Raw genomic sequence first — 44970 nt, 5'->3', positions numbered from 1 at the left:
CCATCTTCTGTTGGATAGTTTGGAATTTCATTTCCGTCTTTATCCTTGTGACTTGTCTTAACTTTCTCATAAACGTGTTCGATGTCGCCATTTGGAAGTTTCTTAGTCTCTACAAAGCGGTAACCTGGGATATCTTTCTTAGGTTGTTCGCCATCTTCTGTTGGATAGTTTGGAATTTCATTTCCGTCTTTATCCTTGTGACTTGTCTTAACTTTCTCATAAACGTGCTCTGTATCACCGTTTGGAAGTTTCTTAGTTTCTACGAAGCGGTAACCTGGGATATCTTTCTTAGGATTTGTACCTTCTTCAGTAGTTGTTCCTGGAATTACATTACCATCTTTATCTTTATAAGTTGTCGTAACTTTTTCATAGATGTGTTTTGTATTTCCTTTTTCGTCTACTTCAGTTTTAACAATCTTGTATCCTGGGATATCTTTAGTTGGTTTAGTTCCATCTTCTGTTGGTGAAAGTGGTTTACCATCTTTATCAACGAACGAAGTATCAGGACGAACTGTTGGAGTGTAAGTAGCTGTTACTGGTGTACCATTCTTATCTACACGTTTAACGGTTACGCCTGTTGCTTTACCTACGAAGTCAGGTTCTGGTGTGAAGGTTACTTTACCGTTTTCATCGATTGTGTATGTTCCTTCACCTGGTACTTTCTTCTCAGTTGTGCCATCGTCAAATGTTGGTTTAACAGTTTCATCAATTTCAACTGGAACTTCCTTACCGTTGATTGTAACTTTTCCACCTTCAAATGTTGGTGTTCCTGATTGAGGTTGTCCTTTAGGACCTTCTGATTCAGTGTCTTTTGAAGTTGGTGTTACTGGAACGACTACTGGAGTATACTTAGCTGTGATTGGTGTGCCGTTCTTATCCACACGTTTAACAGTTACACCTGTTGCTTGACCAGTGAATGTTTTCTCTGGTGTGAAGGTTACTTTACCGTTCTCATCGATTGTGTATGTTCCTTCACCTGGGATAGTTTTTTCAGTTGTGCCATCGTCGAATGTTGGTTTAACAGTTTCGTCGATTTCTACAGTTTTTTCTTCACCATTTACAGTAACTTTTCCACCTTCAAATGTTGGTGTTCCTTCTTGAGTAGCACCTTGAACATTTGTAGTGATAACGTCTGAACTTGTTGGTGTTGCTGGTTTTACAACTGGTGTGTAAGTAGCTTTAACTGGTGTGCCGTTCTTATCTTCACGTTGAACTGTGACACCTGTTCCTTTACCTGTGAAGTTCTTCTCTGGAGTAAAGGTTACTGTTCCATCTGGAGCTACTGTGTATGTTCCTTCACCTTCAATAGTTACTGAATCAACAGGATCACCTGTTTTCGGATCTACCAATTTAGCTGGTTTATCAGATAATTCTACAGTTTTTTCTTCACCGTTAACTGTTGTTTTACCTGGTGTGAATACTGGTTTACCTGTTTGAGTTGAACCTTGAACATCTTCTGTTACAGCGTCTGTTCCTGTTGGTGTTACTGGTGCTACTGTTGGAGTGTATTTAGCTGTTACTGGGGTCCCGTTCTTATCTACACGTTTAACTGTTACGCCTGTGCCTTTACCTGTAAAGTTCTTCTCTGGGGTGAATGTTACTGTTCCATCTGGTGCAACTGTGTATGTTCCTTCGCCTGGAATTACTTTTTCTTTTGAACCATCTTCGAAGGTTGCTGGAGTATCATCATCCATTGGAACATTTGGATTACCTGGTGTGAAGGTTGGTTTACCTGTTTGTTCTTTACCTTGAATATCTGTTGTTTCAGCTGGTTCTGCTGTTGGAACTACTGGTGTTACTGTTGGAGTGTATTTAGCTGTTACTGGGGTACCATTCTTATCTACACGTTTAACAGTTACGCCTGTTCCTTTACCTGTGAAGTTCTTCTCTGGGGTGAATGTTACTGTTCCATCTGGTGCAACTGTGTATGTTCCTTCGCCTGGAATTACTTTTTCTTTTGAACCATCTTCGAAGGTTGCTGGAGTATCATCATCCATTGGAACATTTGGATTACCTGGTGTGAAGGTTGGTTTCCCAGTTTGTTCTTTACCTTGGATGTCTGTTGTTTCAGCTGGTTCTGCTGTTGGAACTACTGGTGTTACTGTTGGAGTGTATTTAGCTGTTACTGGGGTACCATTCTTATCTACACGTTTAACAGTTACGCCTGTTCCTTTGCCTGTGAAGTTCTTCTCTGGTGTAAAGGTTACTGTTCCATCTGGTGCAACTGTGTATGTTCCTTCACCTGGAATTACTTTTTCTTTTGAACCATCTTCGAATGTCGCTGGAGTATCATCATCCATTGGTACTTCATCAGCCCCTGGTGTGAAGGTTGGTTTGCCAGTTTGTTCTTTACCTTGGATGTCTGTTGTTTCAGCTGGTTCTGCTGTTGGAACTACTGGTGTTACTGTTGGGGTGTATGTAGCTGTTGTTGGAGTTCCATTCGCGTCTTTGGCTTGAACTGTCGCTGGTACTGGAGTACCTACGAAGTCTTTGTTAGGTGTGAATGTTACTTTACCTGTTGTTGGTTCGATAGTGTATGTACCAACTTCTTTTCCGTTAGCGTCTTTTGCTGGAATTGTTGTTTCATCAGTTGGTTGTCCAGTAGCTGGATCGATTAATTTAGCTGGTTGAGTAGCATCAATCATCATAGGAACTTTATCATTACCTGGTGTGAATGTTGGAGTTCCTTCTTGAGGTTGTCCTTGTGCACCTTCAGATGTTGTTGGTGTTCCTGTTGGTTCTACCGGAGTGATATTTGGAGTATAAGTTGTCGTTACTGGAGTTCCATTTGTATCTTTAGCTTGGATCGTAACTGGTTCTACTTCACCAGCATATGTTTTATCAGTTGGTGTAAATACTGCAGTTGCTTTACCGTCTACAACTTTAAGTGTGTAAGTACCGATAACGTCTCCCGCTGGGTTTTTAGCTGGTACTGATGTAGCTGGTTGTCCATTTTCATCTAATAATGTAAATGAATCAGTTTTAAGTGGTACTTCTTTTTCAACACCGTTAACAGTTGCTTTACCAGGTTTGAAGGTTACTTCTTTAGATTGTTCAACACCTTGTACATCTGTTGTTTCAGCTGGGTCTGCTGTTGGCGTTACGCCTACGATTGTTGGTGTGTAAGTAGTTTGTACTTTTGTTCCATTTTCATCTTCAGCTTGTACTTTAGCAGGTTGAACTTTGCCAACATAAGTCTTATCAGTTGGTGTGAAGGTTACTTTGTTAGTAGCTGGATCGATTGTGTATTCTCCAACCTTGTTACCTTTTTCATCCAATGCATCAACTGGTCCAGTTGCTTCTGAGCCATCTGCATTCAACAATTTAGCTGAGTTTGCTTTGATTGGAACTGATTTCTTCTCACCACCAATTGTTGTTTCACCTGGTGCAAATGAAACTGTTCCTTCTTGAGTTTCACCTTGTACTCCTGTTGATTCATCTGGAGTTGCTGTTGGGGTTACGCCTACGATATTTGGAGTGTAAGTTGTAGAAACTTTTGTTCCATTCTTATCTTCAGCTTGAACTTTAGCTGGTTGTACTGGTCCTGTGTAAGATTTGTCTGTTGGTGTGAAGGTTACTACACCTGTTGTTGGATCTACAGTGTATTCCCCAACTTTTTTACCACTTGGGTCTAGAGCATCTACTGGTCCATTTGCTTCTGTTCCATCTGGATTTAATAATTTTACAGAACCCTCTTTAATAGGTACTTCTGTATTTCCTTCTGTAAATGTTGGTTTACCTGTTTGAGTTTCACCTTGTACTCCTGTTGAAGTTGCTGGAGTTGCTGTTGGTTTAACAGGTGTTACTGTTGGAGTGTATTTTGCAGTAGCTGTAGCTGTTACAGGTTGCCCATTTTTGTCTTGACCTACTGGTGCTGTTAATGATACATCAATACCTTTAGCAGTTCCTGTAAATTGTGGTTCTGGTGTAAATGTTACCGCTCCTGTTTCCGGATTGATTGTATAAGTTCCTTCTCCTGGTACTGTTACAGTTTTTTCATCTGTTGGTTTTCCAGTTGCTGGATCTACCAATTTAGCTGGATATTGTGCACTTGGAGTTACTGCATCTGGCGCAGTTCCATCACCATCTTTATCTACGTCGATTGAGAATTTAGGTGTTTTTGTTTGTGGTTTCCCTTGGATATCTGTTGATTCTTCAGGTGTTCCAACGATTTGTTTTGGAGTTACTGTTGGGATGTAGCGTCCATCCATAGAACCTTTAGCTGCTAAACCAGCAAGTTGAACCTGTTCACTTACTAGCTCTAGTTGGTCTTTAGCTTCACCTGTACCACCGATGATTTGGCGACCTTCGTTACCCCAACCAGTAGTGTTACCATTGATATCTGTACGACGAATAGTAATACCATCTGCTGTACCTACAAAGTTTGCTTCTGGGATAAATTCTACATCTACATTTGCACCGTTATCAGTAATCTTGTATTTACCTTGCCCTGGTACTACATAGTATCCATCTACTAGGTCAGCATCTGTTACTAATGTACCATCTGGTTTAACGATTTGTGATTTAACAGTTGTATCTATTGCATTGTCTTTATCAAAATCATAGTTCTTTTGACCATATGCATTAAAGGCAACAGTAGAATTCTGAGTTGCACCTTGTACATCTGTTGTTTCTCTCTTAGTTCCACGTGGTGGAATTGTTTGTTGGATTTGGAAATCTTCTACTTCACCTGAGTAGGCAATACCAGTAGGAGCCTTGACATCTGCTTTATCGTATGCAATACGAAGACGTGTAGCTAATTTTGTTGCACTGGTATCCACATTTTGAACTGTGTTTGTCCAAGTAAGAGTAACCTTACCATCAGCAGTCACTTCTGTCACACCAGCGGCTTCATCTTCATCGAATTTTCCATTGTTGTTAAAGTCAATCCAACCGTTAACGTAAGCTTTAGCTTCTCCGTCTAGGTGGGCATCGAAAGTCATTGAGTAAGTTCCATCGTTAACTTTTTTCAACTTATAGTTATCATTTGGAGCAACACCATCACCCATCAATTGACGAGCACCTTCATCAGCATTACCGATACCATTGATATCATCGTATACAAAGGCATTTGTTTTGTTAATTGGAGTTGTACGAACATCAACGTCAGCCGGTACAGAACCTAGATATGGTTGGTGTTGTCCCTCAGATTTAGAAATAGAGTGGGCTACACGTCCGTATGATGCAGGAGCATCCCCTTCATCTAGGACCATAAATCCAAGCATAGACCCTTGTTGCCCATTAGACATAATATACATACCAATATTTTTGGCATTACGAGTCATTACCAATGGAGTGGAGAAACCTGAATCACGGTGAGTTGAGACCGGTCCGAAAACTTGTGTTCCTAATCCATCCGCATGAATAGTTCCATCTTTTGCAGTTGCTGTAATTACTGTATCTGATGTAACTGTTGTATTGAAGAATCCTGCACCTTTATCTGCTAAAAATGGAGCAAAAGCTGGTTTACCATTGCCTTCAAGCGTGTAAGAAATACCTAATTGGCCATCTGCACGATTTTGTCCATGACCTGCAGTAGCCACTGTTCTGCGTTCATAGATTTCCCCAATATATGAACGAGCTGTTTCCTTACCTGGTACATTGGAGTTTGATAACTCAGTTACTAACTCAAAACCATCACCATCTGTTTTATAGATTTCAACTTCGGATGAACCAGCTTCTTCCCCTGTTAAGAATACAACGTTGGCTGGTACTTCTGTCCCATTTAAAGTAGCTTTAACTGAGAATTCCACCCCGACGTTGGCTCCATCTTTAACTGATTGGATAACTGTTTTACCTTTAGTATCCATTCCGTTTGTTTTCGCAACAGAGTATGAACCTTGGTTTACGACTTTCAACTCAGCTGGAGTATTGTCTTTGTATACGTTTTGAGCATTGGCATCGTATCCTGCTCCACCACGTTTTTTGTACTCATCCGTTGAGTTAAATGGTGCTAGTTTAGTAACTGTCAAAGTCACAACATATCCTGGAGAGATTTCTTGTGTAAACTTAGTACCTACTTTAAGCTTACCACCATCACCAAGATTTTCAATTTTCGCTTTCGGATTTGAAATGTCAAACCACTTGATTTGTTTTGTCAGACGTTCTGTGTTTTTATCTGCGTATTGCTTCCAGTGATTTGCTTGTTCTTCTTCTGAAAGAGGTGGAGTTGTAACCGTATCAGCAATGTCTGCTAAGACTGCTGAAAACTTACCATCACGACCAATACCTGCATTTTTCAGCTCATTGTATACTGCAAGGATTGACTCATTCAAGCGTGCAAGTTGTGCATCCACTTGCTCTTTGGTCACGCTCTTTTCAGCTAAAAGAGATTTTGTTTCCGCAAGAACTGCTTGGTTTTTAGCTACTGCCGCTTCAACAGCTGCTTTGTTTTCTTCCTTTACTTCCTTTTTAGAAAGTTCAGCAGTTGCTAATTTATTAGTCACTTCTGCTTCAGATGAAGCTTTGTCAAGTGCTGTTTTAGCTTCTGAAAGAGATTTTTCTGCTGGAGTAGCTTTCTTTTCAGCTTCAGCTTTAGCAGCTGCTTTTTCAGCTTCTAATTTTTTCTGTTGACCCATAGCATCTGATTCAGCTACGGCTTGACCCAATGCTGAAAGTTTGTCAGCTAAAGTATTCACATCCAATTGACTTGCTTCTGGATTTGAAAGTGTTGCTTTAGCTGCAGCTAAAACTTCCTTAGCTGAGTTTACTACAGACGCATCTGCATTTTTAGCAGATGCTAATTTCATTTCTAAAGTAGCAACATTCGCTTCAAGAGCTGCTTTATTTGCTTTCTTAGCTTCCTGTACTTTAACTTCAGGTTTTGCTTCTTCTACTTTAGTTTCTGGCTTAACGGCTTCCTTTTCTTTATTAGAATCCGCTTGATTTGCTGGGGCAGTAGTTGCAGCTACTGATGCTTCTGCACCTTGAACTTCCGTTGCTGATACCGCACCATTTCCAAGGAACATCAAACCAGCTGCAATTGCTACCGATGCTGCTCCAAAGCTATATTTCCGGATACCATAACGGATGTACTTTTCTACTCTATAATCTTGTTGTTGCTTGCCTTTCATTTAGACCCACAACCTCCTTTTTTATTTTGATGTCGATTTACAAGTTATTGATATCGAAAACTCACATCTAACCTCAGATGAAACAAAAGATGTTAGAAGTGAACTTCATATCATAAAGTTGTCTACAACATACAGCTTTATGATATCATATTTCCTAGTCTATGGCAAATAAAATGGCTTATTTTTTTATTCTAAATTTAAAATAAATATTTTCCAAAAATACAATAATGTTCTGACTATTTAACTTGTTTTATTAGATATATCAAAGAGTTATAGGTTACATACTATATTTTGCGGTTTTAATATATTAATTTAAATTAACTCTACATGTATATTTTGCTGTTCACAGACAAAAACTTGTCTCTACTGTAAGATACAATTTTTTTGATTCATTATCCATTTTTTCAATAATTTACTCTCCAGCTCATTAGATTTATTTTAAATCCCAGTCAATTAAAAGCTCTAGCTAGTTCATAACTCTAAAAATAGCTATCTTTATTTTAGACAGAATGAAATAGATAGCCATTAACCTTCTTTAAAAGAGAAGGATTTTCTATCCACTCTATTCTCCCTAACTGTGCTATACTTAGTTTATACTCAATGAAAATCAAAGAGCAAACTAGGAAACTAGCCGCAGGTTGCTCAAAGCACCGCTTTGAGGTTGCAGATAAAGTTGACACGGTTTGAAGAGATTTTCGAAGAGTATTAGTACATTCTTTGAGATTGGAGCTAATATGAAAATCCATAAAACTGTGAATCCTGTTGCCTATGAAAACACCTATTACCTAGAAGGCGAAAAGAATCTCATCGTTGTCGACCCTGGTAGCCATTGGGAATCCATTCGTCAAACCATCGAGAATATCAATAAACCGATTTGCGCTATTCTCTTGACCCACGCCCATTATGACCATATCATGAGTCTGGACTTGGTTCGCGAGACTTTTGGCAATCCTCCTGTCTATATCGCAGAGAGTGAAGCCAGCTGGCTCTATACTCCTGTCGATAATCTCTCTGGGCTTCCTCGCCACGATGATATGGCAGATGTGGTCGCAAAACCTGCAGAGCACACCTTTGCCTTTCATGAAGAATACCAACTAGAGGAATTTCGTTTCACTGTCTTGCCAACTCCTGGTCACTCTATCGGTGGTGTTTCTATCGTCTTTCCTGATGCTCACCTAGTCTTAACAGGGGATGCTCTTTTCCGAGAAACAATCGGACGGACCGACCTTCCGACTGGTAGCATGGAGCAACTCCTTCAAAGTATCCAGACCCAACTCTTTACCCTACCAAACTATGATGTCTATTCAGGGCATGGTCCAGCTACTACTATTGCTCACGAAAAGACCTTCAATCCTTTTTTCTAGCTAGCAAAAAACCAAGGAATTTTTTATCCTTGGTTTTTGTGTACTTCTATTTAATTCTCAATTTTTTGATTTTAGAATCTAGTCTAGTATTGAATTTCATCGAATACTAGTTGACTGGCTGAAATTCTTTCCATTCAAATTTAGCTAAATCAAGTTCATTAGAAGAAATCCCTAAGATTTGCTCTGGCTTTTGATCACTACCAATTTGAAAGATTCCTTCTTTAATCTTCTGTATTCCGTCTTTATCAAAAGCATATAGACTTAAGTTCATTTCTGGACGTGTTGACTGCCAGTCTGCATATCTGACTTGACCGTTTTCATAAATAACTAAACTGGAACGAAAACCACCTGCAGAAGCTACATAAGCTGTATGAAGCAACTTGGGTTGTTTGTTCTCTAAATAGTAAATGGCCCCTATATATTTTTTATCTCCAATAATCAATTCATCCTGACCATCATTATTTAAATCAGCAAACACATAATGAAGACTAGCTGGTTTATCGTAGGTGCTTAGTGTAAAGATATAGCCATACTCTTCAGAAAAAATCTTGTTCTGTTTCAACTTTTCATACAAGGATTCTCGGTCGCCACTACTTAAAAGTGCCTGATAGTGATTGTACCGCTCTATTACTTCCTTGTACAAATCTTTTCCTGTTTCGCTTTTCGTTTCCATTGTTGTTGACGGCGTTGCCATTGAAGAACTTGTACTAGTTTGGCTCTCTGACTTCGTAGAGCTTTCCTTCTGTTCCTCTTTGGTAGAAGATGATTGTGTTGCCGAAGGTTCTATTTTTTCATCTTTTTTGTTTGCACCACAAGATGCTAAAACAAAAATAGTAAGAATAGCTGAAAGCATTATTAAAAATTTCTTCATATTAACCTCTTTAACTCATCCTATACAGATTTACGGATCTTAGTATTAGATTCGATTCATTACCAAATAATCACGCGGTCTTCTGGTGAACGCCACATACCATCTCCTTCTTTGACATCATAGGTTGTAAAGAAATCATCGAAGTTTGGTACTTGCACATTGACACGGAGTTTGGCTGGTGCGTGCACATCGACACTAGCCAAAAGTTTCATAAATTCTGGACGACCTTTCATGCGCCAAATGCGACCGAAGTTGTAGAAAAATTCTTCTGCTGAGAAGTCTGGTTCTCTCTTGGCTGCTTCAAGCGCTGCAGCGATTCCTCCCAAGTCAGCCACGTTTTCTGATACAGTCAATTTACCGTTGATGGTTGCCCCATAAGAATCTTGTCCATCAAATTGGTCAATAACTTTTTGTGTTTTCTCCTTGAAGGCAGCATAGTCGCTCTCTGTCCACCAGTCCTTGAGGCTACCATTTTCATCAAAGGAAGCTCCGTTAGTATCAAAGGCGTGGGAAATTTCATGGGCAATAACTGCTCCAATACCACCGTAGTTAGCAGAAGATGACTGATGCAAGTCATAGAAAGGTGCTTGTAAAATAGCCGCCGGGAAGACAATCAGGTTCTTCTGTGGATTGTAGTAGGCATTGACCATATGAGCAGGCATGCCCCACTCCTTGTAGTCTACAGGCTGATTCCACTTGCTCCAACTGTGTTTGATTTCCACACGCGCAAAGGCCAGAGCATTGTCAAAAAGACTAGCAGTCTCATCCACTACCTTGTCCTTATAGCGTTCTGGCAATTCTTCTGGGTAACCGATATAAGGCTTGATGACATTGAGTTTGACGATGGCCTTATCACGAGTTTCAGGAGTTAGCCAGTCATTTTTAGCCAAGCGTTCCTTATAGACATCAATCATGGTTGCCACTTTTTTCTCCACATCTGCCTTGGCCTCTGGAGAGAATTTTTCATGGGCATACCAGAGACCCAAGGCTTGTTTGAAAGGACCTTGTGCTAGCTGGTAGGCTGCCTTGACCTTATCTTTGGCTTCTGGAACTCCTGAAAGCGCACGGCTATAGGCACCTGATAGGACACGGATTTCTTCTGTTAAATAGCTGGTAGAGAGATTAACAACACTTAAAATTAAGGTTGCCTTGAGGAGAGGCCAAGCTTCTTCACTATAGAATTGGTCTGCTGCTTGCCAGAAACGTTCCTCGTCTACGATAACCTTGTCTGGTACTTGGCCAAGAATGGCTTGGAAGAAGTCATCCAAAGGTAGGGCAGGCGCAAATTTCTTGAAATCTTCGTAATCATATGGATGGTAGAGTTTAGCATATTCCGAACTTTCTTCATTAGAAAGCACCACTGCCGCAACTCGACGGTCCAATTCAAGTCTTTTCTCAAGCAAGTCTTCAATTTCTGCATCAGAGAAATCATAAGCCTTGAGGAGATTTGCGCTGGTTTCTTTCCAAAGAGTCAAAAGCTCTTCGCGCTGAGGATGGTCTTCTGCATAGTAGGTCGTATCTGGCAAAATCGTGCTTGGAGCGCTAGCCCATAGAACGTTAATTCTGGCATCCATAAAGTCTGGTGATACACCAAAAGGAAGGAAGTTAGGTTTTCCTGCAAGCTCAAACTCTGCTAGTCTAGCTGTAAAATCCGCAAAAGTCTCTAATTCTTGGAATTCTTTAAGGAGTGGTAAGACAGGTTTGATACCGTCAGCTTCTCTCTTGTCAAAATCACGAACTAGGCGGTGGTATTTGACGAAGTTTACTAAGATAGCATCCTCAGGCACCTCTTCTCCTGCCAACCACTTGTCTGTTGTCGCCAGCATCAAGTCTTCAATTTCCTGGTCTAAATCAACAAAACCTCCTGTTTGAGACTTATCTGCTGGGATTTCAGCTGTCTGTTGCCATTCTCCATTGATTGCATCATAAAAATCATCTTGATAACGTGTCATCTTGTTCTCGCTTTCATTTTTTAAGTTATTGCTAGCTTAACAAAAATTGCTTGGGAATGCAATTAAAAATGAACTTTCCTTTTCCATCATTTTTCAGTTATTATTTTAAATTTTTCAAAAATTAACTTGACTTAATTTTTTTTTTAATGTATATTAAGAGACAGGAGGAATATAAGTTTATGATACGTATCGAAAACCTCAGTGTCTCCTACAAAGAAACATTGGCACTTAAGGATATTTCACTAGAGCTCCAAGGACCAACAATTACCGGTATCATTGGTCCAAACGGTGCTGGGAAATCAACATTATTAAAAGGGATGCTGGGAATTATCCCACATCAAGGTCAGGCATTTCTCGATGACAAGGAAGTTAAAAAATCCTTACATCGAATCGCCTATGTCGAACAAAAAATCAATATAGACTACAACTTTCCCATCAAGGTCAAGGAATGTGTCTCGTTAGGACTCTTTCCCTCTATCCCTCTCTTTCGAAGTTTAAAGGCTAAACATTGGAAGAAAGTGCAAGAAGCCCTTGAAATCGTCGGCCTAGCTGACTACGCTGAACGTCAAATCAGTCAACTATCTGGAGGTCAGTTCCAGCGGGTCTTGATTGCCAGATGTTTGGTGCAGGAAGCCGATTATATCCTCTTGGATGAACCCTTTGTTGGGATTGACTCAGTCAGTGAGGAAATCATCATGAATACGCTGAGAGATTTGAAAAAAGCTGGGAAGACGGTTCTCATCGTCCACCACGACCTCAGCAAGGTTCCCCACTACTTCGATCAAGTCTTGCTTGTCAATCGAGAAGTGATTGCCTTTGGTCCAACCAAAGAAACCTTTACCGAAGCCAATCTCAAAGAAGCTTACGGTAATCGACTCTTTTTCAATGGAGGTGACCTATGATTGCAGAATTTATCGATGGATTGCAAAAATTCCATTTCTTACAAAATGCCTTGATAACAGCTATTGTCATCGGGGTCGTAGCTGGAGCTGTGGGATGTTTCATCATCCTACGCGGGATGTCACTCATGGGAGATGCCATTTCACATGCTGTCTTACCAGGTGTAGCCCTCTCCTTCATCTTGGGCCTTGACTTCTTTATCGGAGCCATTGTCTTTGGATTGCTAGCCGCTATCATCATTACCTACATCAAGGGAAACTCGATTATCAAAAGCGATACCGCCATCGGCATTACCTTTTCTTCTTTCTTAGCCCTCGGTATCATCTTGATTAGTGTCGCTAAAAGTTCAACTGACCTTTTCCATATCCTTTTTGGTAATATTCTTGCTGTTCAAGATACAGATATGTTTATTACTATGGGTGTTGGTGCAGCCATTCTCTTGTTAATCTGGATTTTCTTCAAGCAACTCTTGATCACTTCCTTTGATGAACTCTTGGCTAAAGCCATGGGAATGCCTGTCAATTTCTATCACTACCTTCTCATGGTACTCCTGACTCTCGTGTCTGTGACAGCCATGCAAAGTGTCGGAACTATCCTGATTGTAGCCATGCTGATTACCCCAGCTGCAACTGCTTATCTGTATGCTAATAGCCTGAAAAGCATGATTTTCCTTTCCTCAACCTTTGGAGCGATAGCTTCAGTTTTGGGACTCTTTATCGGCTATAGCTTTAACGTTGCGGCAGGTTCTAGTATCGTGCTTACAGCCGCTAGTTTCTTTCTCATTAGCTTCTTTATCGCTCCAAAACAACGATATTTGAAACTAAAAAATAAACATTTGTTAAAATAAGGGGTAAAGCCCCAATAAATTGGAGGATCTAATGAAAAAATTAGGTACATTGTTGGTTCTTTTTCTTTCCGCCATTGTTCTCGTAGCATGTGCTAGCGGAAAAAAAGATGCAGCTTCTGGTCAAAAACTAAAAGTTGTTGCTACAAACTCAATCATCGCTGATATTACTAAAAATATTGCTGGTGACAAGATTGATCTTCACAGTATCGTTCCTGTTGGTCAAGACCCACACGAATACGAACCACTTCCTGAAGATGTTAAGAAAACTTCTCAAGCTGATTTGATTTTCTATAACGGGATCAACCTTGAAACAGGTGGCAATGCTTGGTTTACAAAATTGGTAGAAAATGCTAAGAAAACTGAAAACAAAGACTACTTTGCAGTCAGCGAAGGCGTTGATGTTATCTACCTTGAAGGTCAAAACGAAAAAGGCAAAGAAGACCCACACGCTTGGCTTAACCTTGAGAACGGTATGATCTTTGCTAAAAATATCGCAAAACAATTGAGTGCTAAAGACCCTAGCAACAAGGAATTCTACGAAAAAAATCTCAAAGAATATACTGATAAGCTAGACAAACTTGATAAGGAAGCTAAGGAGAAATTTAACAACATCCCTGCTGAGAAAAAACTCATTGTAACCAGCGAAGGATGCTTCAAATACTTCTCTAAAGCCTACGGTGTCCCAAGTGCCTATATCTGGGAAATCAACACTGAAGAAGAAGGAACACCTGACCAAATCAAGACCTTGGTTGAAAAACTTCGCCAAACAAAAACTCCTTCCCTCTTTGTAGAATCAAGTGTGGATGACCGTCCAATGAAGACTGTTTCACAAGACACAAACATCCCAATCTACGCACAAATCTTTACTGACTCTATCGCAGAACAAGGTAAAGAAGGCGACAGCTACTACAACATGATGAAATACAATCTTGATAAGATTGCTGAAGGATTAGCAAAATAATACTCTTCGAAAATCTCTTCAAACCACGTCAGCTTTATCTGCAACCTCAAAGCGGTGCTTTGAGCAACCTGCGGCTAGCTTCCTAGTTTGCTCTTTGATTTTCATTAAGTATAAGCCTCTGAAAAACGTCATTCTTTTTCGAATTGGCGTTTTTTCTATTCCCATATTTCCGGTCAAATAATTGGAAAATTCTAGCTTTTTCAGCTAAAATGGAAGAAAAAAGATTGGAGTATCCTATGGTAACTTTCCTTGGAAATCCTGTTAGCTTTACAGGTAAACAACTACAAGTCGGCGACAAGGCACTTGATTTTTCACTCACTACAACAGATCTTTCTAAAAAATCTCTGGCTGATTTTGATGGAAAGAAAAAAGTCTTGAGTGTCGTGCCTTCTATCGATACAGGCATCTGCTCAACTCAAACGCGTCGTTTTAATGAAGAACTGGCTGGACTGGATAATACGGTTGTCTTGACTGTTTCCATGGACCTCCCTTTTGCCCAAAAACGTTGGTGTGGTGCTGAAGGTATTGAAAATGCCATCATGCTCTCAGACTATTTCGACCATTCCTTTGGACGTGATTATGCCCTCTTAATCAATGAGTGGCACTTATTGGCACGCGCAGTCTTTGTCCTCGATACTGACAATACTATTCGCTACGTTGAATACGTGGACAATATCAACTCTGAACCAAACTTCGAAGCCGCAATTGCAGCTGCTAAAGAACTAAATTAGAAGCCATTGTGGCAGATAGCTAGAGAAATCTAGCTTTTTTTGATATACTAGATAAAGATATTAGACAAGAGGAAACGAATGACCCCGAATAAAGAAGATTATCTAAAGTGTATTTATGAAATTGGCATAGATTTGCATAAGATTACCAACAAGGAAATTGCGGCTCGTATGCAAGTCTCTCCCCCTGCCGTAACTGAAATGATTAAACGGATGAAGAGCGAAAATCTCATCCTCAAGGACAAGGAATGCGGCTATCTACTAACTGACATCGGCCTCAAACTGGTCTCTGAGCTCTATCGTAAGCACCGTTTGATTGAAGTTTTTCTAGTCCATCATTTAGACTATACGAGTGACCAGATTCACGAGGAAGCTGAAGTCTTGGAACACACTGTCTCTGATTTATTCGTGGAGAGACTAGAAAAATTACTTGGATTCCCCAAGACCTGCCCTCACGGAGGAACTATTCCTGCCAAGGGAGAACTCTTAGTTGAAATCAATAACCTGCCACTAGCTGACATCAAGGAAGCTGGTGCCTACCGCCTGACTCGGGTGCACGATAGTTTTGACATTCTCCATTATCTGGACAAGCACTCACTTCACATCGGTGACCAACTCCAAGTCCAGCAGTTTGATGGCTTTAGCAATACCTTCACTATCCTCAGTAAAAACGAGGATTTACAAGTAAGTATGGACATTGCCAAACAACTCTATGTCGAAAAAATCGACTAATTTCTCAAGCACCCTACCAACCCTGAAAGTTTTATTTTCAGGGTTTTATTTCTATCATTTGATTTTACTTTCATTTAGTTGTAGAATATTTGTAAAAAAAAAGAAAGATAGTTTAACCTATGAAAAAATCACTAAAAATTTTTGCGACATCCAAATGGTTTGACCTCTTCGGCGTTGCTTTGGTCGTTGGGATTGCGATTGCATCTGGTTACCTCAACTCCCGCCTCGATAAATTTGTAGACTGGGGACCATGGACAGCACTTGTACCCTTTGGATTGATTTCCGTAACCAACGTTGGGATTTCCATGTTATCCACTCGTTTCACGGGAAAATTAAGCAAATGGGGAAATTACTTTGGTATTGTTAATACCATTTTGTCCGGTGCTATTGATTATATCCTTGGAAATAAGGCAGCTATCATTACCTATCCCGTCACCTTCCTCATTTATACCTTTGCTATTAAGAAATGGGAAGCTTCGCAAGAAGGCAGACCCAACCAAATGAGCCAAAAACAGGTAAAATTAGCGGCCATCATCATTTCAATCATCGCCTTCCTCTTTGCCTTTGCGACCAACTATATCGGCTATGGTGGCAAGATGAATCTCCTTGCCTACGTAACAACTATTGCCTTTGCACTGTCCCTCATTGCCAATGCTTTTAACGCATTGAAACTAACAACACAGTGGGGCTTCTGGTTGATTTACAATTTCGTTCAGCTGACAAAAGCTGGTATTCAAGGAAACTTTGCCAATATCGGAAAATACATCTTTTATATCCTCAATGCAATCGGAGCTTTATTTGTCTGGAATGATGAAGAAGTTAGGTAATAGAAGAAAACTTAAATAAAAAAACAAGTCGACTTAAGAGAATCTCCCTTCTGCTATTTTTATCATTTCACTTGTAACTCCCATTCTTTTGGAGTAGAATGAAGCTAGATAAAAGAGGGAGGTCATCTTATGAAAAATCTCTTTAGACTCCATTTCGTAGCAATTGCAGTTATCGATTTGCTACTATTGGCATTTTTTAGCAAAAGACCCGAGACATCTTTGGACTGGCTCTTGCTCTCTGGTTTTATTTTCCTCCTTGCTCAGAGTCTACTACTATTTCGCTTGGTCGTCCGACTCAAACATCAATTCGCTGAGATTTATCCTCAAATCAATAAAAAGATTCGCTTCTACTATTTAGGGGTTCTCTCCATTGATTTTCTATTTTTTGTCCTCTTAGCCTTCATTAGTTCTCAGCGTTTTTACTCTCTTATGCCAATCATCACTGCTTGCCATTCTACTTTATATTATATGACGGCTGACTACCTAAGAGAACACTATCCAGACTTTTACGACAAACATATCTCTTTATGGAAGTGTCTCTAAGGAAAAGGAGGTTTTAGCATGAAAAAAATCATCTCCATCAAAACCATTCAACTCCTTATCATAGATGGAATTATGCTTGCACTTTTGACATTTAAAGGGGGGCTTACTTGGGACTGGATTTTGATTTATAGCGGTTGGCTCATTTTCTTTCATCCTGTGCTATTGACCTATCTTTCCAACCAACTTTGTGACCACTTTAGTCAACTCTATTCCCAGATTAGACTCAGATTCTGGCGTTTTGCCTTACAAATCATTCTATGGGATATCTTGATAATTCTCTCCTTGATATGTTTAAGTGGTATGCCACTTTTCCTTCAGGGAACTCTCCTAATCTTAGGACACCTCATCTTCTCCTACCGCATAATCCAAAGCCTGAAAAGAGATTTCCCCAAGGCATATCAGGAACCGATTTCATTTTGGAGTATTTTGTGATAGATAAGAAAAACCAAGCCGACTGGGCTTGGTCTTTCTTATCTATTTTTAGTATCAAGGATAATGGTAACTGGACCGTCATTGACCAGTTCAACCTGCATATCCGCTCCAAAGATGCCTGTCTGAACGGGTACTTCTTGCGCTAATTTTTTATTGAATGCATCATAGAAGTCTGATGCCATATCAGGCTTGGCTGCACCTGTAAAGGCTGGACGATTGCCTTTCTTAGTATCCGCAAAGAGGGTAAACTGAGAAATAGAGAGGATTTCTCCTTCAATATCTTTGACAGACAGGTTCATCTTGCCTTCTGCGTCTGAAAAAATCCGCATGTTGACAAGCTTTCTCACAGCATAGTCCAAATCTTCCTCTTGGTCCTCTGGTCCAACACCAACCAGCAATAGGAGCCCCTGATTGATTTTTCCCTGAACCTGACCTTCGATACTCACTTGGGCTTTTTTAACCCGTTGGATAATGATTTTCATAATAGCCTTTCTAGTAAGAGCTAGGACAATTAGCCATTGGTTCGTTTGACAGAATAAACTTCTGGCACACTCTTAATCTTGTCCACGACCGTGGTCAGCGTCGAGAGATTGGCAATGCCAAAGGACACATGGATATTAGCAAACTTCATATCCTTGGTTGGTTGAGCATTGACCGTTGAAATATTCTTGGTTGTGTTTGAAAGAACTTGCAGTACATCGTTCAACAGTCCTGTACGGTTGAGGCCATAAATATCGATATGAGCCATATACTCCTTATTTGAGCTAGAATACTGGTCTTCCCACTCCACATCAAGGAGACGTTGCTCGTAGTTTTCTTGGGCACGCAGGTTCATACAATCCACACGGTGAATAGCTACACCACGACCCTTGGTAATATAACCAACAATATCGTCACCAGGAACAGGATTACAACACTTAGCAATCCGCACTAAGAGGCCTGATGCACCTTCAATGACCACACCACCCTCATGCTTTACCTTGAGGGTTTCTTTATTTTCAACCTTGATCTCGCCACCTTTGACAAGTTCTTCTGCTTCAGCCTTGGCCTTGGCACGTTCTTCCTCACGGCGTTCCTTTTCAGTCAGACGGTTAAAGACGGTAATAGCACCGATTTCTCCAAAACCAATGGCCGCAAAAAGGGATTCTTCTGTCTTGTAGCTAGTCTTTTGCAAAACTTGGTCCATGTGACGCTTGTCCATGAATTTATTAGCTACATAGCCGTTTTCTTGGAACTGAGCCATCAGCATTTCACGGCCCTTGTTGACAGATAATTCCTTGTCTTGGTTTTTAAAGAACTGACGAATCTTGTTACGCGCCTTGCTGGTCTTGACCATATTGAGCCAGTCACGGCTTGGCCCAAAGGAGTTAGGATTGGTGACAATTTCAACCTGATCCCCTGTCTTGAGCTTAGTTGTAAGTGGAACCATACGACCGTTGACCTTGGCACCAGTTGCTTTTTCCCCAACTTTTGTATGGATTTCATAGGCAAAGTCAATCGGTCCTGAATCTTTTGGAAGGGAACGGACAGCTCCATCTGGGGTAAAGACGTAAATCTCCTCAGCCAGATAGTTTTCCTTAACAGAATCCACAAATTCCTTAGCATCATCAGCCTGATCTTGGAGCTCCATCATCTCTTTGATCCAGTTCATTCCAATGGCTGATTCCTTGCTGTTAACCTGCCCCTTAATACCTTTCTTATAAGCCCAGTGAGCCGCAACACCGTACTCAGCCACCTCGTGCATTTCCTTGGTCCGAATCTGGAATTCAATCGGCCCTTTTGGCCCATAGACAGTCGTATGGATAGACTGATAACCATTGGCCTTGCGGTTAGCGATATAGTCTTTGAAACGACCTGGCATTGGTTTCCAAAGTTCATGCACATAACCAAGCATGGCATAAACATCACTTTGGGTATCTAAAATACAGCGAATGGCAATCAGGTCATAGATTTCCTCAAAACGTTTTCTCTTATCCTGCATTTTGCGGAAAATCGAGTAAATATGCTTAGGACGACCGTAAATCTTCCCTTTCAAGTGACGATCCGTCGTATATTCCTCTAATTTTGTGACCACCTCATCCACCAAGGCTTCACGCTCTCTGCGTTTTTCCTTCATCATATGGGTAATCTTGTAAAACTCCGTTGGGTTGAGATAACGGAAAGATAGGTCTTCCAGTTCCCATTTGACGCTAGAAATCCCCAGACGGTGAGCAAGCGGCGCATAGATTTCCATAGTTTCTTTGGAAATACGCTCCTGCTTGTCTTTTCGAAGATGTTTCAGGGTCCGCATATTGTGTAAGCGGTCAGACAGTTTAACCAAAATAACACGGATGTCCTCAGACATGGCCATGAGCATCTTGCGATGGTTTTCCGCTAATTGCTCCTCAATTGATTTGTACTCGACCTTACCAAGCTTAGTAACCCCATCTACGATTACCCGCACATCAGGACCAAACTCTCTTTCCAAATCGTCCAAGGTCGCATCAGTATCTTCCACCACATCATGCAAGAAACCACAAGCAACCGTTACAGCATCCAGCTTGAGCTTGGCTAAAATACCTGCCACTTGGATAGGGTGAATAATGTAAGGTTCGCCAGATTTGCGATACTGGCCACTGTGGCATTCCACCGCATATACCAAGGCCTTATGGACAAAAGCCACATCTTCTTCCGATAAATATTTCTGCGTTAAAGCGACAACTTCATCGCCTGTTAAATTCACTTCTTTCGGCATCTCTACTCTCCAATTCTTCCTACCATTTTATCACTTTTTTAAGAATATGAAAACTAGAAAATTCCCTCTCAATCAATCCACATCTCAAAAAACACTGCCAGATTTCTAGCAGTGTTTTGAGTTTCATTTATCTTAGTAGACTGTTTTTTCAGTTTCTACATCGAAGAAGTGTGCTTTGTTCAAGTCAAATCCAAGTTCAACTGTTGCACCTGTTTGCAAGTAGTCACGAGCATCAACTTTGGCAACAAATTCATCTTTACCAACTTGGCAGTAAAGGTGAGATTCTGAACCAAGCAATTCTGATACTGAGATAGTAGCTTTGACAACTGATTCTGGGAATGTTTCAAGGAAAGCAGGTTCTGCATTCACATCTTCTGGACGGATACCGAAGATCAATTCTTTACCTTCGTAGCCTTTTTCACGAAGAACTTTCAATGCTCCTTCTGGAACTTTCAAGTTAAAGGCGTCACCAACGATGTGGTCACCGATCAATTTTACGTTGATGAAGTTCATAGCTGGGCTTCCGATGAATCCTGCTACGAATTTATTAACTGGGTTTTTGTAAACTTCTTGAGGAGTACCGATTTGTTCAACACGTCCGATAGTACCTGTACCAGCAGGGTTCTTAGTTGCTGACATGATAACGATACGGTCTGCAAGTGTCATCGCTTCTGTTTGGTCGTGAGTTACGTAGATAGTTGTAGCTCCGATACGACGGTGGATTTTCGCAATTTCAGCACGCATAGATACACGAAGTTTTGCATCCAAGTTTGACAAAGGCTCGTCCATCAAGAATACTTTTGCATCACGGACAATCGCACGACCCATGGCAACACGTTGACGTTGACCACCTGAAAGGTCAGCTGGTTTACGATCCAAGAATTCTTTCAAGCCAAGGATTGCAGCTGCTTCTTGCACACGTTTGTCGATGTCTTCCTTGCTGTATTTACGCAATTTCAAACCGAAAGCCATGTTGTCATAAACAGTCATGTGTGGGTAAAGAGCGTAGTTTTGGAATACCATGGCGATGTCACGGTCTTTTGGAGCGACGTCGTTGACAACCACGCCATCGATAGATGCAGTTCCTTCTGTGATATCTTCAAGACCAGCAATCATACGAAGAGTTGTTGATTTACCACATCCTGAAGGACCTACGAAAACGATAAATTCTTTGTCTTTGATGTCCAAGTTGAAGTCTTCAACTGAATAGTGTTCGCTGTTTGGATATTTTTTGTAAATGTTTTTAAGATTCAATTCTACCATGAGGTGAACTCCTTTTGTCTTTTGATAGTTTTATTATAGATGAAAACGCTTTACTTTTCTATGGCAAGGTGACCAAAAAAATAAAAAAGTTCTGTGCAACTTGCACAAAACTTTATAAAATATCTGGTAAAATCAACTGATAACACAAGGTTAGGTCGGTCAACTCCTTCAACTGAAGGCCTGTCAATTCTTCCCATTTATCAATCTTGTATTGGAGAGAATTGCGGTGCAGATAGAGTTGCTGGGCTGTTTTAGTTAAGACAGCACTATTTTCCCAAAGAGAAAGAATGATTTCCTGAATCTGATCTTGATCCAAAATCATCTGGTGCAGGCATTCCTTGATTGCCTTCAAGTCCACGAGTCTTTCTCCCATACTCCAAAGATAGAGCTGAGAAAACGTATGAACACCTTGGTGACCCTGACGCCACCAAGTCTTAAACAAATCCCGCTCCGCTTTGATTAAGTCTGACAGAGATTGATGCCCAGTCTGAGACCAAACCTGCCCCAACATGATAGACAGACGAAGGCCAAAGTCATACTCAACTGCCTCAATCGTATCAGATAAGATTGAGCGAACAGAGCTGTACCTATCTTGTTGAAGCACGAAAACATAATCCTGAGCTCCGACCTGAAGCACCGTCTGACAGTTAGGAAAAAGAGTTCGCATCATGTCTAACCAAGAGGCTAGATTTTCCTGCTGAAAATAGGAAAGATGGCAATAAACCAACTGAATCTTTTTAAAAGCTTGTGGTGCCTGTCCCTTCCCCTCAATCAAAAAAGAATACCAAGGATTGAGCGAACGAGCCTGCTCCTGCTGGGTCAAAAGGGCAACCAACTGCTTTTCACGCTCACTGAGCCCAGCTTCCTCCAGCAAAATCCACTGCTGAGAAGCTAAAGGGAGGGTGAGATGGCCCTCTTTCTCTACTGGTTGGTCTGAAATCTGAGCCTCGGGAAACCAGTCTTGTAGTTCTTTTGCAAGCATTTCTACTCCTCCACTTTTTGGATGCACCACGAAATCAAGCTCTCAAGACGTTCTAGATTTTCAGTCATATGGAGATAGCCCATGACTGCTTCAAAACCTGTGGACATACGGTAAGTCACTACATCAGCATTTTTAGCCTTGGTGTGACTATTGGTATTGCGACCACGTTTGTAGATTTCTTCTTCTTTTTCCGTCAGGACCTGCTCCTCCAACATGAGGGAAATCAAACGAGCCTGAGCCTTGGCTGAAACATACTTGGTCGCTTCTTGATGGAGTTTATTGGGTTTCGTCATACCTTTGAGGATGAGGTGACGACGAATATACATAGAATACACCGCGTCCCCCTCAAAAGCTAACGCAATCCCGTTAATGAGATTGACATCAATCACGTGTCCACCTCACTCCATCTTTGGTGTCAAGGAGCCTAATCCCTTGAGCAGCCAATTGGTCACGGATTTGGTCTGCTGTCGCAAAGTCACGATTGGCACGCGCTTCTTGGCGTTTTTGGATCAAGGCTTCAATGTCTGCATCCAAAACTTCCTCAACAAAGACAATTCCAAAGACTTCTAACATATCCGCAAGAGCTTCCTTAACACTTGCATCATAGTTACCTGAGTTAATCCATTTGGCCATTTCAAAAACAACTGTGATACCGTTGGCAGCGTTAAAATCTTCATCCATAGCTGCTACAAACTTGTCTTTAAAGGTTTGTAACTCTTTGACATCCACTTTTCCTGTAAATGGTTGCTCATAAGTGTTCTTCAAATACTTGAGATTGGTCTCGGCATCACGCACTGCTTTTTCCGTAAAGTTGATAGGCTTGCGGTAATGTTGAGTTGCAAAGAAGAAACGAAGCACTTGCCCATCAATGGTTTTGAGGGCATCGTGCACTGTGATAAAGTTCCCCAAGGACTTGGACATCTTGACATTGTCGATATTGACAAAGCCATTATGCATCCAATAGTTGGCGAAAGTCTTACCTGTTTTGGCTTCAGACTGGGCAATTTCATTGGTGTGATGAGGAAACTCTAGGTCGGCTCCACCGCCGTGAATATCAATGGTATCACCTAAAATCTCTGTCGACATGACTGAACACTCGATGTGCCAGCCCGGACGACCAGGTCCCCAAGGACTGTCCCAAGAAATCTCGCCTGATTTGGCAGTTTTCCATAGGGCAAAGTCCACAGGATTTTCCTTACGAGCCGTTTCTTCATCGGTACGACCTGAAGCACCCAGCTCCAAATCTTCCAAGGTTTTATTGGCCAACTTGGCATAGTTGTGTGATTTTTCCACACGGAAATAGACATCCCCTTGACTCTCATAGGCAAAGCCTTTTTCAATCAAGTCTTCCACAAAGCGGATAATATCAGCCATAAACTCCACCACACGCGGATGGCGGGTCGCAGGTTTCACTCCCAAGGCCGTCACATCCTCACGAAAGGCAGCGATGTACTTGTCCGCAACCTCCTGAGGTGTGATTCCTTCTTCCTTGGCACGGTTGATAATCTTATCATCTACATCCGTAAAATTGGAAATGTAGGCAACCTCATACCCACGGTACTCAAAATAACGACGAATCGTATCAAAAGCTACTGTCGAACGGGCATTGCCCACGTGGATATAGTTATAAACTGTTGGCCCACAAACGTACATACTGACTTTGCCGTCCTCGATTGGGACAAATCCTCGCAAATCACGAGACATGGTGTCATAGATTTTAATCATGCGGTCCACTCCCTTCTCTATTTCTGACTTTTCGGCTGAAAACCAGCTCTGCAAAAGGGCCAAATTGTCTGAGTCTATCCAGTTGGTAAAAGCGTTGCCCTTCCTCTTGGGTAAAGAGGGGAACCCCCTTTCCCAGGATAAGGGGCGCTATCTGAATAATGAGGTGGTCGAAAAGATCCGCATCCAAGAGCGGTCCTACCAAGGAATTACCACCAACCACAAAGACATTTTTACCTTTATCAATCTGGTGAACAAAGTCCACCACATCCCTAGCTACTGGCTGGTAATTGCTGACAGGTAGGTGCCTATCATGCGTAAAGACATAGTTTTCAGTAGCTTGATAAAAACTTTCTACATCTTGCAAATCTTGGATTTCCTCAAAGGTCCGCTTGCCCATGATGGTGATATCCATTTGCCTGTAAAAGTCATCATAGCCTGTATCCTCTACAGAACCAAGCTGATGCAGCCAGTCTATCCTGTGCTGGCTGTCTGCCAAGTAGCCATCCATGGTGATACAGCCGTAAAAATATACTGCCATTCTTGTAGTTTCCTTTCTAGTTCTGCTTCGCCTTCACTTAGCGGGATAGACCCAGATGATTAGACCTAAGATAATCAAAATATTCAGCAAAATACTTACTGGACAAGAAAAATAAGACAGTAAACAGCAATTCCAATCTGCAGCAGAACTGTTCATTCTTAAACATTCAAGCGCCTCTCCTGTCTACTTACGGCTCAAGGTGTCTTAGATTTTAATCATAAAGTAATAGTCAAGAAAACTAAAATCCGAGAACAGTTAGTTTCATCACTAAGAGTTCAATTGAATTTCAGTCCGAATGTCTCTACACTTCGGAATCCCTTGCTCCTTTCTCATTCAGATAAACCACCTGAGTCTGTTTGACAAAGCCAATTTTTTCATACAAGCGTTTGGCACCTACATTGCTATCTTCCACTGCAATCTGAAATTCCTTATCATTTTGCTCAATTAGTTGGTTGACAAGGGATTTTGCTAAGTAGCTTCCATAGCCTTTTCCACGTTCAGGTTCAGATATTGCTAAACCGTAGAAGTAATTCGTATCGCTCGATAAATCAACCGTGCAAGTTCCAATAACCTGATCGTCTTTTAACAAAATATATAGGCGACTTTCTGGATCTTTCAGAGCTTCAGCGACATATCTATCCACAACTTCTCTAGATTCATGTTCCTCTGAAAATGCCTGAAATTTCAACTGACTAATTTGCTCCTGATACGAACTATCTGCTAACAAAACTTCAAGATTGGAAAGCTTTTCTAACGGATAAGGTCTTCTATCCTTACCTAACCAGATTTCTGTATCCTCGTCCTCGACCAATCCCCAGTTGCTGGCAAAATCAGGATGGCGGTCTAGAAAAACACGCTCTGTCTGAAAAGTCACAGACTCAATTGGATAAGATGCCGTTTCTTTCTCAAAACTTCTATACAAAGCCCGCGCAATCCCCTGATGGCGATGACCTGGATGAACCAGTATCGTCACTTCCACATCTTGGTCATCTGCATAGACAGTTAATAAACCAACAAGTTCGCCTTTTTCATAATAAAGGAAAAAGGCGGGCATGTTTGGGTCAAAATTAAGCATGTTAGAAAGATAGGGATCACGATAGGTACCGTCATAGTTTTGGCAACAGTTAATTAGTTTTTTCGCCTCAGATAACTCCTCTTGACTTAACTTGTTTCTTGCTTGAATCATATAGCTATCCTCTACAACCCCGACGATCTGTGACTGGCTTCTTTAGCCTGCTCGAGTTTATTGACGTAGTACTCTCGTTTTTCTTCGACCTCGTGAATGACTGGCTCATCCTTCTTACCATGAACACGGACAATCTTAGCAGGAATACCGACAACCGTTACATCGCTAGGAACATCTGCCACAACGACCGCAGCGGCACCGACTTTAGCATTTTCGCCGATTTCCACTGGTCCGATAACTTGGGCATGAGCGGATATAAGCGCTCCTTTGCGAACGGTAGGATGGCGTTTGCCACAGTCTTTTCCTGTTCCCCCAAGAGTCACTCCGTGATAAAGGAGAACACCTTTTTCAACAATCGCTGTTTCCCCAATCACCAGACTAGAACCGTGGTCGATAAAGACACCTGAATCAATCTGGGCACCTGGATGAATCTCAATCTGAGTCCAAAAGCGCCAGAACTGACTGTGCATACGAGCCAGTAGTTTGAAGCCATGCTTCCAGAGAAAATGCGAGAGACGGTGGGCCGCCAAGGCCTTGACACCTGGATAAGTCAGCAAAACCTCCAAAGTGGTGCGGGCCGCTGGATCATTTTCTTTTACGATATCAATGGTTTCGCGCCACCATCCCATACATTTCTCCTTTTCTTATTCTGAATCTTTTGGTGTTTCTGTAAATTCTTTCTTAGGTTTGTGGTCCTTGTGATGACGTGGGCGGTGAGGTCTCTCAGACTTTTCGCCTTTTTCATCACGTTCAGGTTTTGGAGGACGAGGAAGAAGGGCTTTCATAGAAGCATCCACACGTCCTTTTTCATCAATCTTGATAACCTTAACATCGACTTCGTCTCCGATAGCTACCAAGTCTTCGACATTATTAGTACGAGTCCAAGCCATTTCCGAAATGTGAACGAGGGCATCTGTCTTGTCAAAGAGGTTGACAAAGGCACCAAATTTCTCGATACGAACAACCTTAGCATGGTAAACTTCATCCACTTTAGCTTCACGAACCAAACCAGCAATGATTTCTTTGGCACGGTTAATAGCATCTTGATCGCTAGAGTAGATAGACACATTTCCTTCTTCATCGATATCAATCTTAACGCCTGTTTCAGCGATAATCTTGTCGATGGTTTCTCCACCCTTACCGATGACAATCTTGATCTTGTCAACATCAATCTTGATAGTGTCAATTTTCGGAGCAGTTGGTGCCAATTCTGGTCGAACTTCTGGAATGGTTGCTTCAATCACATCAAGGATTTCAAAACGAGCTTTCTTGGCTTGGGCAAGAGCCTCTGTCAAGATTTCTGCAGTGATTCCTTGAATCTTGATATCCATTTGAAGGGCTGTAATACCGTCACGAGTACCTGCAACCTTGAAGTCCATATCTCCAAAGTGGTCTTCCAGACCTTGGATATCTGTCAATACTGTGTAGTTATTTCCATCTGAGATAAGTCCCATGGCAATCCCTGCTACTGGCGCCTTGATTGGCACACCACCAGCCATAAGAGCAAGAGTTCCCGCACAGATAGAGGCTTGAGAAGAAGAACCGTTTGATTCCAAAACTTCTGCTACTAGACGAATAGCATATGGGAATTCTTCCAAACTTGGCAAGACTTGAGCAAGGGCACGCTCACCCAGAGCCCCGTGACCAATTTCACGACGACCTGGCGCACCGTAACGACCAGTTTCCCCTACAGAGTATTGTGGGAAGTTATAGTGGTGCATAAAGCGTTTCTTGTACTCAGGATCCAAACCATCGATGATTTGAGTTTCCCCCATCGGTGCCAAGGTCAAGACTGAAAGGGCTTGAGTTTGACCACGAGTGAAGAGACCTGATCCATGCACACGAGGAAGGAAGTCAACAACCGCATCCAAAGGACGGATTTCATCGACCTTACGGCCGTCAGGACGCACCTTATCTTCTGTGATCAAACGACGCACTTCTGCGTGTTCCATTTGTTCCAAGATTTCAGCCACATCACGCATGATACGGTCAAATTCTTCGTGGTCCGCATATTTTTCTTCGTAAACGGCAATAACTTGGTCCTTAACTGCTTGAGTTGCAGCTTCACGAGCCAATTTTTCTTCTACTTGGACCGCTTTTTGGAGGTCGCTGTTGTAGGCTGCGATAATTTCAGCTTGCAAGTCAGCGTCCACATGAAGCAATTCTACTTCAGCCTTTTCCTTACCGACTGCTGCAACGATTTCTTCTTGGAAGGCAATCAATTCTTTGACCGCTTCGTGCCCTTTAAGGAGCGCTTCCAGCATGATTTCTTCTGACAATTCTTTGGCACCAGACTCTACCATGTTGATGGCGTGTTTAGTTCCTGCTACTGTCAATTCAAGAAGCGAACGCTCTGCTTGTTCTTGAGTTGGGTTGATGATGATTTGACCATCTACATAGCCCACTTGCACCCCAGCGATTGGGCCGTCAAATGGAATATCTGAAACAGAAAGCGCCAAGGATGAACCAAACATAGCTGCCATTGGTGCAGATGCATTTCCATCATAAGAAAGAACTGTGTTGATGACTTGTACTTCATTACGGAAACCTTCCGCAAACATAGGACGGATTGGACGGTCAATCAAACGCGCTGTCAAAGTCGCATCCGTTGAAGGACGTCCTTCACGTTTCATAAAGCCACCAGGAAACTTCCCGGCCGCATACATTTTTTCTTCATAGTTGACTTGAAGGGGGAAGAAATCCCCAGTTGCCATTTTCTTAGACATAACGGCCGCAGTCAAGACAGTTGACTCACCGTAACGCACGACAACAGAACCATTTGCCTGCTTAGCAACCTGACCAGTCTCTACAATTAACTCACGACCCGCAAAAGTCGTTTGAAACACTTGTTTTGTCATTTTAATCCCCTTTGGATTGATGAAATTATACGCCTTGCCTACAAAAATCAAGATACTAAGCCGTAAAGCAACTCAAAGGAAAATAGGAAATCGAACGACGGAGCGACTGCTCCTAGGTAGATTTATCTTTTTCCACAGAGTTGTAGGCGTGTTCAGTTACTCAATATATTTTGGACGGTTCGGCTTGCAGAACATTTCTGTAGAAAAATAGGAAGGTGACGCCACACTTGACGAGTGCTAAGAAGCTTATCTTTTTTCCTAAGAAATGAGGCCAAAATTCAATTAAGAATCTTTTTGATATTTCCCTGGATTTCCAATATTAATTATTGAGTACTTCGCCTTTTTATTTCTATGCTCATGCTAAAATAGTTCCCCAAACTATTTTACTTTCAAAAATCCCATCTTAGATAATAACATTGTTATTATCTAAGATACCACTATAGCATGAAATATCTTTTAAATACTCACTCCGTTCGTGTTTTTTGAGACACACATTATCAGATTTTGTTTAAAAAATAATCAACTTTAAACAAACTTCTACAACCTAAATACCCTCATCTTTGTATCAAGTACGTACAGAGTCTATTTTATCATATTTTTCTTAAAAAGTGCGGTCTTTACCATTAAAAAGGAACCATTCTCCTCACCTGAGAAGAATGGTTTGCTTTTTATTATCCGAGAGACTGGTGATTAAACAAGGCATGTGTTGCTTGGTGGATGTATTTTGCTGTTTCAGCATTGTTCATAGTGTAGAGATGCACACCGGCAACATCCTGAGTTACCAAGTCCACGATTTGGTCCACTGCATAGGCAAGTCCTGCTGCTCTGAGCGACTCAGGGTCATGCTCATACTTGTCTAAGATGGCTTTAAATTTGCGTGGAAGATGGATATTCTCACAAGTCTTCAAGAGGCGGAGAGCCTGATTTCGATTCAGAATTGGCATAATCCCTGCATGAATGGGAACATCAATCCCAGCCAAGATGCACTTGTCTTGGAAATCATAGAAGCGCTCATTGTCAAAGAAAAGCTGAGTTACAAGGCTCGAACAGCCTGCATCTACTTTCTTCTTAAGATTTTGAATATCTGAAATCTGATTGGGTGAATCTGGATGCCCTTCTGGATAACAAGCACCAACAATATCAAAGTGAGGGGCTTGTTCCTTGATGAACTCAATCAAGTCAGTTGCATAGCGGAAATCCTTTTGCGGCTCCACATCAGGGATAATATCCCCACGCAATGCCAAGATTTTCTGTACCCCAACCTTGTCCAAGTCAGCAATGGTTTCAGCCACCTTGTCCTTAGTCAAATAGATGGCTGGCAAGTGGGCAATAGTCGGAATCGTCAAGTCATTTTGGATAAAGTCAGCCAAACGAACCGTCGTTTCCTTGATATTAAATTTATTATTGCTGGCAGTTACACTGATAAAGTGGGGAGCCAACTCCTGCATATCTTGAAGAGCAGAAATAATTTTATCATTACCCACGGCTGGGTTGGGAGGGAACACTTCAAATGAGAGTGACGGTGTTTGGCGCGACATAGTCATTATCCTTTTCTAGTTGATTTTTTTCGTTAGCTGGATTCCTAGAATCCAAGTGAAACAGGCAGATTGACCAAACAGCGCTTCTTGAGAAATCCTTATCTTACAATTTCTCACGCGCAGCTTTAGCTGCTTCAACAAGGCGGATCAAGCTTTCTTTTGTTTCTGGAATACCACGTGTTTTCAAACCACAGTCAGGGTTAATCCAAACTTTCTTGCTTGGCACTTTAGCAAGGATGGCTTCGATTGTATTGTCGATTTCACCTTCATTTGGCACACGAGGTGAGTGGATATCGTAAACCCCAGGTCCCACTTCTGTTTGGAAGTTTTTCGCTTTGAGTTCGTCCAAGATTTCAAGGTTTGAACGGCTAGCTTCAAAGGAAATAACGTCCGCATCCATGTTGTCGATAGCTGGGATGATATCTGTAAATTCTGAGTAACACATGTGAGTGTGGATTTGTGTGTCTGGCGCTACTGTTGAGTGTACCAAGCGGAAGGCAGGAATTGCCCAGTCAAGGTAGTCTTCGTACCAGTCGCTACGACGGAGTGGCAATTTTTCACGAAGAGCAGCCTCATCGATTTGGATGATCTTCACGCCAGCAGCTTCAAGGTCAAGAACTTCATCCTTGATAGCAAGGGCGATTTGAAGAGTAGAATCCTTGATAGAGATGTCTTCACGTGGGAATGACCAGTTGAGGATGGTAACAGGTCCAGTCAACATACCTTTAACAGGTTTGTTTGTACGGCTTTGTGCATAGCTAGACCATTTAACAGTGATTGGGTTGAGACGAGTGACATCACCCCAGATGATTGGTGGTTTAACTCCACGCATACCGTATGATTGTACCCAACCATTTTTAGAGAAGAGGTAACCTGACAAGTTTTGACCGAAGTACTCAACCATGTCATTACGCTCGAACTCACCGTGAACAAGGACATCAAAGTCGATATCTTCTTGCCATTTGATCCATTCATCGATCGTTTCAGCAAGGAAAGCATCGTACTCTTCTTGAGACAATTCACCTTTACGGTAAGCCAAACGTTTAGCACGAACTTCTTTTGTTTGAGGGAATGAACCGATAGTTGTTGTTGGAAGAGCTGGAAGTTTGAAAGCTTCTTCTTGGATAGCTTCACGTTCAGCAAATGCTGGCAAACGAGTGTAGTCTGCATCAGTCAAACCAGCGATACGCGCACGAAGTTCAGCATTTTCACCAACACGCTCATTCGCAAAGAGTTCTTTGTTGGCTGCAAGTGCTTCTTCACCTTGACCATTGCGGATAGCATCCAAATCACGGATCTCATCTAATTTTTCAACTGCAAAGGCAAAGTGGTTCAAGATAGCTGGTTCAAATTCTTCATTAGCTGTTGTAAATGGCACATGAAGAAGTGAGCATGAGCTAGTCAAAACGATGTTTTCAGCTGGGATTTGCTCAAGAACAGCCAAGCTCTTTTCGTAGTTATTACGCCAGATGTTTTTACCATTGACAATACCTGCGTAGAGAGTCTTGTCAGCTGGGAAGCCACCTTTAACCAATTCAAGAGTTTTCTTACCTTCAACGAAATCAAGACCGATAGCATCTACTGGCAAGTTTACAAGGTCATCGTAAACGTCACGAACGTCACCAAAGTATGTTTGAAGCAAGACTTCAAGACCTTTCTTATCAGCCAAAAGTTTGTTGTAGAGGTTCAAGAAGAGAGCTTTTTCTTCAGCTGTCAAGTCTTTTACAAGAGCCGCTTCATCCAATTGGATGCGAGTCGCACCAAGTTCAGCCAATTTTGCAAAAACTTCTTGGTAAGCAGCCACTAAGCTGTCTACGAAGTCTTCTGCTTTCACACCTTCTTCAAAATCTGACAATTGAAGAAAAGTGAATGGACCTACAAGAACAGGACGAGTGTTCAATCCAAGTTCTTTTGCTTCTTGGAACTCATCGAAGATCTTGTGACCTGCAAGTTTAACTTGAGTGTCTTTTTCAAATTTAGGAACGATGTAGTGGTAGTTGGTGTTGAACCATTTCTTCATTGGAAGAGCGCGAACGTCCCCTTTTTCTCCTTGGTAACCACGACCCAAAGCGAAGTAGCGCTCAAGGTCAGACAAGTCCAAGTTTTGAACTGAAGCAGGTACCACGTTGAAAAGGAATGCTGCATCTAGGAAGTTGTCATAGTGAGAAAAGTCATTTGATGGAATTTCAGTGATGCCTTTTTCTTTGACAATGTTCCAGTGTTTCGCACGCAAGTCTTTTGCGGCTGCCAAGAGTTCTTCTTCTGAGATTTCTTTTCTAAAGTATTTTTCAGTTGTAAATTTTAATTCGCGGAATTCGCCCAAACGAGGGAAACCGATGATTGTAGTTGACATGATGTGTCCTCCAAAATTTGTTGTTGAAACTATCTTAACAGAAAAGAAAGCGTCTGTATAATTGTAAAAAATTAGGCTTTGATATAGTTTGAAACTATATCTCCGTTTTAGACAAAAGAAAAAGACTTGAGACACATGCCTCAAATCCTTTGTGTAGCTTGCTTTATAGCTGTATTTTAGTTAGACGATTCAAACGTGTTATTAGTAATTCTTATAAGTGACTATGACTTGTTATTAGAAAAGACTATAAGTCAATCCCCTTCTCTCGGAGATTGTCCAGACACTCCTCATAGTAGGCATCGTCATGTTCGCTGTATATAGGACTGGTCAATTTTTCCTCTGCTAAGTCTTGATAAGGAGGGCAGGTCTTACCTCGGTAGTTCTTGTCCAGCCACTCTGGACTGACCTTAAAGCCTCGTTTACCCATCTCCTCCATAATCAAGTCATGATAGGCATAGAGACGATAGGGCGAGTGGGTAAAGACGTAGTCAACCGTCGAATGCTTTCTGCCCCAACCGTTGCCACGAAGAGCGCAGCATTCTCGATGCTGCCCCAAAAGTTGAGGACGAGGAAGCTGTGAAATCAAAGCCTCATGCCAAAGTCTCATGACAATCTCCTTTCAGTAAAGTCGAATGTTGCAAGTAGGTATTTGGATAGCAATCAAGCAAATCTCGAGTCTTAGTGATCAAGTCTTCCTTAGAAGCCTGACCAAAGCGGTAACGATCCAGCAAGAGCATATAGTCCTTGCGCTCAGCATCTGTCGCTTTCTTTTTGAAATAGCCCCAAATATGCTGAAAGGCATTGCAAACCTGACCCCTGTGTTCTGGAATCTGGCAGGCACGGTCAATCATCTCTTGAACATGACTCACCTCCACCTCTTCATTCTTGAGATACTGGCGAATCTCATTGTAAATATTGCTAGAATAGCTCAAAACGAGGTATTTGTTTCTCGCCCAGAGTTGCTGGCAAAGGGCACGTTGGTTGTTATTTTCCATATTTCTCCTTACTTTCTACTAGTTCCCCGGAAATATGGAAACAAAGTTATATCTTAAAAATGAGCGAATTATGAGCGGAATATGAGCGAATCAATTACTCCCATCATCCTTTAAACTCTTTCAAAAACTTTTTGAGTTCAGCATCGGCTTCTGGTTAGGGGAAATTCTTAATAATATACAAAATGACTTTAATTCTAAAAGACTTTCTTATTTATTTCCGAAACATTATTTTTACCAGCTCTTCCATCACTTGGTGTTTTTGCCATGGTAATAGTATAACGGTTATCATCAAAATATGTTAGTTTATAATATTTCCCATCCTCTGTAACGGTAAATCCCAGTTGTTTCAATTCTTGCTTTAATTTTCCATTCAAACCACTGTAGTTTGTCAATAGTCGTTTAATCTTGTCTCTCTTGTGATTGAGGATATTCTCACTATCATTCTGTTGGATAATATCTTGAATAATATGTTTCTTACGAGTTTCATCTTGGATATTCTGTAAGGAATCACTCAGAACTGACAAAACAAATTCCTTTTTCTCACCTTGAAAGAGCTCCTTCTCAGTTCCACTTGATATAAAACTACTATCACTAGCTTGTTTATTATTGAAAATATCTCTATAATAGGCTAGCTCTTGTTCCAGATCAGAAATACTACTACGTAAACGACCATTTTCTTCCGTTAACGCATCAAAATCATTACTAAAACTATCTAGGAGTTCTTCTGTCTCCTCTTTGGTTCTCTCAGCTTTTGTACGTTTAGATTTTTGACTTTCAAAACGATCTCGAAGTAAAGAAGTTAGTACGCCATCCCAAGTATACAAAGGATCAATGCTTTGCTGATTTGTAAAATTTATAATCGCTTTTACAATGTTTTGTCTAGTTATAATTGGATCAAAATATTCATGATTTAGAAACCTCTTATGTTTCACTACATCTGATTGATAATAGATTCCAATTGCCCCATTATACTCGTTAGTGCTATTACATTGCTCTCGAATAAAAGTATTTGTTCCAAGATCTCCTTGAACAAAAATATGTGCTACTCCTTTAAGAGCATAAGCTAATTTATCGACATCAATAGGGATATTGTTTGAGAATGTTTTTGATACATAAACAACCGGTAAATCATAGAACTTTTTACCATTTATGACAGCGGTCAAAATACTTGCGTTTTCACGGTCAATCAGGTGGGGAGTCATTAGTACAGGAAGATCATTATCATTTACAACGTATCCTTTCTCAATCAATAATTTAATAAATAATGGAGTTGTAAATGAAGGATCGACACCAATAGCATCTTCTGTAAAACTACGATCTAACATGATTGACATCTTATAGTCCTTAAAGTTCATGATATAATCTGTTTTCCAAATGATACCATCATCTAATTTTTTTACATATCTTACAGCTACGATTTCTTCATTTCTGTATTCTTTAAATTCAAGAGAGATTGTTTCATCACCAAATTTTTGATTATAGGATCCATCCCACTTCAAATTACGTATAACATTATCTTCATGTGGACTTCCTTGATTCCATTCAATCACTAAATTCAAAAAAGCATCTTTAGTCAACGACTTATCAATCTTTAAAATTGTAGAAAAAAGTAACATTTCTCTTCCTTTCTATGGACTATATAAAAAACGTAAATGAATGAATAAGAATTTTCCAGAATTGTTGTTTAGCAACCTGATAAAAGTCTATAAATTTGATATTAGGAACAAAACTATTTAATAGTGCAGTAGTAGTAATTAGTAGAGAAACTCCCAACAGAACTCCCCATGTCCAATTTATTATTCTTTTAAAATTTTTAACTTTCTCAATTTCATAATCAAGTTGAATACTATTAAAGATATTTTCTATTTCTCTCTCAAGCAAGACATCCTCATAATTTTTTTTCAAAACATCAAATAGTTCTTTAAAATTTTTCAAATCGTTTCTAAATTTCAAATTTGATATAAGCCAAAAAATGATTGAACCAATCAAAGCAATAACAATTATTATTAGGATATCTTTTGTAAAAATTTTATCTAATTCTCTATCTGATATTGCATTTGCCAAAATAACTGAAAAAAAGAAACCTATTATTGCATACAGATTTTTAAGAAAAGTTTCCAAAATGGTATTTGTATAATTTTTTAATTTAGAAATAGATTCAATAATATACTCTGATAAGTCTTTCTTAGCATCCAAATAAATATTCACTTTTTCTTTAATATAGATATTATAAGATTTTTGAAGATCTCGAATCACATTATTATTAGAATTAGAATTAAAAATATCCATACATAAATATTCAAAAACAGAACGAGCAATAGATGATTTATCAATATAGTTATCAGTATTGTAAATCCAATTATAAATCTCGAAAATTGTAGGGTTGTATTCTAGCTTATCATTTAAATTCACTTTTAGTGTTTGACCAATATCATTTAATTGGTAAAACAGGATATCTTCTTTTATTTCTGATGAAGTCGCAATATAAATTGCTCCTAAAATCATCTCTATCCTACTAAAATATTCTTTCAGACGGGCAATACTCTCTTCAGCTAAATTTGTTTCAGTAACATGAAAATCATCTGGTAAAAGTTCAAATTTATCCTGATTATAAAATGAAGTCGTGTTCTTTACTTTAAATAGTCGATCCGCTCTATTAAAAATTTCGAAAGATTTATTATAAAAAGAACGAAAGTAAATAGATTTTGTATGTAAATAAAATTCTTTTATATTGGGATCTAAAATTTCAAATTGAATTATTTTATCACCACTTGAAAATAATTTATGGAAATAAGAAAATGTTTCTACCAATGGTTTTTCTATTAAATGTTCTAGAAAAGAATCCCAGTAATAAATAGATTGTTTACTATCAATAATTTTTTTATCAATTATAAGAGAGATATTAAGAGTTTCAGATGAATTAATATAGTCATTAAACTCATATTCCTTGGTCTCTTTTTTAAAAACAAAGATATCATCATTCTCATTTTCAAAAGTGAATTCCCCTTCATCTCGGGGAGATATATTATCCAAAATTTGAGAAAAAAATGGAAATTTTTTGAATTCCTTCTTATCAGATAGGCTTATACTTGCCTCAAATCTACTCCTATGATCCCTACAATTAAAAATGCTAAGTAATTCTGGATTCATCTATCCGTCCTTTATATTTATCAAAAGAGTTGTATACATCATTATTGGTAGTCTCTACCATAATATAATGTATACCTTCTTCGTTTTCAAATGACTTAATTTTTTCTATGTTATCTTCTACTCTTAATTTTATTCCAGGATAAAGATCGTAGGTTGCTCTAATTCTAGCTTTCAAAGCAGATAAAGACACCGTAAACAAACTATCAAAACCTTTTTGAGAGGGCAGGGTTAATAGATGTTTGCGAATTCGTTCTTGTTCATCATTCTCAAGAGAAACTGATTTATAATCATCAAAGATTGTAGAAATCATCTCTTCAAAATTGATTAATTTGTTAGTCCTAAAATAACTAATAAATGCATTGCGGATAATACTTCTATCTTCAGGGTGCTTTTTTTTCATTGTTCTATTTAAGTATGAATCAATCGATTTAAAAGCTCGCCCTGTATTTATTTCATCAGATGTTTTTTCTTGAAGTTCTAAAAAATCATCAAACCAATATTTAGCTACATTATCAAGATAAATTTTCACACCCTCAACATCATATGTTGAGCCATCGATCAGATAGATACATGACTTATAAACTTTCTTTAGTTCTTTTTGAAAACCAGTTTGAAAAGAATAATCTTCATCGTTCACAAAACTAGTATGCTCAACTTTTGCTAGTAGATATAAATATTTCTCTAATTTATCATCATAAAAGATGGCCTGAATTAGTGAACCTACTTGTACTTCAATATTCAATTTATTGACTTGTTGTTGTGCTTCTATCTCCTTGATTAGTAACCTTTGAGCAATATCCGTAAAATATTTTTTGGTTTTTTCTTCAACAACTTGACTAAAAAGAATTTGCCTTATATTTTTTAAAACGAATGAATCCTCACTTCGTGGTTCATACTCTTTTACTACTTTATTACCAGTTATTGTATTAAAAATTTGCTGCAAATAATCCTCGAATTCAGCTGGAATTTCTTTTGATTGAGTAAGCTTTTTATCTCGATTAATCACCTGAATATCACATAAAATAAGTTCCATCACTACTCCTAATATTTTTTGGGGTTAACAAACTAACTATCTAATTACTGACATAATCAATAATCTTACCCCATTTCTTTTACATTTTCTTCAATGAACATAATTTCTTCTGCACTCAGATCATATTTTCGATACAATTGCTGATCAATTTCTGCAATTGATTTTGACCAATCAATATCTGAATTAGATGCAAAGTCTTGCAAAGGAACATTTTTCCATTTATCTCTTGTAGTAGCTTGAGTTATCTTTAATACCCCCAACATAACTCGAGCAAATTTTGTTTTAATATACTTAAGACAAGCCTCTGCCTCTTGTTTAGTATCAAAACCACCGATAGACAAAAAAGTTTCTGTAGCTCCAATCAGAGGCCTCCCGATTAGGGGTGTAGAAAGCACTTCTCCAATCACACCGCTTCCATTAGCCTGCGGAAAGAATATCTTATATTTATAAAAACTTTCGGGTGGATTGAGGTAATCCATTCTTATCCATTTATAGGTACGATTCTGATTTTCCAAACCAAGAATGTGTACATCATTTTCAGATTGTTTTTCATCAAAGTAGATCAAATCAGCCAATATTTTAAATGCACCAGATCCCACATCAAACTTATGACCTTTGGACTGTATATCTTCTATTTCTGGGTGATCGGAAAGAGCTTTATCAGATAACTTGTATACTCCACGTCCACTAATAATACTGTCCAAAGTCCTTTTAGTTAAAGGAATAACTTTATGAAGAATACTATTAAGGCTCTCAAATGCTGTAAATATCTCAATAGCTCCAAACTTTTCTTTAGCATTACGATAAGTGACCGCAACACCGCCTTTTATATCAGTATTTGGAAAGACATTCGCTGAATTTTGCTCAAAGTAAACAACTTTTAGATGCTCATCTTCCAACATTTTCTTATTCCAGATTTTTGGTGTACTTCCTGCATTAAATAAAAATCGAGCAGGGGTAATCAAAACTGCCTTATCTGCGACTTCATAAGCCAAATCCATGAATCTATGATAAATTGGTGGTGCAAAGGTTGAATTTTCACCAATCGTTTCTTCCTGATACGGAGGATTCCCAATCACAACATCAAATTTCACTTTTTCAAAAGTCTCCTCTACTTGTTTTTTTCCTTCGTCAATACTTGATTTCAATGTATCTGAGAAGTTTTCGATATAGGCTACATTGGTCTTATATTTCTTATAGCCTGTTAAAGTTCTTTCTGTAATGGTCTTAGCCATTGGTGTTTTTGCAATGGCATAAATATTGTTTTCTAGGATTCCACGATAGACACTATCAGCATCAAATTTATTATCATCATTATTTTGTACATATTGATAATAGAGACTCATAGCAGCATGCAAAGGATAGAGGCCTGTCTTAGCATTAATATCAATAATTTTAGTCTCTGGATGGTAAACATTATTAGTAACATCTGTTTCAACCCAATGGAGATTTGGCTTAGCGCCATCTATCATTGACTCAAAGTTATCATCATAGAAATTAAGGCCACCAATACCTTTTGAAATTTGCATATTGACCACTCGCCATGGTGTCAAAACAGTTTCCTTATCGGGATTCTTGAAGCTACCAAATAAGGTTGCAATTTCTTCGGCACGTTCAATAAAATCAAGACTATCAAAATATTTAGCTCGTTGACGAATGATTCGACCTGCTTCAATAAAGACCTCTGCATCATAATACTTAGTGATTTCCTTAAACATTCCCTTAGTGAAACCAGAAGGCATAAATTCTTTCCAAGATTCATCATCAACTTCTTTGATGAAGTCTTCGATAGTGATATCTTTACTTAAATCAACATCCATTCCATAAATCATCATCGGAATACGAATAGAAACACCACGTAAGATAGAAATCATAGTCTTTTGTTGTTTTCGGGCCTCTTTTAGTTTCTCTATTGCCTCTTTTTCCTCTTGACTACGCTCTCGAGGAAGTTTTTTCTTAGCACGTTCTGCTTTATCATAATCTTCATTGGTTAGACCATTATTATTAACTGTCACCTTGGTAGTGGTTTTTTGTTTTTGTGTTTTTCCAACAATAGCATTTAATTTATTAAAACGTTCAGCATCATCAGAAGTAAGTGTCAAAAGATTATCATTATAAAGGCTGTCATCTTCAAATCCAGATCGAACAGCTTTTTCAGCATAGACTTTCTTTATCTGCGTTAGCATACGATCAACATCAAAAGGTTGCATACCATTATCAGCTTTACCCAAAATTGGTAAAAAGTTAAGCAAATTTGACATCGCTTGTTTCTGTTGTTGAGTATTTTTCTTACCAACACCTGAGTTAATTTGAGCACTTTCAGCCATTACTGTCAAAGCACGATCAGGAGCAAAATCAAAGATGTAACAACGTTTCTTCATACCTAATTTTTCATGAGAGAATGGAGTCTGCGCACGAAAAGCAGCCTGTAAATAATTCATTGAGCTACTTGTATTTGAAAGAAACATAACGGCTGTCCACTCTGGAACATTAACCCCTGTTGTTAATTTACGAACAGTTAAAGTAATCGTCTTTGTCCTAGACGGATCATCTGTTATTGCGTTACGAACTTTTGCAAGATCATCATCTGAACTATCTAAAATATTATCACTTTTATCATTTCTGACTACATTAACAATCTCATAATCAACCCCAAATACTGGATGTTCTTTTAAAAGTTTTTCAAAAGCATTTGCTTCTTTAACACCTGGCATAAGCCAAAGGGTATGACGTAGTTCTTCACGATACTCTTTTGTTGAAAATGGATAATTGGTCTCACTATCAGGATTCGTAATATTATCCAAAAACCGTTTTACATCATCTTTATAAACAAGTTCACCTCTATCATCAAACTTAAAGAATTCACGGAAGTTAAAAGCTTTATTTTCATCTGTGAATTTTTCTTTTTGTTTCATATCAAAGGTATACATAAGTACCTCTGGAAGTTGTTCATATGGATTCGGTTGATCAGGTTTTTCTAAGTCCCATCTCAGCTTAGCTTGCTGTTCCATGACATAGTCCCATGTATAGACTTGTTCAGGATCGAATTGATCTAAAATATTAAAAGGTGTTCCAGATAATTCTAAAATTTTTGTATGATCTTCTTTAACTAGCGCTTTCATAACTATATCGCTAAGATCTGTTTGTGTACCTTCATGAGCTTCATCAATAATAATTAAATCCCAATCTATATCGACAAAGTCTGGAAGATTAGTTTGAGCACCTTTATAGCGAAGAAGTTGAATAGAAGCAAAATAAATAAATGGATTATCTCCCTTTTTTAGTGTTGAAAGTTTTTCTCCCTTATCAACTGAACCATATAGATAACCATCATCTACTAAGCCCATCTTGTTAAAGTCTTCAAACCAAGAATCGCTTACAACTGGGCGATGAGTCATGATAAGAACCTTCTTAAATTTCTCATTTCTGATTAATTGTAGGGAAGTTAGTGTCTTACCAAATCGCATTTTGGCATTCCATAACATACGATTCTTTTTCTTAAAGGTTTTCTGCGTCTTTTCTACAGCCGCATTTTGTTCTGGTCTAAGTATAATATTTGTTGAATCTGTTACATACTCAGCAGGTTTCTCACTAATATATGCCTTCCCCTCTTTTACAGCTTTAATTGCTTCTTTTGCTGTTTCAAGGTCGGTCTTAAACCATTCATTTCCTTCTAAATTTTTAGGATGCTTAACTCCTGAACGCTTAAGGACCTCATGAACTTCATGATCATGAAACCATGTTTTTGTTGATTTTTTATATGCTAATTCAACCCACCCAATTTCAAAAGGAAGACCTGAGGTTGTCATATATTGTTTGATTCGTTTGGGTGCAATCTCACGTAAAAATTCACTATTTGGAGTCCAGTCAGTTTCAACATCATCAGAAGACACAGTTCCCTCACCGACCTTTTGAGCTCCTTCATAGGCAGGAAATAAGCCAGATTTATTATTTACAGTTTGTACATAAATGAATTTACGCTCTGCAGTTTGGTACCTTTCTTGAGCTTCAGGTTCTAAAAATTTATCATATAGCGAAACCTTGATCTCATCGTCAACATATTCTGTTACAAACCAAACTAAAATCATATAAACTAGTTCTAATGACTTTAGTGCATTTTCTTTGTTGGCGTCTTTCGGATTTAATTCGTGAGCAGCATTATTACCATGACCTTTAACCTCAAAAAAAGCATCAACTATTGTCTTATTCCCGATACGTTGTTTTAACATTTGTAATTTATCGTGAAATGTTGAATGCTTAGGTAATTCAATATATACTCGATCTGCATATAAATTTACGGTATTTTCAGCAACTTTGCGAACTTTCGTGAGTACACCTTCATAGTCTTCTTGAGTATAATTTAGTTCAGCCATATTTATGGTTGAAAAAAGTTCCGCTGTATCTATATCTACTTTTAAAAAATTAAAATTTGAAATCATAAAATTTTATTCTCCCAAGGTATAAACTTTTTTAATCCTTACTTGACGGATTTCTTTACTTTGTGTGTTTTCTTCAGTCATTTCAAATAAGCTTAGTTGTCCTTCAACTACTTTTCTATTATCAGCTATATCTTCACCAAATAATTCAGCAAATGCAAAAGGAACTTTTTCAACCAAACTAGGATAACCTTTTTTACGTTTCCACTCATTAAATATGATAGGCTCATCTGTATCAGGATGTCTTTTTGTCAATGTATTCCCTCTAACAATATTTTTAGTAATTAAGTAATGGGCTGATTTATACAGATCACTTCTACTGCTCAATCTTTCTCCAAATACTTTCTCAGCCCAATTAAGATAATGCAAAAACATTCTTGCTCTAGCAACTTCAAGGTTATCTTCAAGGTATTCAATTCCATAGATTGATGATAAAGCAAATAAAGATTTAGTTTCCCAATTTTTATTATGATAATTCTTAGTTACAGCAGAGAGTTTTCGTTCAAGTATTGCCTCTAAAAAATTCCCATCACCTGCTGATGGTTCTAGAAAAGTTGCATAGATATCTTCTGTTTTTTCCCTTATCCCAGTAGTATCTAGCATTTTTTGTACCATCCAAGAAGGTGTAAAAACCTCCCCATGTTTCTGTACTCTCTCTTTCGTTTTAATAATATTTTCTTCCATGACTCTCCCCATTCTTTAATCAACCCGATTTTATTTACATTTGAATGTACATATTGAAAATAAATTTCATCTCATCTACTATTTTCTTATATTATACCACGAAACCACAAAAATCCCCCTTAGAAATCCGCTTCTAAGGGGTTGTCTTTATCCTGCTGCTTGGGCTGGTTCTGCTGGTTTGGTCTTTTTATCTTTCTTACTACTAGTGATGAGACGGCGTTTGCTATCTCGGATGCTATTGAGTTCCTTGAGGAGTTGAGTCAGGTGTTCCTTTTCAGGATAAGCTTCTGCACTGGCTGCGGTATAGCGCATAAAGAGGTCGTAGCTAGTTGAAAGTTCGGTACGGAGTTGTCTAGTCTTGCCAACTTCCTTGGCAGACTTAGAAGCACGCGCCTTACTTTCCACTTGGTCATATTCCTCTTGAGCATTGACTACCGCTGTCAGCATAGGGGTCAGTCCTAGACTGGTCACTGCCTCATGATAGGGTGTTTCACTAAGCGTTTTGAGCAGGCTCTTGATTTCTGCCGTTTCCACATCGTTACTGTGCTTAGTGATATCCTTGTACTTGGCAAAGACTGGTTTCAGAGTTTCATGAGCTTCTTTGAGCTTAACATCCTTAATCTTAGCAAATCCTCTATGAAGGGTAAAGAGACCGACCAAGGCACTATCACGATTGCGATCAACTTCTGTCAGATTACTAGACTCTTTCGTTTCCACCACTGCAAGTTGAGCTTGAAAATCATCCAGCTTGGTTTTGAAGGGTTCCAAATGTTTGGCATACATAGCTTCATCCTTGTTTGCCTTAGAGAAAGTGAGCAAAATTTGATGAGTATCCATCATCAGGATTTCAAACTCACGGTTGGTAAAGTTGCTGTAACTAAGAGGGCGAATAGCGTATGTTTTTGTCATGATGATATCCTTTCTATTTAACGAATCATTTATTATCTTCTCTATCAAACCAAGACTGGATTAGTTCTGGAAGATAGACCTGTTTTTGATCTGTTTTTACAATGCTTCCTTGTCTAGGAGGTTGAACCAAAGGTCTATCCTTAAATACAAAGACTTGAAACAATGCACAGACCAAAAATAGAAGCCCCCATAAAGGAAGTGTCGATAGCATACTCTCCTCATCATCTTTAACTTTCTTCATCAATTTTCTCCTTTAAGTTGATACATCCATTCTAACAGTTCTCCAAACCATTTTGACCTTCATCCGCTCAACTGTCATTATTTCCATCTAAAATGTACTTTTCAGGACAAATCAGATATTTCCAAATTAAAAAATCCCTATCTGACTAGACAAACATTCCCTCTGTCAGATAGAGACTCTTACTATTTATAGATTTTAACTCTTCTAGCTTTAGAATACATATAAACTTTAGGGAAGATGACTATTCAAAAGCTAGAAGACCTCAAAACTTTCGTAGATAAGCTATTCGAAGCTTAGAATACTTTTAAATTTATGGAATTACGATAATTCGAGACTTAGAATGCATATAAACTTTAGTAAACGAACCTATTCTAAGTCTCGAAGACCTGTATTCCCATCTATTTCTTATCAAAAACACTCATCCCCCCTTTCTCCTCCAAAATATGGTATAGTAGAACTATACTATCTACGAGGAGTTTACATGTCACAGGATAAACAAATGAAAGCTGTTTCTCCCCTTCTGCAGCAAGTTATCAACATCTCATCGATTGTCGGCGGGGTTGGGAGTTTGATTTTCTGTATTTGGGCTTATCAGGCTGGGATTTTACAGTCTAAGGAAACCCTCTCTGCCTTTATCCAGCAGGCAGGCATCTGGGGGCCACCTCTCTTTATCTTTTTACAGATTTTACAGACTGTCGTTCCTATCATTCCTGGAGCCTTGACATCGGTTGCTGGGGTCTTTATCTACGGCCACATCATCGGGACTATCTACAACTATATCGGGATTGTGATTGGCTGTGCCATTATCTTTTATCTGGTGCGCCTCTACGGAGCTGCCTTTGTCCAGTCTGTCGTCAGCAAGCGTACCTATGACAAGTATATCGGCTGGTTGGATAAGGGCAATCGTTTTGACCGTTTCTTTATCTTTATGATGATTTGGCCCATTAGTCCAGCTGACTTTCTCTGTATGCTGGCTGCCCTGACCAAGATGAGCTTCAAGCGCTATATGACTATCATCATTCTGACCAAGCCCTTTACCCTCGTGGTTTATACCTACGGTCTGACCTATATTATCGACTTTTTCTGGCAAATGCTTTGACATGTAAAAAATCCGT

General features: G+C 39.4%; 35 protein-coding genes. 11 read left to right on the top strand and 24 right to left on the bottom strand.

The genetic code is table 11. The annotated features are described in order from the left end of the window. On the bottom strand, positions 1-7073 hold a 7073-nt coding region (locus KUA57_RS07200; protein WP_218493959.1), incomplete at its 3' end, for an Ig-like domain-containing protein. A gap of 734 nt (positions 7074-7807) precedes the next feature. Between KUA57_RS07200 and KUA57_RS07195 the strand changes: the two genes are divergently transcribed. Beyond that, positions 7808-8437: an MBL fold metallo-hydrolase gene (locus KUA57_RS07195; protein WP_218493958.1), complete on the top strand. Its 630-nt coding sequence runs from the start codon at positions 7808-7810 to the stop codon at positions 8435-8437. Positions 8438-8543: 106 nt separating this feature from the next. On the opposite strand, the gene KUA57_RS07190 is transcribed toward KUA57_RS07195, so the two are convergent. Beyond that, positions 8544-9308, bottom strand: coding sequence for an LptM family lipoprotein (locus KUA57_RS07190; protein WP_218493957.1), 765 nt, complete (start codon positions 9306-9308; stop codon positions 8544-8546). A gap of 59 nt (positions 9309-9367) precedes the next feature. Further along, the gene (gene pepO, locus KUA57_RS07185) at positions 9368-11260 is read right to left on the bottom strand and encodes an endopeptidase PepO (protein WP_218493956.1); all 1893 of its coding nucleotides are present in this window, start codon (positions 11258-11260) and stop codon (positions 9368-9370) included. Positions 11261-11439: 179 nt separating this feature from the next. Between pepO and KUA57_RS07180 the strand changes: the two genes are divergently transcribed. From KUA57_RS07180 to KUA57_RS07145, 9 genes are all read left to right on the top strand, one after another. Then, positions 11440-12162: a metal ABC transporter ATP-binding protein gene (locus tag KUA57_RS07180; protein WP_218493955.1), complete on the top strand. Its 723-nt coding sequence runs from the start codon at positions 11440-11442 to the stop codon at positions 12160-12162. Next, entirely contained in the window at positions 12159-13007 is an 849-nt protein-coding gene (locus tag KUA57_RS07175; protein ID WP_049524593.1) for a metal ABC transporter permease, read from the top strand. Before KUA57_RS07180 ends, KUA57_RS07175 begins: the two co-directional genes overlap by 4 nt. A 31-nt stretch (positions 13008-13038) precedes the next feature. Beyond that, on the top strand, positions 13039-13968 hold the full coding sequence (gene psaA / locus KUA57_RS07170) for a metal ABC transporter substrate-binding lipoprotein/adhesin PsaA (protein ID WP_033682181.1): 930 nt from the start codon (positions 13039-13041) through the stop codon (positions 13966-13968). Positions 13969-14204: 236 nt separating this feature from the next. Then, complete coding sequence (gene tpx, locus KUA57_RS07165; protein ID WP_033682328.1) at positions 14205-14699, top strand: thiol peroxidase; 495 nt, start codon at positions 14205-14207, stop codon at positions 14697-14699. A 78-nt stretch (positions 14700-14777) separates the two neighbouring features. Further along, a complete protein-coding gene (locus KUA57_RS07160) occupies positions 14778-15428 on the top strand; it encodes a metal-dependent transcriptional regulator (protein ID WP_004263083.1) in 651 nt (216 codons plus the stop codon). Beyond that, positions 15409-15591 carry a hypothetical protein gene (locus KUA57_RS09720; protein ID WP_042898761.1) on the top strand — a complete coding sequence of 61 codons (183 nt, stop codon included), beginning with the start codon at positions 15409-15411 and terminating at the stop codon, positions 15589-15591. The genes KUA57_RS07160 and KUA57_RS09720 overlap by 20 nt, the downstream gene beginning before the upstream one ends. Further along, positions 15548-16255 (top strand): nicotinamide mononucleotide transporter, encoded by a 708-nt coding sequence (locus KUA57_RS07155; protein ID WP_180364271.1) that lies wholly within the window; start codon positions 15548-15550, stop codon positions 16253-16255. Before KUA57_RS09720 ends, KUA57_RS07155 begins: the two co-directional genes overlap by 44 nt. A gap of 129 nt (positions 16256-16384) precedes the next feature. Then, complete coding sequence (locus KUA57_RS07150; RefSeq protein ID WP_125416135.1) at positions 16385-16798, top strand: hypothetical protein; 414 nt, start codon at positions 16385-16387, stop codon at positions 16796-16798. An 18-nt stretch (positions 16799-16816) separates the two neighbouring features. Next, on the top strand, positions 16817-17230 hold the full coding sequence (locus KUA57_RS07145) for a hypothetical protein (RefSeq protein ID WP_125416137.1): 414 nt from the start codon (positions 16817-16819) through the stop codon (positions 17228-17230). A gap of 38 nt (positions 17231-17268) precedes the next feature. On the opposite strand, the gene dtd is transcribed toward KUA57_RS07145, so the two are convergent. The 21 genes from dtd to KUA57_RS07040 form a co-directional block, all read right to left on the bottom strand. After that, positions 17269-17712, bottom strand: a complete 444-nt coding sequence (gene dtd, locus KUA57_RS07140) for a D-aminoacyl-tRNA deacylase (protein ID WP_049552187.1) — start codon at positions 17710-17712, stop codon at positions 17269-17271. A 29-nt stretch (positions 17713-17741) separates the two neighbouring features. Beyond that, positions 17742-19964 (bottom strand): RelA/SpoT family protein, encoded by a 2223-nt coding sequence (locus tag KUA57_RS07135; protein WP_218493954.1) that lies wholly within the window; start codon positions 19962-19964, stop codon positions 17742-17744. Between the two features lie 132 nt (positions 19965-20096). Then, positions 20097-21227, bottom strand: a complete 1131-nt coding sequence (locus tag KUA57_RS07130) for an ABC transporter ATP-binding protein (protein ID WP_125447881.1) — start codon at positions 21225-21227, stop codon at positions 20097-20099. 112 nt (positions 21228-21339) lie between these two features. Then, entirely contained in the window at positions 21340-22209 is an 870-nt protein-coding gene (locus KUA57_RS07125) for a helix-turn-helix domain-containing protein (protein WP_061864325.1), read from the bottom strand. 2 nt (positions 22210-22211) lie between these two features. Next, a complete protein-coding gene (locus KUA57_RS07120) occupies positions 22212-22598 on the bottom strand; it encodes a Mini-ribonuclease 3 (RefSeq protein WP_000567926.1) in 387 nt (128 codons plus the stop codon). Further along, positions 22591-23934, bottom strand: coding sequence for a cysteine--tRNA ligase (gene cysS, locus KUA57_RS07115; RefSeq protein WP_218493953.1), 1344 nt, complete (start codon positions 23932-23934; stop codon positions 22591-22593). Before cysS ends, KUA57_RS07120 begins: the two co-directional genes overlap by 8 nt. Continuing rightward, positions 23927-24472 (bottom strand): dihydrofolate reductase family protein, encoded by a 546-nt coding sequence (locus KUA57_RS07110; protein ID WP_218493952.1) that lies wholly within the window; start codon positions 24470-24472, stop codon positions 23927-23929. The genes cysS and KUA57_RS07110 overlap by 8 nt, the downstream gene beginning before the upstream one ends. 301 nt (positions 24473-24773) lie before the next feature. Next, on the bottom strand, positions 24774-25658 hold the full coding sequence (locus KUA57_RS07105; protein ID WP_125447879.1) for a GNAT family N-acetyltransferase: 885 nt from the start codon (positions 25656-25658) through the stop codon (positions 24774-24776). A gap of 11 nt (positions 25659-25669) precedes the next feature. After that, a complete protein-coding gene (cysE, locus tag KUA57_RS07100; protein WP_061864328.1) occupies positions 25670-26287 on the bottom strand; it encodes a serine O-acetyltransferase in 618 nt (205 codons plus the stop codon). 15 nt (positions 26288-26302) lie between these two features. Then, a complete protein-coding gene (gene pnp / locus KUA57_RS07095; RefSeq protein WP_218493951.1) occupies positions 26303-28516 on the bottom strand; it encodes a polyribonucleotide nucleotidyltransferase in 2214 nt (737 codons plus the stop codon). 671 nt (positions 28517-29187) lie between these two features. Continuing rightward, on the bottom strand, positions 29188-30054 hold the full coding sequence (metF, locus tag KUA57_RS07090; protein WP_218493950.1) for a methylenetetrahydrofolate reductase [NAD(P)H]: 867 nt from the start codon (positions 30052-30054) through the stop codon (positions 29188-29190). Between the two features lie 103 nt (positions 30055-30157). After that, a complete protein-coding gene (gene metE, locus KUA57_RS07085; RefSeq protein WP_218493949.1) occupies positions 30158-32407 on the bottom strand; it encodes a 5-methyltetrahydropteroyltriglutamate--homocysteine S-methyltransferase in 2250 nt (749 codons plus the stop codon). 244 nt (positions 32408-32651) lie between these two features. Next, positions 32652-33014: a TIGR02328 family protein gene (locus tag KUA57_RS07080; RefSeq protein ID WP_218493948.1), complete on the bottom strand. Its 363-nt coding sequence runs from the start codon at positions 33012-33014 to the stop codon at positions 32652-32654. Next, positions 32998-33402, bottom strand: coding sequence for a YbgA family protein (locus KUA57_RS07075; RefSeq protein ID WP_218493947.1), 405 nt, complete (start codon positions 33400-33402; stop codon positions 32998-33000). The genes KUA57_RS07080 and KUA57_RS07075 overlap by 17 nt, the downstream gene beginning before the upstream one ends. 194 nt (positions 33403-33596) lie before the next feature. Continuing rightward, positions 33597-35018, bottom strand: a complete 1422-nt coding sequence (locus KUA57_RS09620) for a coiled-coil domain-containing protein (RefSeq protein ID WP_250646331.1) — start codon at positions 35016-35018, stop codon at positions 33597-33599. 19 nt (positions 35019-35037) lie between these two features. Beyond that, positions 35038-36552 (bottom strand): hypothetical protein, encoded by a 1515-nt coding sequence (locus KUA57_RS07065; RefSeq protein ID WP_218493946.1) that lies wholly within the window; start codon positions 36550-36552, stop codon positions 35038-35040. Next, positions 36533-37585 (bottom strand): hypothetical protein, encoded by a 1053-nt coding sequence (locus KUA57_RS07060; RefSeq protein ID WP_218493945.1) that lies wholly within the window; start codon positions 37583-37585, stop codon positions 36533-36535. Before KUA57_RS07060 ends, KUA57_RS07065 begins: the two co-directional genes overlap by 20 nt. A gap of 65 nt (positions 37586-37650) precedes the next feature. Continuing rightward, positions 37651-42024 carry an Eco57I restriction-modification methylase domain-containing protein gene (locus tag KUA57_RS07055; RefSeq protein ID WP_218493944.1) on the bottom strand — a complete coding sequence of 1458 codons (4374 nt, stop codon included), beginning with the start codon at positions 42022-42024 and terminating at the stop codon, positions 37651-37653. Positions 42025-42030: 6 nt separating this feature from the next. Continuing rightward, the gene (locus tag KUA57_RS07050; RefSeq protein WP_218493943.1) at positions 42031-42705 is read right to left on the bottom strand and encodes a DNA methyltransferase family protein; all 675 of its coding nucleotides are present in this window, start codon (positions 42703-42705) and stop codon (positions 42031-42033) included. 147 nt (positions 42706-42852) lie between these two features. Next, positions 42853-43614 (bottom strand): DUF6261 family protein, encoded by a 762-nt coding sequence (locus KUA57_RS07045; RefSeq protein WP_218493942.1) that lies wholly within the window; start codon positions 43612-43614, stop codon positions 42853-42855. A 25-nt stretch (positions 43615-43639) separates the two neighbouring features. Further along, positions 43640-43855: a hypothetical protein gene (locus tag KUA57_RS07040; protein ID WP_049516278.1), complete on the bottom strand. Its 216-nt coding sequence runs from the start codon at positions 43853-43855 to the stop codon at positions 43640-43642. 481 nt (positions 43856-44336) lie between these two features. On the opposite strand from KUA57_RS07040, the gene KUA57_RS07035 reads away from it, so the two are divergent. Then, positions 44337-44954, top strand: coding sequence for a TVP38/TMEM64 family protein (locus KUA57_RS07035; RefSeq protein WP_000076168.1), 618 nt, complete (start codon positions 44337-44339; stop codon positions 44952-44954). Positions 44955-44970 lie beyond the last annotated feature (16 nt).

Origin of the sequence: Streptococcus vulneris (assembly GCF_019218685.1) — a bacterium.
In the GTDB taxonomy this organism is placed as follows: Bacteria; Bacillota; Bacilli; order Lactobacillales; family Streptococcaceae; genus Streptococcus; species Streptococcus vulneris.
The sequence above is the reverse complement of the archived record's forward strand: the minus strand, read 5'-3'. Positions and strand labels throughout refer to the sequence as shown.

Excerpts from the sequence above, each read along its gene's own strand:
- KUA57_RS07060 (WP_218493945.1), bottom strand. The coding sequence starts at position 37,585 with ATGGAACTTATTTTATGTGATATTCAGGTGATTAATCGAGATAAAAAG.
- KUA57_RS07150 (WP_125416135.1), top strand. The coding sequence starts at position 16,385 with ATGAAAAATCTCTTTAGACTCCATTTCGTAGCAATTGCAGTTATCGAT.
- KUA57_RS07130 (WP_125447881.1), bottom strand. The coding sequence starts at position 21,227 with ATGGTAGAATTGAATCTTAAAAACATTTACAAAAAATATCCAAACAGC.
- KUA57_RS07055 (WP_218493944.1), bottom strand. The coding sequence starts at position 42,024 with ATGATTTCAAATTTTAATTTTTTAAAAGTAGATATAGATACAGCGGAA.
- dtd (WP_049552187.1), bottom strand. The coding sequence starts at position 17,712 with ATGAAAATCATTATCCAACGGGTTAAAAAAGCCCAAGTGAGTATCGAA.
- KUA57_RS07145 (WP_125416137.1), top strand. The coding sequence starts at position 16,817 with ATGAAAAAAATCATCTCCATCAAAACCATTCAACTCCTTATCATAGAT.
- KUA57_RS07075 (WP_218493947.1), bottom strand. The coding sequence starts at position 33,402 with ATGGAAAATAACAACCAACGTGCCCTTTGCCAGCAACTCTGGGCGAGA.
- KUA57_RS07190 (WP_218493957.1), bottom strand. The coding sequence starts at position 9,308 with ATGAAGAAATTTTTAATAATGCTTTCAGCTATTCTTACTATTTTTGTT.
- metF (WP_218493950.1), bottom strand. The coding sequence starts at position 30,054 with ATGTCGCGCCAAACACCGTCACTCTCATTTGAAGTGTTCCCTCCCAAC.
- pnp (WP_218493951.1), bottom strand. The coding sequence starts at position 28,516 with ATGACAAAACAAGTGTTTCAAACGACTTTTGCGGGTCGTGAGTTAATT.
- KUA57_RS07160 (WP_004263083.1), top strand. The coding sequence starts at position 14,778 with ATGACCCCGAATAAAGAAGATTATCTAAAGTGTATTTATGAAATTGGC.
- KUA57_RS07065 (WP_218493946.1), bottom strand. The coding sequence starts at position 36,552 with ATGAATCCAGAATTACTTAGCATTTTTAATTGTAGGGATCATAGGAGT.
- KUA57_RS07180 (WP_218493955.1), top strand. The coding sequence starts at position 11,440 with ATGATACGTATCGAAAACCTCAGTGTCTCCTACAAAGAAACATTGGCA.
- KUA57_RS07050 (WP_218493943.1), bottom strand. The coding sequence starts at position 42,705 with ATGGAAGAAAATATTATTAAAACGAAAGAGAGAGTACAGAAACATGGG.
- KUA57_RS09720 (WP_042898761.1), top strand. The coding sequence starts at position 15,409 with ATGTCGAAAAAATCGACTAATTTCTCAAGCACCCTACCAACCCTGAAA.
- tpx (WP_033682328.1), top strand. The coding sequence starts at position 14,205 with ATGGTAACTTTCCTTGGAAATCCTGTTAGCTTTACAGGTAAACAACTA.
- KUA57_RS07155 (WP_180364271.1), top strand. The coding sequence starts at position 15,548 with ATGAAAAAATCACTAAAAATTTTTGCGACATCCAAATGGTTTGACCTC.
- KUA57_RS07110 (WP_218493952.1), bottom strand. The coding sequence starts at position 24,472 with ATGGCAGTATATTTTTACGGCTGTATCACCATGGATGGCTACTTGGCA.
- metE (WP_218493949.1), bottom strand. The coding sequence starts at position 32,407 with ATGTCAACTACAATCATCGGTTTCCCTCGTTTGGGCGAATTCCGCGAA.
- KUA57_RS07175 (WP_049524593.1), top strand. The coding sequence starts at position 12,159 with ATGATTGCAGAATTTATCGATGGATTGCAAAAATTCCATTTCTTACAA.
- cysE (WP_061864328.1), bottom strand. The coding sequence starts at position 26,287 with ATGGGATGGTGGCGCGAAACCATTGATATCGTAAAAGAAAATGATCCA.
- KUA57_RS07125 (WP_061864325.1), bottom strand. The coding sequence starts at position 22,209 with ATGCTTGCAAAAGAACTACAAGACTGGTTTCCCGAGGCTCAGATTTCA.
- pepO (WP_218493956.1), bottom strand. The coding sequence starts at position 11,260 with ATGACACGTTATCAAGATGATTTTTATGATGCAATCAATGGAGAATGG.
- KUA57_RS09620 (WP_250646331.1), bottom strand. The coding sequence starts at position 35,018 with ATGTTACTTTTTTCTACAATTTTAAAGATTGATAAGTCGTTGACTAAA.
- KUA57_RS07105 (WP_125447879.1), bottom strand. The coding sequence starts at position 25,658 with ATGATTCAAGCAAGAAACAAGTTAAGTCAAGAGGAGTTATCTGAGGCG.
- KUA57_RS07035 (WP_000076168.1), top strand. The coding sequence starts at position 44,337 with ATGTCACAGGATAAACAAATGAAAGCTGTTTCTCCCCTTCTGCAGCAA.
- cysS (WP_218493953.1), bottom strand. The coding sequence starts at position 23,934 with ATGATTAAAATCTATGACACCATGTCTCGTGATTTGCGAGGATTTGTC.
- KUA57_RS07135 (WP_218493954.1), bottom strand. The coding sequence starts at position 19,964 with ATGCCGAAAGAAGTGAATTTAACAGGCGATGAAGTTGTCGCTTTAACG.
- KUA57_RS07080 (WP_218493948.1), bottom strand. The coding sequence starts at position 33,014 with ATGAGACTTTGGCATGAGGCTTTGATTTCACAGCTTCCTCGTCCTCAA.
- KUA57_RS07040 (WP_049516278.1), bottom strand. The coding sequence starts at position 43,855 with ATGAAGAAAGTTAAAGATGATGAGGAGAGTATGCTATCGACACTTCCT.
- KUA57_RS07195 (WP_218493958.1), top strand. The coding sequence starts at position 7,808 with ATGAAAATCCATAAAACTGTGAATCCTGTTGCCTATGAAAACACCTAT.
- KUA57_RS07045 (WP_218493942.1), bottom strand. The coding sequence starts at position 43,614 with ATGACAAAAACATACGCTATTCGCCCTCTTAGTTACAGCAACTTTACC.
- psaA (WP_033682181.1), top strand. The coding sequence starts at position 13,039 with ATGAAAAAATTAGGTACATTGTTGGTTCTTTTTCTTTCCGCCATTGTT.